At 67.4% G+C, this 55181-nt stretch carries 57 protein-coding genes and 1 tRNA gene (1 of these 58 running past the window's edge); 24 read left to right on the top strand and 34 right to left on the bottom strand.

Features of this window, described 5'->3' with window-relative positions; genetic code table 11:
- From AX730_RS12725 to AX730_RS12705, 5 genes are all read left to right on the top strand, one after another.
- Window positions 1-1078, top strand: partial view of an ABC transporter permease gene (locus tag AX730_RS12725; protein WP_062357083.1) — the 3' portion only. The gene continues 233 nt to the left of window position 1, outside the view; only the last 1078 of its 1311 coding nucleotides appear in the window; the start codon falls outside the window, past its left edge; its stop codon occupies window positions 1076-1078.
- Between the two features lie 23 nt (window positions 1079-1101).
- On the top strand, window positions 1102-2325 hold the full coding sequence (locus AX730_RS12720) for an ABC transporter permease (protein ID WP_062357080.1): 1224 nt from the start codon (window positions 1102-1104) through the stop codon (window positions 2323-2325).
- A gap of 63 nt (window positions 2326-2388) precedes the next feature.
- Window positions 2389-3600, top strand: a complete 1212-nt coding sequence (locus AX730_RS12715) for an ABC transporter permease (RefSeq protein WP_062357077.1) — start codon at window positions 2389-2391, stop codon at window positions 3598-3600.
- A gap of 3 nt (window positions 3601-3603) precedes the next feature.
- Window positions 3604-4941 (top strand): sigma-54-dependent transcriptional regulator, encoded by a 1338-nt coding sequence (locus tag AX730_RS12710; protein WP_062357074.1) that lies wholly within the window; start codon window positions 3604-3606, stop codon window positions 4939-4941.
- Window positions 4938-6269 (top strand): sensor histidine kinase, encoded by a 1332-nt coding sequence (locus AX730_RS12705; protein WP_062357072.1) that lies wholly within the window; start codon window positions 4938-4940, stop codon window positions 6267-6269. Before AX730_RS12710 ends, AX730_RS12705 begins: the two co-directional genes overlap by 4 nt.
- Window positions 6270-6335: 66 nt before the next feature.
- Here the strand turns inward: AX730_RS12705 and glmU are convergent, their stop codons facing one another.
- Window positions 6336-7703: a bifunctional UDP-N-acetylglucosamine diphosphorylase/glucosamine-1-phosphate N-acetyltransferase GlmU gene (gene glmU / locus AX730_RS12700; RefSeq protein WP_062357069.1), complete on the bottom strand. Its 1368-nt coding sequence runs from the start codon at window positions 7701-7703 to the stop codon at window positions 6336-6338.
- A gap of 119 nt (window positions 7704-7822) precedes the next feature.
- On the opposite strand from glmU, the gene AX730_RS12695 reads away from it, so the two are divergent.
- Window positions 7823-8227, top strand: coding sequence for a GtrA family protein (locus AX730_RS12695; protein ID WP_062357068.1), 405 nt, complete (start codon window positions 7823-7825; stop codon window positions 8225-8227).
- A gap of 60 nt (window positions 8228-8287) precedes the next feature.
- On the opposite strand, the gene AX730_RS12690 is transcribed toward AX730_RS12695, so the two are convergent.
- From AX730_RS12690 to AX730_RS12650, 9 genes are all read right to left on the bottom strand, one after another.
- Window positions 8288-8710, bottom strand: coding sequence for a F0F1 ATP synthase subunit epsilon (locus AX730_RS12690; RefSeq protein ID WP_062357065.1), 423 nt, complete (start codon window positions 8708-8710; stop codon window positions 8288-8290).
- 80 nt (window positions 8711-8790) lie between these two features.
- On the bottom strand, window positions 8791-10197 hold the full coding sequence (gene atpD, locus AX730_RS12685) for a F0F1 ATP synthase subunit beta (RefSeq protein ID WP_062357062.1): 1407 nt from the start codon (window positions 10195-10197) through the stop codon (window positions 8791-8793).
- Between the two features lie 39 nt (window positions 10198-10236).
- Complete coding sequence (gene atpG, locus AX730_RS12680) at window positions 10237-11100, bottom strand: F0F1 ATP synthase subunit gamma (protein WP_062357058.1); 864 nt, start codon at window positions 11098-11100, stop codon at window positions 10237-10239.
- An 83-nt stretch (window positions 11101-11183) separates the two neighbouring features.
- Window positions 11184-12731 carry a F0F1 ATP synthase subunit alpha gene (gene atpA / locus AX730_RS12675; RefSeq protein ID WP_062357055.1) on the bottom strand — a complete coding sequence of 516 codons (1548 nt, stop codon included), beginning with the start codon at window positions 12729-12731 and terminating at the stop codon, window positions 11184-11186.
- A gap of 46 nt (window positions 12732-12777) precedes the next feature.
- Window positions 12778-13305 (bottom strand): F0F1 ATP synthase subunit delta, encoded by a 528-nt coding sequence (locus tag AX730_RS12670; protein ID WP_062357053.1) that lies wholly within the window; start codon window positions 13303-13305, stop codon window positions 12778-12780.
- Between the two features lie 17 nt (window positions 13306-13322).
- Entirely contained in the window at window positions 13323-13793 is a 471-nt protein-coding gene (locus AX730_RS12665; protein ID WP_062357049.1) for a F0F1 ATP synthase subunit B, read from the bottom strand.
- 105 nt (window positions 13794-13898) lie between these two features.
- Window positions 13899-14198 (bottom strand): F0F1 ATP synthase subunit C, encoded by a 300-nt coding sequence (atpE, locus tag AX730_RS12660; protein ID WP_055939490.1) that lies wholly within the window; start codon window positions 14196-14198, stop codon window positions 13899-13901.
- A 65-nt stretch (window positions 14199-14263) separates the two neighbouring features.
- Window positions 14264-15061 carry a F0F1 ATP synthase subunit A gene (gene atpB / locus AX730_RS12655; protein WP_062357046.1) on the bottom strand — a complete coding sequence of 266 codons (798 nt, stop codon included), beginning with the start codon at window positions 15059-15061 and terminating at the stop codon, window positions 14264-14266.
- A gap of 28 nt (window positions 15062-15089) precedes the next feature.
- A complete protein-coding gene (locus AX730_RS12650; RefSeq protein WP_407071492.1) occupies window positions 15090-15428 on the bottom strand; it encodes a hypothetical protein in 339 nt (112 codons plus the stop codon).
- 502 nt (window positions 15429-15930) lie between these two features.
- On the opposite strand from AX730_RS12650, the gene AX730_RS12645 reads away from it, so the two are divergent.
- The gene (locus AX730_RS12645) at window positions 15931-16134 is read left to right on the top strand and encodes a DUF2061 domain-containing protein (protein ID WP_062357119.1); all 204 of its coding nucleotides are present in this window, start codon (window positions 15931-15933) and stop codon (window positions 16132-16134) included.
- 69 nt (window positions 16135-16203) lie between these two features.
- Here AX730_RS12645 and lpdA read toward each other — a convergent pair whose 3' ends face one another.
- The 10 genes from lpdA to AX730_RS12600 form a co-directional block, all read right to left on the bottom strand.
- Window positions 16204-18345: a dihydrolipoyl dehydrogenase gene (lpdA, locus tag AX730_RS12640; RefSeq protein ID WP_083537887.1), complete on the bottom strand. Its 2142-nt coding sequence runs from the start codon at window positions 18343-18345 to the stop codon at window positions 16204-16206.
- Between the two features lie 13 nt (window positions 18346-18358).
- Window positions 18359-19786 (bottom strand): dihydrolipoyllysine-residue acetyltransferase, encoded by a 1428-nt coding sequence (locus tag AX730_RS12635; RefSeq protein ID WP_083537886.1) that lies wholly within the window; start codon window positions 19784-19786, stop codon window positions 18359-18361.
- Window positions 19787-20007: 221 nt separating this feature from the next.
- Complete coding sequence (locus AX730_RS12630) at window positions 20008-20520, bottom strand: DNA-deoxyinosine glycosylase (protein ID WP_062357039.1); 513 nt, start codon at window positions 20518-20520, stop codon at window positions 20008-20010.
- Between the two features lie 12 nt (window positions 20521-20532).
- The gene (locus AX730_RS12625; protein WP_062357037.1) at window positions 20533-20988 is read right to left on the bottom strand and encodes a DMT family transporter; all 456 of its coding nucleotides are present in this window, start codon (window positions 20986-20988) and stop codon (window positions 20533-20535) included.
- 70 nt (window positions 20989-21058) lie between these two features.
- Entirely contained in the window at window positions 21059-22300 is a 1242-nt protein-coding gene (locus AX730_RS12620) for an MFS transporter (RefSeq protein ID WP_062357034.1), read from the bottom strand.
- Between the two features lie 141 nt (window positions 22301-22441).
- The gene (locus AX730_RS12615) at window positions 22442-24844 is read right to left on the bottom strand and encodes a TonB-dependent receptor (RefSeq protein ID WP_062357032.1); all 2403 of its coding nucleotides are present in this window, start codon (window positions 24842-24844) and stop codon (window positions 22442-22444) included.
- Window positions 24845-24918: 74 nt separating this feature from the next.
- Window positions 24919-27930 carry a beta-phosphoglucomutase gene (gene pgmB / locus AX730_RS12610; protein ID WP_232310251.1) on the bottom strand — a complete coding sequence of 1004 codons (3012 nt, stop codon included), beginning with the start codon at window positions 27928-27930 and terminating at the stop codon, window positions 24919-24921.
- Window positions 27931-28017: 87 nt separating this feature from the next.
- On the bottom strand, window positions 28018-28164 hold the full coding sequence (locus AX730_RS18905; protein ID WP_157074232.1) for a hypothetical protein: 147 nt from the start codon (window positions 28162-28164) through the stop codon (window positions 28018-28020).
- 7 nt (window positions 28165-28171) lie between these two features.
- A complete protein-coding gene (locus tag AX730_RS12605) occupies window positions 28172-29206 on the bottom strand; it encodes a LacI family DNA-binding transcriptional regulator (RefSeq protein ID WP_332307628.1) in 1035 nt (344 codons plus the stop codon).
- A gap of 5 nt (window positions 29207-29211) precedes the next feature.
- Entirely contained in the window at window positions 29212-29661 is a 450-nt protein-coding gene (locus tag AX730_RS12600; protein ID WP_062357029.1) for a DUF1801 domain-containing protein, read from the bottom strand.
- Between the two features lie 320 nt (window positions 29662-29981).
- On the opposite strand from AX730_RS12600, the gene AX730_RS12595 reads away from it, so the two are divergent.
- Window positions 29982-30617: an OmpW/AlkL family protein gene (locus tag AX730_RS12595; RefSeq protein WP_062357026.1), complete on the top strand. Its 636-nt coding sequence runs from the start codon at window positions 29982-29984 to the stop codon at window positions 30615-30617.
- A gap of 69 nt (window positions 30618-30686) precedes the next feature.
- Here AX730_RS12595 and AX730_RS12590 read toward each other — a convergent pair whose 3' ends face one another.
- Window positions 30687-31244, bottom strand: a complete 558-nt coding sequence (locus tag AX730_RS12590; RefSeq protein ID WP_062357023.1) for a hypothetical protein — start codon at window positions 31242-31244, stop codon at window positions 30687-30689.
- Between the two features lie 30 nt (window positions 31245-31274).
- Window positions 31275-32159 carry a DMT family transporter gene (locus AX730_RS12585; RefSeq protein WP_062357020.1) on the bottom strand — a complete coding sequence of 295 codons (885 nt, stop codon included), beginning with the start codon at window positions 32157-32159 and terminating at the stop codon, window positions 31275-31277.
- 76 nt (window positions 32160-32235) lie between these two features.
- On the opposite strand from AX730_RS12585, the gene AX730_RS12580 reads away from it, so the two are divergent.
- Together AX730_RS12580 and AX730_RS12575 are read left to right on the top strand one after the other, a co-directional pair.
- Window positions 32236-32718 carry a YajQ family cyclic di-GMP-binding protein gene (locus AX730_RS12580; protein WP_062357108.1) on the top strand — a complete coding sequence of 161 codons (483 nt, stop codon included), beginning with the start codon at window positions 32236-32238 and terminating at the stop codon, window positions 32716-32718.
- 10 nt (window positions 32719-32728) lie between these two features.
- Entirely contained in the window at window positions 32729-33274 is a 546-nt protein-coding gene (locus AX730_RS12575) for a DUF1415 domain-containing protein (RefSeq protein WP_062357110.1), read from the top strand.
- 67 nt (window positions 33275-33341) lie between these two features.
- Here AX730_RS12575 and AX730_RS12570 read toward each other — a convergent pair whose 3' ends face one another.
- The 4 genes from AX730_RS12570 to AX730_RS12555 all read right to left on the bottom strand — a co-directional run bounded on the left by AX730_RS12570 (window position 33342) and on the right by AX730_RS12555 (window position 36341).
- Window positions 33342-33833 carry an REP-associated tyrosine transposase gene (locus AX730_RS12570; RefSeq protein WP_407071491.1) on the bottom strand — a complete coding sequence of 164 codons (492 nt, stop codon included), beginning with the start codon at window positions 33831-33833 and terminating at the stop codon, window positions 33342-33344.
- A gap of 84 nt (window positions 33834-33917) precedes the next feature.
- Entirely contained in the window at window positions 33918-34619 is a 702-nt protein-coding gene (locus tag AX730_RS12565) for an HAD family hydrolase (RefSeq protein ID WP_407071490.1), read from the bottom strand.
- Window positions 34616-35323: a pseudouridine synthase gene (locus tag AX730_RS12560; RefSeq protein WP_062357014.1), complete on the bottom strand. Its 708-nt coding sequence runs from the start codon at window positions 35321-35323 to the stop codon at window positions 34616-34618. The genes AX730_RS12565 and AX730_RS12560 overlap by 4 nt, the downstream gene beginning before the upstream one ends.
- A gap of 4 nt (window positions 35324-35327) precedes the next feature.
- The gene (locus AX730_RS12555) at window positions 35328-36341 is read right to left on the bottom strand and encodes a class I SAM-dependent methyltransferase (RefSeq protein WP_062357103.1); all 1014 of its coding nucleotides are present in this window, start codon (window positions 36339-36341) and stop codon (window positions 35328-35330) included.
- Window positions 36342-36559: 218 nt separating this feature from the next.
- Between AX730_RS12555 and AX730_RS19485 the strand changes: the two genes are divergently transcribed.
- The 5 genes from AX730_RS19485 (at window position 36560) to AX730_RS12535 (ending at window position 40443) form a co-directional block, all read left to right on the top strand.
- Window positions 36560-36682: a hypothetical protein gene (locus AX730_RS19485; RefSeq protein ID WP_269746998.1), complete on the top strand. Its 123-nt coding sequence runs from the start codon at window positions 36560-36562 to the stop codon at window positions 36680-36682.
- A gap of 497 nt (window positions 36683-37179) precedes the next feature.
- Window positions 37180-37245: transfer RNA gene (locus AX730_RS12550), tRNA-Asn, on the top strand.
- A gap of 372 nt (window positions 37246-37617) precedes the next feature.
- Window positions 37618-38736, top strand: coding sequence for a slipin family protein (locus tag AX730_RS12545; RefSeq protein WP_062357011.1), 1119 nt, complete (start codon window positions 37618-37620; stop codon window positions 38734-38736).
- Between the two features lie 55 nt (window positions 38737-38791).
- Window positions 38792-40015 (top strand): RtcB family protein, encoded by a 1224-nt coding sequence (locus tag AX730_RS12540; protein ID WP_062357008.1) that lies wholly within the window; start codon window positions 38792-38794, stop codon window positions 40013-40015.
- A gap of 128 nt (window positions 40016-40143) precedes the next feature.
- Window positions 40144-40443, top strand: a complete 300-nt coding sequence (locus AX730_RS12535) for a hypothetical protein (RefSeq protein WP_062357006.1) — start codon at window positions 40144-40146, stop codon at window positions 40441-40443.
- 10 nt (window positions 40444-40453) lie between these two features.
- Here the strand turns inward: AX730_RS12535 and AX730_RS12530 are convergent, their stop codons facing one another.
- Entirely contained in the window at window positions 40454-42955 is a 2502-nt protein-coding gene (locus AX730_RS12530) for an ABC transporter permease (protein ID WP_062357003.1), read from the bottom strand.
- On the bottom strand, window positions 42952-43668 hold the full coding sequence (locus tag AX730_RS12525) for an ABC transporter ATP-binding protein (RefSeq protein WP_062357100.1): 717 nt from the start codon (window positions 43666-43668) through the stop codon (window positions 42952-42954). Before AX730_RS12525 ends, AX730_RS12530 begins: the two co-directional genes overlap by 4 nt.
- Before the next feature lie 88 nt (window positions 43669-43756).
- On the opposite strand from AX730_RS12525, the gene AX730_RS12520 reads away from it, so the two are divergent.
- Window positions 43757-44401 carry an arylesterase gene (locus AX730_RS12520; RefSeq protein WP_062357001.1) on the top strand — a complete coding sequence of 215 codons (645 nt, stop codon included), beginning with the start codon at window positions 43757-43759 and terminating at the stop codon, window positions 44399-44401.
- Window positions 44402-44536: 135 nt separating this feature from the next.
- Complete coding sequence (locus AX730_RS12515) at window positions 44537-44749, top strand: hypothetical protein (protein WP_062356998.1); 213 nt, start codon at window positions 44537-44539, stop codon at window positions 44747-44749.
- A gap of 20 nt (window positions 44750-44769) precedes the next feature.
- On the opposite strand, the gene AX730_RS12510 is transcribed toward AX730_RS12515, so the two are convergent.
- The 4 genes from AX730_RS12510 to AX730_RS12495 all read right to left on the bottom strand — a co-directional run bounded on the left by AX730_RS12510 (window position 44770) and on the right by AX730_RS12495 (window position 48685).
- Window positions 44770-45426, bottom strand: coding sequence for a DsbA family oxidoreductase (locus AX730_RS12510; protein ID WP_062356996.1), 657 nt, complete (start codon window positions 45424-45426; stop codon window positions 44770-44772).
- Window positions 45427-45436: 10 nt separating this feature from the next.
- A complete protein-coding gene (locus AX730_RS12505; protein WP_062356993.1) occupies window positions 45437-46717 on the bottom strand; it encodes a Xaa-Pro dipeptidase in 1281 nt (426 codons plus the stop codon).
- A 99-nt stretch (window positions 46718-46816) separates the two neighbouring features.
- Complete coding sequence (locus AX730_RS12500; RefSeq protein WP_062356990.1) at window positions 46817-47851, bottom strand: aldo/keto reductase; 1035 nt, start codon at window positions 47849-47851, stop codon at window positions 46817-46819.
- A 99-nt stretch (window positions 47852-47950) separates the two neighbouring features.
- Window positions 47951-48685 carry an SDR family oxidoreductase gene (locus AX730_RS12495; protein WP_062356986.1) on the bottom strand — a complete coding sequence of 245 codons (735 nt, stop codon included), beginning with the start codon at window positions 48683-48685 and terminating at the stop codon, window positions 47951-47953.
- Window positions 48686-48882: 197 nt separating this feature from the next.
- Here AX730_RS12495 and AX730_RS12490 point away from each other — a divergent pair, with 197 nt between their 5' ends.
- Window positions 48883-49791 (top strand): AraC family transcriptional regulator, encoded by a 909-nt coding sequence (locus AX730_RS12490; RefSeq protein ID WP_198147182.1) that lies wholly within the window; start codon window positions 48883-48885, stop codon window positions 49789-49791.
- Window positions 49792-49898: 107 nt separating this feature from the next.
- Window positions 49899-50471: a DUF3016 domain-containing protein gene (locus tag AX730_RS12485; RefSeq protein ID WP_062356984.1), complete on the top strand. Its 573-nt coding sequence runs from the start codon at window positions 49899-49901 to the stop codon at window positions 50469-50471.
- 33 nt (window positions 50472-50504) lie between these two features.
- Here AX730_RS12485 and AX730_RS12480 read toward each other — a convergent pair whose 3' ends face one another.
- On the bottom strand, window positions 50505-51320 hold the full coding sequence (locus tag AX730_RS12480) for a hypothetical protein (protein WP_062356981.1): 816 nt from the start codon (window positions 51318-51320) through the stop codon (window positions 50505-50507).
- Between the two features lie 98 nt (window positions 51321-51418).
- Here AX730_RS12480 and msrB point away from each other — a divergent pair, with 98 nt between their 5' ends.
- The 5 genes from msrB (at window position 51419) to AX730_RS12455 (ending at window position 54522) form a co-directional block, all read left to right on the top strand.
- Window positions 51419-51886 (top strand): peptide-methionine (R)-S-oxide reductase MsrB, encoded by a 468-nt coding sequence (gene msrB, locus AX730_RS12475; RefSeq protein ID WP_062356978.1) that lies wholly within the window; start codon window positions 51419-51421, stop codon window positions 51884-51886.
- A gap of 91 nt (window positions 51887-51977) precedes the next feature.
- Window positions 51978-53030, top strand: coding sequence for a CorA family divalent cation transporter (locus AX730_RS12470; protein ID WP_062356975.1), 1053 nt, complete (start codon window positions 51978-51980; stop codon window positions 53028-53030).
- Between the two features lie 34 nt (window positions 53031-53064).
- Window positions 53065-53838, top strand: a complete 774-nt coding sequence (locus tag AX730_RS12465) for a HipA family kinase (protein WP_062356972.1) — start codon at window positions 53065-53067, stop codon at window positions 53836-53838.
- Window positions 53825-54232 carry a DUF3037 domain-containing protein gene (locus AX730_RS12460; protein WP_062356970.1) on the top strand — a complete coding sequence of 136 codons (408 nt, stop codon included), beginning with the start codon at window positions 53825-53827 and terminating at the stop codon, window positions 54230-54232. The genes AX730_RS12465 and AX730_RS12460 overlap by 14 nt, the downstream gene beginning before the upstream one ends.
- A complete protein-coding gene (locus tag AX730_RS12455; protein WP_062356968.1) occupies window positions 54229-54522 on the top strand; it encodes a DUF4031 domain-containing protein in 294 nt (97 codons plus the stop codon). Before AX730_RS12460 ends, AX730_RS12455 begins: the two co-directional genes overlap by 4 nt.
- A 42-nt stretch (window positions 54523-54564) precedes the next feature.
- Here the strand turns inward: AX730_RS12455 and AX730_RS12450 are convergent.
- On the bottom strand, window positions 54565-55181 hold a 617-nt coding region (locus AX730_RS12450), incomplete at its 5' end, for a hypothetical protein (RefSeq protein WP_062356965.1).

The following is a 55181-nucleotide window of genomic DNA, read 5'->3' as shown; positions in this document are numbered from 1 at the left end:
GTTCACCCGCTACGACGCCGAGCGGTTGCTGCGCGACAAGAAGGGCGACCGCCAGGCGCTGATGAGCGGCGGCGCGTCGTCGGTCGAATCCGAGGACGGCAAGATCGAGCCGTTCCGTGTCGATGCGCGCTACACCACCGCGGACTTCTTCCCGATGTTCGACGTGCCGTTCCGCTACGGCAACGGCTGGTCGGCGGCGGATGACGAATCGCGTGCGCGTGTCGCCGTCATTTCGAAGGCACTCAACGACAAGCTGTTCGGCGGCGCCAACAGCGTGGGTCGCGACCTCAAGGCCTCCGGCGCCACGTTCCGCATCATCGGCGTACTGGAGGAGTGGCGCCCCGCGCCGAAGTTCTACGACATGACGCAGGACCGTTTCACCGAAGTGGAGCAACTGTTCGTGCCGTTCTGGACCGCCCTCAACGTGAAGATGGGTACCCAGGGCAACATGAACTGCTGGGGCGACTCCAGTGGTGAAGAAGAAGGGTCGCGCGGACCGAATGCGCCGTGCTCCTGGCTGCAGTACTGGGTCGAGCTGGGCACGCCGGCGAAAGTCGAGGCGTACAAGCAGTACCTTGCGAACTATTCCGATCAGCAGCGCGCGGCGGGCCGCTTCGAGCGACCCAACAACGTCGACCTGCACAACGTGATGCAGTGGCTCGACAAGCAGGGCGCGGTGCCCGGCGACGTGCGCCTGCAGGTGTGGCTGGCGTTCGGCTTCCTCGCCGTCTGCCTGCTCAACACGGTGGGCCTGCTGCTGGCGAAGTTCCTCGGACGCTCCTCGCAGATCGGCGTGCGGCGCGCACTGGGCGCCACGCGAAAGGCGATCTTCGCGCAGTGCCTGGTCGAAGCCGGCACGGTCGGCCTGGTCGGCGGCGTGCTGGGCCTGCTGTTGGCCTGGCTGGGCCTGCTGGCGGTGCGCCAGCAACCGGCGGGATACGCCGACCTGGCCCACATGGACCTGAAGATGCTGCTGGCCACCTTCGCGCTGGCGATCGTCGCCAGCCTGCTCGCCGGGATGCTGCCCGCCTGGCGTGCGATGCAGGTGACGCCCGCCATCCAGCTCAAGAGCCAGTGACCCATCCATCCAAGAGGCACGTCATGGACATCCGCCCCATTCTTTCCACCCTGGCCCGCCACAAGACGGCCGCCGCACTGATCGTGCTGGAAGTGGCGCTGTCGTGCGCCATCATCTGCAACGCGGTCTTCCTGATCACGCAGCGGCTCGAGCGCATCGACCGCCCGACCGGCATGGCCAACGAGGAGATCGTGCGCATCAGCATGGGCAACCTCGGCGAGAACCCCGATGCCGACGCGTTGGTGAAGCAAGACGTCGCCAGCCTGCGCGCGCTGCCGGGCGTCCAGGCCGCCGGCAGCATCAACCACGTGCCGTTCGACAACTCGTCGTGGAATACCTCGATCCAGCTGGTGCCGGACCAGGAGCGCCCCACCGCGCAGGCGAACGTCTACCTGGGCGATGCGGTGATCGACACGCTGGGCCTGCGGTTGGCCGAAGGTCGCGACTTCACGCCGGACGAGTACTCCAACTGGACGGAGATGAACAAGCAGAACGCGAAGGTCATGATGCCGTCCGTGATCATCAGCCGGGAACTGGCAAACAAGCTGTTCCCGGGTGAGAGCGCGATCGGCAAGAACATCATCTCCTGGAACGCCGACAACGTGCCGCACCGCGTGGTCGGCGTGGTCGAGCGCCTGATCCGCACCAACGACAACGGCGGCCCCGCGGAAGCCGGCTACACGATGATCCTGCCGGCGAAGGACATCACCATGGGTACGTTCGTGCTGCGCACCTCACCGGACCGTCGTGATGAAGTGCAGAAGGCGGCGATCGCCACGCTGGAGAAGAACAGCGCGCGCCGGCTGATCCTGCGCGAAGGCACGTTCTCCCAGATCATGAGCGACTACTACCGCGGCGACCGTGCGATGGCCTGGCTGCTGCTGACCGTCATCGTCTCGCTGCTGGTCGTCACCGCGTTGGGCATCGTCGGCCTGGCCAGCTTCTGGGTGCAGCAGCGCACCAAGCAGATCGGCATCCGCCGGGCGTTGGGTGCGACGAAGGGTCAGATCCTGCGCTACTTCCAGACCGAGAACTTCCTGCTGGCGACCATCGGCATCGTCATCGGCATGATCCTGGCGTACGGCATCAACCAGTTGCTGATGGGCAAGTACGAACTGCCGCGCCTGCCGCTGCTGTACCTGCCGGTCGGCGCCGTGCTGCTGTGGCTGCTCGGCCAGGTCGCCGTATACGGACCGGCGCGCAAGGCCGCGTCGGTGCCGCCGGCCGTGGCGACGCGCACCGCCTGACCGTTCTCCGCCCGTCCGCCACCGTGCACGCCCTCTGGCGTGCGCGGTCCATCGGAGAGGCCGATGCCGTCTTCCCCGTTCCTGCTGCTGGGCCGGCCGCGCGCGGGCACCTGGCTGCTCGCGCTGCAACTGGCGATCGGCGTGGTGCTGTGCCTGCACGCGTGGCAGGCCATGGAGGCATCGCAGGCGAGGCGCAGCAGCCCCAGCGGCATCAACGAGAAGAACCTGCTACTCGTGCCGTGGCTGCAGACGAAGCCCGGCACCCACGTCGATACCGCCGACGTCCTGCGGGTGCTGCGCGCCGTCCCCGGCGTGCAGGCGGCGACCACAACCAACCAGGCGCCCTACGGCAACAGCGCGTGGAGCGTCCACGTGTGGGCGGACGAGGCTCCCGCATCGCGCCCTCTGGTCTCGACGTATCTGGCCGACGAGAGTTTTCTCGCCACGTTCGGCATCACGCTCTCACGCGGTCGTGCATTCGCGACAACGGACTACCAGGACTACACGGGTGACCAGCAGCGCCTGCATGCGGACCCGGCGCCCGTCATCCTCTCGGCCGCGCTTGCCGGGCGCCTGTACGGTGCCACCGATCCGCTGGGTAGGACCTTGCAGATGTTGCCGGGCAAACGGCTGCACGTCATCGGCGTGATCGACCGGATGCCCCTGCCCGCCAGCGCGCACCGCCGCGACGGCACCGTCCTCGTGCTGCCGGTCCGCATGACGCGCGCCGATGAGGCCCACTTCCTCGTCCGCTACACGGGCAACGCCGACATCGTATCGGCACGCATGCACGCCGCCCTGAAAGGCGCGTATGCCGACGCCGTCGTCCCGGCACCGCAGGCCATTTCCAGCTTGCGCGAGCGCGCCTCAAAGGATGTCCAGCAGCGCGCCCGCGCATCGCTGGCGGTATCCGTCGCATGGTGGCTGCTGACCCTGGGCATGCTGATGCTGGGCGGCCACCGCTGGATCCAGGAACACACCCAGGAGTTCAGCCTGCGTCGTGCCTTCGGCGCGACCACCCTGCAGCTGGCCCGCCGGCTGCGCTGCGAATACCTGCTCCTCGCCGCCATCGCGTCGGCCCTCGGCGCAGGTGCAGCCTGGCCGCTGCCACGGCTGCTGCCAACGTGGAGTCCGTCCGCACCGTCGGCGGCATCGCTCGCGGCCATCGCCTTGTGGACCATCGTGGCCGTGCAGTCCGCCGCCGCGTGGCCTGTCCGACTGACGCGACGCATCCCTCCGCATCTCGTCAGCCGCAGCCCTTCGGTTAGGCTATAGCGCATGTCCACCATCCTCGTCATCGACGACAACCTGGCCGTCAGCACGGCCCTGAACGTGCTGTTCTCGCTGCACGACATCGACACGCTGCATGCCGAGTCGCCCGACGCCGGCCTCGCGCTGCTGCGCGAGCAGCACGTCGACCTGGTCATCCAGGACATGAACTTCACCCAGGACACCACGTCGGGTGCGGAGGGCGAGCAGCTCTTCGCCGACATCCGCGCGCAGTGGCCGGACATGCCGGTGATCCTGCTGACCGCGTGGACGCATCTCGAGGTCGCGGTGAACCTGGTGAAGGCGGGTGCCGCCGACTACGTCGCAAAACCGTGGGACGACCGCAAGCTGCTCGCCACGGTCAACACATTGCTCGAACTCGCCGAGGCGCGCAGCGAACTGGAACGTCGCCGCAGCCGCGAGCGTCGTGGCCGCGACCAGCTCTCCAGCAAGTACGACCTGCGCAACCTGGTGTTCGAGGATCCCGCGAGCGAACGCGTGGTCGCGCTCGCCTGCCAGGTCGCGCGTTCGGACCTGCCGGTGCTGATCACCGGCCCGAATGGCGCGGGCAAGGAAAAGATCGCCGAGATCATCCAGGCCAACTCCAGCGTCCGATCCGGCGCGTTCGTCACGCTCAACTGCGGCGCGCTGCCGTCGGAGCTGATCGAAGCGGAACTGTTCGGTGCCGACGCCGGCGCGTACACCGGCGCCAACAAGGCACGCGAAGGCAAGTTCGAGGCCGCCGATGGCGGCACGCTGTTCCTGGACGAGATCGGCAACCTGCCGCTGACCGGACAGATGAAGCTGCTGCGCGTGCTGGAGACGGGACGCTTCGAGCGCCTCGGCTCCAACCGCGAGCGGCACGTGACGGTGCGCGTGATCAGCGCGACCAACGCCGACCTGCCCGCGATGATCCGCGATGGCAGCTTCCGCGAAGACCTCTACTACCGCCTCAACGCGATCGAACTCGCGCTGCCGCCGCTGGCCGAGCGTCCCGGCGACATCCTGCCGCTGGCCGAGCGTTTCCGCCCGGCCGACAAGCCGCTGGCCGAAAGCGCGCGCGCCGCGCTGCTGCGCCACGCCTGGCCAGGCAACGTGCGCGAACTGCGCAACGTCATCCAGCGGGCCGGCCTGCTGGCGATGGGCGAACGCATCGAAGCCGCCGACCTCAACCTGCCGCGTCCCGCACCGGTGCGCAGCGCGGTCATCGCGGAGCCGGAACGTGCCGACATCGAAACCGCCATCGCGCGCGCCGGTGGCGTCATCGCGCAGGCTGCCGCCGACCTCGGCATGAGCCGTCAGGCGCTGTACCGGCGCATGGAACGGTTCGGCATCAAGGCACCATGATCCGTCGTTCGCTTGCCGGCCGCGTGCTGTCCTGGCTGCTGCCGCTGCTGGCGCTGGCCGTGGTGCTGCCAGTGCTGCTGTCGCACTGGATCGGCAGCGATGTCGTCGCCGTGCTGGTTTCCGCCATCGTGGTCCTGCCGCTGGCGATGTGGGCGATCCGCCGCGGTCTGCGCAGCACGTACTCGCTGTTCCGCGCGTTGGCCGGCAGCGTCAACAGCTATCGCGACGGCGAATACAACTTCGGCATCCATTGGCGCGGCAACGACGAACTCGCGGAACTGGTGCAGGCTCATGCCTCATTGGGCGACGTGCTGCGGGAACAGCGCCTGAGCCTGGTCGAACGCGAGTTGCTGCTCGACACCATGGTGCAGAACACCCCCGTCGCCATGCTGCTGGTCGCGCCCGGCGGCGATGGCGTCCGCCGGGTGATCTTCGCCAACGTGGCCGCGCGCAAGCTGCTGCACAGCGGCTGGAAACTGGAAGGCCAGGACTACGAGGCGCTGATCGAATCCGCCCCGGTCGAGATGCGCGAAGCGCTCGCACGCGGTGGCGACAGCCTGTTCGCCATCGGCAGCGAAGAGGAAGATGGCGAAGAGCAGGTGTACCACCTTGCGCGTCGCAGCTTCCGCCTCAACGGGCGTCCGCATGAGTTGCTGCTGCTGCGACTGCTGACCAGCGAACTCCGCCGGCAGGAAGTGATGACGTGGAAGAAGGTCATCCGCGTCATCAGCCACGAACTCAACAACTCGCTGGCACCGGTGGCCTCGCTCGCGCATTCGGGCGCGGAGCTGGTGCGTCGTGGACGCCATGAGCGACTGGAAGAGGTCTTCGGCACCATCGAGGACCGCGCGCGCCACCTGGAAGGTTTCATCCGCGGTTACGCCCGCTTCGCCAAGCTGCCGTCGCCGCAACTGCAGACGGTGCACTGGCGCGCCTTCTTCGAAGGCCTGCAACGGCAGATCGGCTTCGAGCTGGTGATGGCGGAAACCGAGATCGATGGCCGCATCGACATCCCGCAGCTGGAGCAGGCGCTGCTCAATCTGTTGAAGAACGCACACGAGTCCGGCACAACGCCCGATGGCGTGTCGGTGCGACTGAACCGCCTGCCCGGCTGGCTGCGCATCGAGGTGATGGACCGTGGCACCGGCATGAACGATGCGGTGTTGCAGAACGCGCTGGTGCCGTTCTATTCCACCAAGCGCAACGGCACCGGCCTGGGCCTGGCGCTGACCCGCGAAATCATCGAGGCCCACGGCGGCCGGCTGTCGTTGCACAACCGCGAGGGCGGCGGGCTGTGCGTGTCGATCCAGCTGCCCGAGACCACGTAGGGCGGGCCTTGGCCCGCCGCCGTCGATCTGATCCGGCAAGCGTGGCGGGCCAAGGCCCGCCCTACCTCACTTCGGCTGCTTCACCGGCCGCTGCCAGCCTTCGATGCTGACCTGACGCGCGCGCGCGACGGTGAGCGTATCGGCCGGCGCATGCTTCGAGATCACCGAGCCTGCGCCGATCGTCGCGCCATCGGCCAGCGTCACCGGCGCGACCAGCGACGAGTTGGAGCCGACGAACACGCGGTCGCCGATCGTCGTCACGAACTTGTTCACACCGTCATAGTTGCAGGTGATGGTGCCGGCGCCGATGTTGGTGCCGCTACCGATCACGGTGTCGCCGAGGTAGGTCAGGTGATTGGCCTTGCTGCCGACGCCGATGCGCGCGTTCTTGGTCTCGACGAAGTTGCCGACGTGCACGCCGTCGGCCAGCTGCGTGCCGGGGCGCAGGCGCGCATAAGGACCGATCAGAGCGGCACCATCGCTGACGACGCCTTCGAGATCGCAATGCGCACGCACCTGCGTACCGGCACCCAGTTTCACGTCCTTGAGGCGGCAGAACGGGCCGATGACCACGCCGTCGCCCAGCTCGACCTTGCCTTCCAGCACCACGTCGACATCGATCTGCACATCGCGACCGACGGTCACCGTGCCACGCTGGTCGAAACGCGCGGGATCGATCAGGCGCGCGCCCTGTGTACACAGCGCGCGCGCGGCACGCAGCTGGTAGGCACGCTCAAGCTGCGACAGCTGCCAGGGGTCGTTGGCGCCTTCCGCTTCGATCGGCTCGCCGACCAGCACCATTTCCGCCGGGGTGAATTCTTCCGCCGCCATCGCGAACACGTCGGTGAGGTAGTACTCGCCCTGTGCGTTCACGTTGGACAGGCGCGCCAGCCAGCCCTTCAGCGCGCTGCCGTCGGCGGCGATGATCCCGGTGTTGATGGTGCGGATGCGGCGCTGTTCCTCGTCCGCGTCCTTGTGTTCGACGATCGCCGCCACGCGACCCGCTTCGTCGCGCACGATGCGTCCGTAACCTGAGGGATCGACCGGCTCGGCGACCAGGACGGCCAGACGACCCGGCGCGTCCAGCAGCCGCTGCAGCGTTTCGCTGCGGGTCAGCGGCACGTCGCCGTACAGCACCAGCACGCGCGCACCGTCGGGAATCTCCGGCGTCGCCTGAGCCACCGCATGGCCGGTGCCCAGTTGCTGCGCCTGGTGCGCCCAGTGCAGGTCGCCCTGGTCGGCGAACGCCGCCTGCACCTGGTCGCCACCGTGCCCGTAGACGACGTGCACGCCGGCCGGCGACAGCGCACGCGCCGCATCGATCACGTGCCCCAGCATCGGCCTTCCGGCGATGGGCTGCAGCACCTTGGGCAGCGCGGACTTCATGCGCTTGCCTTCGCCGGCGGCGAGGATGACGACGTGGAGTGGCTTCATGCGGATTCCCTGATGAATTCGATGGCGCGAGGACGTTGCATGGTAGCAACTCCCCTCTGGAACGCAGATCGCGGCGGGAGCGTGCCACGCGGCGCAGTGGCCACGAGTAACATGCACGCATGACGCACCCCGCCCCTCGCCACACGCTGTTCCGCCAGGGCGGCCACTATGTCGTGGTCGGCCTGCTGCAACTGCTGCTGGACTGGCTGCTGTTCGTGGCGCTGACTGCGCTTGGAGTGGCCGTGGCACCCGCCAACCTCGCCGGCCGCATCGGTGGGGCGCTGCTCGGCTTCTGGTTGAACGGGCGGGTGACGTTTGCGCAGGCGGGCAACGCGCGACTGGGCTGGTGGCGGTTCGCCAAGTTCCTGCTGGTCTGGATCCCCTTGACCGTCGTCAGCACGCTGGCCGTGACTTGGGTCGCCGGGACGCTGGGGCTTGCGCATGCCTGGCTGGCCAAGCCGCTGGTGGAAGGTGCGCTCGCGGTGGTCGCGTTCTTCCTGTGGCGGCACGTGGTCTATCGCTGACCCCGGAAACGAAAACGCCGGCACGAGGCCGGCGTTCCGATGAAGCGAAGGCGATGGACCTCAGTGCTTGAGGTTCTTGCGCAGGCGCTCCAGCGCGCTGAGCTGGGCGATGCTCATGGCCAGTTGGGCCTGGGCTTCTTCCACGCTCATCTTCGGGTCCTGCTTGGACAGGATGCGCTCGGCTTCTTCCTTGGCCTTGCGGACCGAGGCTTCGTCGATGTCCTGCGCGCGGATCGCGGTGTCGGCCAGCACGGTGACGACCTGCGGCTGCACTTCCAGGATGCCGCCGGAAATGGCGAAGTCCAGCTGCTCGCCACTGGCGAGCGTCACCACCACCTTGCCCGGCTTGAGGCGGGTGATCAGCGGCGCGTGCTTCGGCGCGATGCCGAGTTCGCCCAGTTCGCCGGTGGCGACGACCAGGGTGGCTTCACCGTGGAAGATCTCCTGCTCGGCACTGACGATGTCGCAACGGATGGTGCTCATGGAACTCTCTTTGCCGTGTAGGGCGGGCCTGGGCCCGCCACGGATTGCCGCGAAGGCAGGCCGAAGCCCGCCTCACGCGCTTACGCCTTCTCGGCGAGCTTCTTGGCCTTCTCGACCGCTTCTTCGATGCCGCCGACCATGTAGAACGCCTGCTCCGGCAGGTGGTCGTATTCGCCGTCGACGATCGCCTTGAAGCCGCGGATCGTGTCCTTCAGCGAGACGTACTTGCCCGGCGAGCCGGTGAACACTTCCGCCACGTGGAACGGCTGGCTGAAGAAGCGCTCGATCTTGCGGGCGCGCGACACGGCCTGCTTGTCTTCTTCGGACAGCTCGTCCATGCCGAGGATGGCGATGATGTCCTTCAGTTCCTTGTACTTCTGCAGCGTCGACTGCACGCGGCGCGCGGTGTCGTAGTGCTCGTGGCCGATGACGTTCGGGTCCAGCTGGCGGCTGGTCGAGTCGAGCGGGTCCACGGCCGGGTAGATACCCAGCGAGGCGATGTTACGGGACAGCACGACGGTCGCGTCCAGGTGGGCGAACGTGGTGGCCGGCGACGGGTCGGTCAGGTCGTCCGCGGGCACGTACACGGCCTGGATCGAGGTGATCGAACCGGTCTTGGTGGAGGTGATGCGCTCCTGCAGCACGCCCATTTCCTCGGCCAGCGTCGGCTGGTAACCCACGGCCGACGGCATGCGGCCGAGCAGCGCCGACACTTCGGTACCGGCCAGCGTGTAGCGGTAGATGTTGTCGACGAACAGCAGCACGTCCTTGCCCTTGCCGGACGCGTCCTTCTCGTCGCGGAAGTATTCGGCCATGGTCAGGCCGGTCAGCGCGACGCGCAGGCGGTTGCCCGGCGGCTCGTTCATCTGGCCGTACACCATCGCGACCTTGTCGAGGACATTGGAGTCCTTCATCTCGTGGTAGAAGTCGTTGCCCTCGCGGGTACGCTCGCCCACGCCGGCGAACACGGACAGACCCGAGTGCGCCTTGGCGATGTTGTTGATCAGTTCCATCATGTTGACGGTCTTGCCGACGCCGGCGCCGCCGAACAGGCCGACCTTGCCGCCCTTGGCGAACGGGCACATCAGGTCGATGACCTTGATGCCGGTTTCCAGCAGGTCGTTGGCCGAGGACTGGTCCTCGTACGACGGGGCCGCGCGGTGGATTTCCCAATGATCGGAGGCCTGCACCGGGCCGGCTTCGTCGATCGGGTTGCCCAGCACGTCCATGATGCGGCCCAGCGTGCCCGCGCCGACCGGCACCGAGATGGCCTTGTCGGTGTTCACGGCGACCAGGTTGCGCTTCAGGCCGTCGGTGGAACCGAGGGCGATGGTGCGCACGACGCCGTCGCCGAGCTGCTGCTGCACTTCGAGCGTGATGGCGGTGTTCTCCACCTTCAGCGCGTCGTACACCTTCGGCACTTCGTTGCGCGCGAATTCGACGTCAACCACCGCGCCGATGATCTGAACGATCTTGCCCTGACTCATTGCTGCATTCCTCTAGATGAATTCTTGTGACGAAGCGCGTCAGACTGCCGCCGCGCCGCCGACGATTTCGGAGATTTCCTGGGTGATCGCCGCCTGGCGGGCCTTGTTGTAGACCAGCTGCAGGGTACCGATGAGCTTGTTGGCGTTGTCGCTGGCGGCCTTCATGGCCACCATGCGCGCCGCGTGTTCGGACGCGATGTTCTCCAGCACGGCCTGGTACACCAGCGACTCGATGTAGCGCGTGATCACGTGGTCGAGCACGGTCTCGGCATCGGGTTCGTAGATGTAGTCCCAGTCGTGGTGCGCGACCTGCGTCTCCGCCGCCGGCAGCGGCAGCAGCTGGTCGAACGCGGCGCGCTGGGTCATCGTGTTGACGAAGTCGTTGTAGACGACGAACACGCGGTCCAGCTTGCCTTCGGTGTAGGCGTCCAGCATCACCTTGATCACGCCGATCAGCTGGTCGAGCTTGGGCGCATCGCCCAGGTGCGACACGCTGGCCAGCATGTTGACCTTGACCCGGCGGAAGTACACCGAGGCCTTCTGGCCGATGGTGACCACGTCGACCTCGACGCCCTTCTCGTTCCACTGGCGGATCTCGCCCAGCATCTTGCGGAACAGGTTGTTGTTCAGGCCGCCGGCCAAGCCGCGGTCGGACGACACGATGATGAAGCCGACGCGCTTGACGTCCTTGCGCTCCACCATGAAGGGGTGCTGGTAGTCGGTGTTGGCCTGGGCCAGGTGGCCGATCACCTGCTTCATCGCGCGCGCGTACGGGCGCGAGGTCTTCATGCGCTCCTGCGCCTTGCGGATCTTGGAGGCAGAGACCATCTCGAGCGCGCGCGTCACCTTGCGGGTGTTCTGCACGCTCTTGATCTTGGTTTTGATTTCGCGTCCGCCTGCCATCTTTCGCTCGCTTGTTTCGTCTTCGTCGGGCGAGCCGGGGCTCGCCTGCCTACGAACGGTGGGCCGGGGCCCACCCTACGGGTTTACCAGGTACCGGTCTGCTTGAACTCGGCGATGCCCTTCTTGAAGGTGCCTTCGATCTCGTCGTTCCAGTTGCCGGTGGTGTTGATCGTGTCGACCAGCGCACCCTGGGTGTTGGTGAAGTGCGCGTGCAGCGCCTCTTCGAACGCCAGCACCTTGTTGACCGGCACATCGTCCAGGTAGCCCTCGTTGACGGCGTAGATGGACAGCGCCTGCAGCGCGATCGACATCGGCGCGTACTGCTTCTGCTTCATCAGCTCGGTGACGCGCTGGCCGCGCTCGAGCTGCTTGCGGGTGGCTTCGTCCAGGTCCGAGGCGAACTGCGCGAACGCCGCCAGCTCACGGTACTGGGCGAGCGAGATACGGATGCCGCCCGACAGCTTCTTGATGATCTTGGTCTGGGCGGCGCCACCGACGCGCGACACCGAGATACCGGCGTTCACGGCCGGGCGGATGCCGGCGTTGAACAGGTCGGTCTCCAGGAAGATCTGGCCGTCGGTGATCGAGATCACGTTGGTCGGCACGAACGCGGACACGTCGCCGGCCTGCGTTTCGATGATCGGCAGCGCCGTCAGCGAACCGGTCTTGCCGGTGACCTTGCCTTCGGTGAACTTCTCCACGTACTCCTCGGACACGCGCGCGGCGCGCTCGAGCAGGCGGGAGTGCAGGTAGAACACGTCGCCCGGGTAGGCTTCGCGGCCCGGCGGACGCTTCAGCAGCAGCGAGATCTGGCGGTAGGCCACGGCCTGCTTGGACAGGTCGTCGTACACGATCAGGGCGTCCTGGCCGCGGTCCATGAAGTACTCGCCCATGGTGCAGCCGGAGTAGGCGCTGATGTACTGCATCGCGGCCGACTCGGAGGCAGTGGCGGCGACGACCACGGTGTGGGCCAGCGCGCCGTTCTCTTCCAGCTTGCGCACGATGTTGGCGACGGTCGAGGCCTTCTGGCCGATCGCCACGTACACGCACTTGATGCCCGTGCCCTTCTGGTTGATCACGGCGTCGATGGCCAGCGCGGTCTTGCCGGTCTGGCGGTCGCCGATGATCAGCTCGCGCTGGCCGCGGCCGATCGGGATCATGGCGTCGACGGTCTTGTAACCGGTCTGCACCGGCTGGTCGACCGACTTGCGCCAGATCACGCCCGGGGCCACGCGCTCCACCGGCGCGGTCAGCGAGGTGCCCAGCGGGCCCTTGCCGTCGATCGGCTCACCCAGCGCGTTGACCACGCGGCCGAGCATTTCCGGACCGACCGGCACTTCCAGGATGCGGCCGGTGGTCTTGGCCACGTCGCCTTCGCGCAGATGCTCGTAGTCGCCCAGGACCACGGCGCCCACCGAATCGCGCTCCAGGTTCAGCGCCAGCGCGTAGGTGCTGTTGGGCAGCTCGATCATTTCGCCCTGCATGACGTCGGCCAGGCCGAAGATGCGCACGATGCCGTCGGACACCGAGGTGACCGTGCCTTCGTTGCGCGACTCCGCGGCCAGCTTGACCTTCTCGATGCGGGTCTTGATCAGGTCGCTGATTTCAGAGGGGTTGAGCGTGGTAGCCATGGGTAAGTCCTGTGTGCCGGCTTGCGCGCGGCGGTTCAATGGGAATTCAGTGCGTCAACGCGGACTGCAGGCGCGCCAGCTTGCCTTTCAGCGAGCCGTCGATCACCACGCTGCCGGCATCGATCACGGCGCCGCCGATCAGCGATGCGTCGACCGCCGTCTCGACCTCGACCTCGCGGCCGAAGCGCTTCTTCAGCGCAACCTTGATCTGGTCGAGCTCGGCAGCCGGCAACGCCGTCGCCGAGGTGACCTTGGCCTTGACGATGCGCTCGGCCTCGGCCCGCAGCTCCTCGAACAGGCCGGCGATCTCCGGCAGCTGCGCCAGGCGGCGCGCGTCGGCGAGCACGGCGAGGAAGCGCGAGAACGACTCGCCCGCACCTTCCGGTGCCAGCAGCGCGGCGGCTTCGGCAGGCGACAGGCGCGGGTTGGGCAGCAGCGCGGCCACGCGCGGATCCGCCGCGGCGTGCGCGGCGAAACCCAGCGCCTGCGACCAGGCAGCGAGGGTGCCTTCGCCCTGCGCGGTCGCGAAAGCGGCGCGGGCGTAGGGACGGGCGACGGTAAGGGCCTGGCTCATCGATCAGATCGTCCGGATCAGATTTCGGCGGCGAGTTCGTCGAGCAGCGCCTTGTGGGCGTTGGCGTCGATCTCGCGCTTCAACAGCTTCTCGGCACCACTGACGGCCAGCGCGGACACCTGCTTGCGCAGGTCTTCGCGGGCACGCGTGGCGGCGGCGTCGATCTCGGCTTCGGCCAGCGCCTTCTGGCGGTTGGCTTCGGCGATCGCTTCGTTCTTGGCCGCATCGACGATCTGGTTGGCGCGCGCGTGGGCCTGGTCGATGATCTCGTTGGCCTTGACGCGGGCTTCTTTCAACGCCTCGTTGACCTTTTCCTGGGCCTGCGCCAGATCCTTCTGGCTGCGGTCGGCCGCGGCGAGACCTTCAGCGATCTTCTGCTGGCGTTCTTCGATGGCAGCCAGCAGCGGCGGCCAGATTTTGGTCGCAATGATCCAGATCAGGCCAGCGAAGGCCAGCGCCTGGGCGAATAGAGTGAGATTGATATTCATCGTAAACCTGCCGGTGATGAAGGGCCCGCGCACATCGCGCCGGCCCAGCTACGCCTGGTGACTGACCGCGGGCCGAGGCCCGTGGTCAGGCGTGCACGCGACGGATCAGCCCGCCAGCTTGGCCAGCTGTTCGGTGAAGATCGTGATGAACGGGCTGGCGAAGGCGAACAGCAGGCCGACGGCGACCGAGATGATGAACGCGGCGTCGATCAGGCCGGCGGTGATGAACATGCGCACCTGCAGGACCGGGATCAGTTCCGGCTGGCGGGCAGCCGATTCCAGGAACTTGCCGGCCATGATGGCCAGACCCAGACCCGCGCCCAGCGCGGCCAGGCCGATCATGATGCCGATGGCGAGGGCGGTCGAAGCCTGGACCTGGGCGAGGTTGGTGAGGATGCTTTCCATGGTGATCTCCGGAACTTAAGTGCTTGAAAGGTGGATGGTAAAAAGCGAAACGGTGAAGCGGAAACTCAGTGACTGTCTTCCGACAGGCTCAGGTAAACGATCGACAGCATCATGAAGATGAAGGCCTGCAGCGGGATGACGAGCAGGTGGAACAACATCCAGCCGAGGCCGAACGCCGCGCCGCCGAGCATGCCGACGATGCCCGCGCCGCCCAGCACCCAGATCAGCAGGAAGACGATCTCGCCGCCGAACATGTTGCCGAACAGTCGCATCGCCAACGAAATGGGCTTGCTGACCCATTCGACGATGTTGAGGATCAGGTTGAACGGCATCATCCACTTGCCGAACGGCGCCGTCAGGAATTCGTGCGCGAAACCGCCCAGGCCCTTCGACCGGAAGGCGAAGACCAGCATCAGGAAGAACACACTGATCGACATGCCAAGGGTGGCGTTGACGTCGGCGGTCGGAACCGGCTTCCAGTAGTGCACGCCCATCAGTTCGAGCGGCTTGGCGATGAAGTCTGCCGGGATCATCTTCAGCAGGTTCATCATCAGGATCCAGAAGAAGATGGTGATCGCGATGGGCGTCACCAGCTTGCTGGTCCCGTGGTAGGTGTCGCGGGCCTGCTTGTCGACGAACTCGAGCATGATCTCGACGAAGGCCTGCCACTTGCCCGGCACGCCGGCGGTCGCCTTGCGCGTGGCCAGCCAGAACGCGAACACGATGACCAGGCCCATCAACACGGCGGTCACGAAGGTGTCGACGTTGATCGTCCAGAACGGACCGTCACCGCCCACCTGGGCCGTGAGGTTCTTCAGGTGGTGCTGGATGTAGCTGGTGGGAGTGAGAGCTTCGCCCGCCATGAGTCGGAAACCTTTCGTCTAGATTGGGTTATCGCTGCTTGCCGGTCGCGACCAGCACCTGTGCCACCAGTCCGGTGATCACGCCTGCCAGCAACGGCAGCGGGGGCAGCTTGTATAGCCCCGCGCCCATTACCAGGACGCCGATCACCACGACCCACTTCACCACCATCCCCGCGACCAGCCTCAGCACCGCCGAGACGGCCCCGAGTACGCCGCCGCCGAAGGCCATCCAGGCCGCCAGCAGCGCGCCGGTCACGATCGCCAACCCGCCGACCGCCGCCGCGACCGCCTGGGGCACACCCCGGAGCAGGAACAGCAGCGCGACCAGCAGTACCGCCCCCGTCTGCCAGACAGCGGCGCGCAACACTAGACGCCGGCCCGTAGCGACGGAGTTCAGCACACGAAAGCCCTACGGAATTGGCGGGTAAGAGGCAGTAATGCGCCTCGCCGAGCCGCAAAAGTATAGCAGCGGGACAATTTCCGGGACAACCGCCAAAGGTCGAAAGCCGGTTCCGGAGCACGTGGCAGGCGACAGGCCTTGTGGCTGCTGGATGTAACCGTTTCCCCTATTCAGAATTTTCCCCGGAATTCTCCGGAACTTTGATGGACACTGCCTGTCAGTCGTTGCAAGGCCTGCTGCTCAACTTCCTCGTCCGATGCTCCGCCACAGGCCTCCCAGAAGCCCCGGCTGCCCCCGGGGCTTCTTCTTTTCTGCAGCCTCGACCTATCGGCGTGACCACGAAAACAGCAGGAAAGGGAGCCACGGCCTGTTCTCCATAGTCTTTGGCTATTAAAAGACATCGAAGGATGGATTGGACGCCGTCGGCCTGACTGCCCACGATGAAACCCTTTCCCATCCGGAGTCGGTCATGAACAAGACCTTGAGCTTCGCCATCCTGCATTTTGCGGTGGCCTTCACCCTGGGCTACCTGTTCACCGGCAGCCTGCTGGTCGGCGGCATGCTCGCGCTGATCGAGCCGGCGACCAATACGGTGGTATTCCACTTCCACGAGAAGGTGTGGAAGCGGATCGAGGCGCGGCGGGCCGCGAGGGCGATGCCCCTGTCCGCCTGACCCGGATCGCGCTCACGAAAAAGGCCACGCGGATGCGTGGCCTTTCCGTTTCCACCGTCCCGCCGACGCTTACTTCTTCTTCGGGATGTACAGGTCGGTGATGGTGCCTTCGTAGACTTCCGCCGCCATCGCCACCGATTCGCTCAGCGTCGGATGCGGATGGATGGTCGCGCCGATATCGCCGGCTTCCGCGCCCATCTCGATCGCCAGCGCGAGTTCGCTGATCAGGTCGCCGGCGTGCACGCCGACGATGCCGGCACCAATGATGCGGTGGGTGTGCTCGTCGAAGATCAGCTTGGTCGAGCCTTCGCCGCGGCCGATGCCGACCGCGCGCGCGGACGCGACCCACGGGAACTTGCCCACGCCGACCTTCAGGCCCTTGGCCTTGGCTTCGGTCTCGGTCACGCCGACCCAGGCGATCTCCGGATCGGTGTAGGCCACCGACGGAATCACCCGCGCCACCCACTCCTTCTTCTCGCCGGCGGCCACTTCCGCGGCCAGCTTGCCTTCGTGCGTGGCCTTGTGCGCCAGCATCGGCTGGCCGACCAGGTCGCCGATGGCGAAGATGTGCGGCACGTTGGTGCGCATCTGCGCATCGACCGGGATGAAGCCGCGGTCGGTGACCGTGACACCGGCCTTGTCGGCATCGAGCTTGCCGCCGTTCGGCGATCGGCCCACGGCGACCAGCACGCGGTCGAACGTGCCCGATTCCAGCTCCGGCGTCTGGCCTTCGGTCGCGCTCTCGAAACCGACGGTGATGCCCTTTTTCGACGCCTCGACCTTGGCGGCCTTGGTCTTCAGGTGCACGGCCACGCCCTGCTTCTTCAGACGATCGGCCAGCGGCTTCACCAGGTCCTTGTCGGCGCCCGGCATCAGCTGGTCCATGAACTCGACCACGGTGACCTCCGCGCCCAGCGCGCGGTACACGGTCGCCATTTCCAGGCCGATGATGCCGCCGCCGACGACGAGCAACTTCTTCGGCACTTCGGCCAACTGCAGTGCGTCGGTGGAATCCATCACGCGCGGGTCGTCCCACGGGAAGTTCGGCAGCTTCACCGCCTGCGAACCGGCGGCGATGATGCACTGCTCGAAGCGCAGCAGCTGCGTCTTGCCGTCGCTGCCGGCGCCCGCTTCTGTTGAGATCAGCAGCTCATTCGGCGAAACGAACTTCGCCACGCCGGTCACCGTGCGCACCTTGCGCTGCTTGGCCATGCCGGCCAGGCCCTTGGTGAACTGGCCGACCACCTTGTCCTGCTTGAAGCCGCGCAGCTTGTCGAGGTCGATCTTCGGCTTGCCGAAGCTGATGCCGATGTCGTCGGAGTGCGAGGCTTCCTCGATCAGCGCCGCCGCATGCAGCAGCGCCTTCGACGGAATGCAGCCGACGTTGAGGCAGACGCCGCCGAGGGTTTCGTAGCGCTCGATCAGCACGGTGTCGAGGCCGAGATCGGCGGCGCGGAACGCGGCCGTGTAACCGCCCGGACCCGAACCGATCACGACGATGCGGCATTCGATGTCGGCCGTCTTGCCGGTGCCCAGTGCCGGCTTCGGCGCGGAGGTGGCGGGCGCCGCAGGCGCGGCTGGCGATGCTGCGACCGGTGCAGGCTTCGCGGCGGGTGCGGCCGCAGCGCCCTCGCCTTCCAGGATCGCGACCAGGCTGCCTTCGGCGAGCGAGTCGCCCAGCTTGACCTTGATCTCCTTCACCACGCCGGCGGCGGGCGACGGCACTTCCATCGTCGCCTTGTCCGATTCCAGCGTGACCAGGCCCTGGTCCTTCTTCACCGTGTCGCCGACCGCGACCAGGATCTCGATGACCGGCACGCCATCGTAGTCGCCGATGTCGGGGACTTTGGCCTCGATCAGGCCACCGCCACCGGAGGCAGCGGGTGCCGCGGCCGGCGCGGCGGCGACGGGTGCAGGCGCAGTGGCCGGTGCCGCAGGCGCAGCCGGTGCGGGGGCTGACGCGGCAGCGCCTTCGGCTTCCAGCACCGCGACCACGCTGCCTTCGGACAGCGCATCGCCCAGCTTGACCTTGAGTTCCTTCACCACGCCGGCGGCCGACGAGGGCACTTCCAGCGTGGCCTTGTCCGATTCCAGCGTCACCAGGCCCTGGTCCTTCTTCACCGTGTCGCCGACGGCGACGAGGATCTCGATGACCGGCACATCGCTGTAATCGCCGATGTCGGGGACTTTGACTTCAATCGTGTTCGCCATGGTCTCGGTCTCCTTACAGCAGCACGCGGCGCATGTCGCCGAGCAACTGGGCGAGATAGGCGGTGAAGCGCGCGGCGGCGGCGCCGTCGATCACGCGGTGGTCGTAGCTCAGCGACAGCGGCAGCATCAGGCGCGGCTGGAACTGCTTGCCGTCCCACACCGGCTGGATCGACGACTTCGACACGCCGAGGATCGCCACTTCCGGTGCGTTGACGATGGGCGTGAACGCCACGCCGCCGATACCGCCCAGCGAGGAGATCGAGAAGCAGCCGCCCGACATCTCGGCCGGGCCGAGCTTGCCGTCGCGCGCCTTCTTGGCCAGTTCGCCGCTTTCCTGCGCGATCTCGTTGACGCCCTTCTTGTCGACGTCGCGGATCACCGGCACGACCAGGCCGTTCGGCGTGTCCGCGGCGAAGCCGACGTGGAAATACTTCTTCAGCGTGAGGTTCTCGCCGCTCGCGTCGAGCGAGGCGTTGAAGTCGGGGAACTTCTTCAGCGCCGAGACGCTGGCCTTCATCAGGAAGGCGAGCATGGTCAGCTTGATGCCGGCCTTCTCGTTCTCCTTGTTCAGCGCCACGCGCAGCGCTTCCAGGTCGGTGATGTCGGCGTGGTCGTGCTGGGTGACGTGCGGGATCATCGCCCAGTTGCGCGCCAGGTTGGCGCCGGAAATCTTCTTGATCCGCGACAGCGTGACGACTTCGGTTTCGCCGAACTTGCTGAAGTCGACCTTCGGCCACGGCAGCAGGTTGAGGCCACCACCGGCCGGGGCCGGTGCGCCCGCGGCAGCAGGCGCCGATACGCCACCCGCCAGCGCGCCCTTGACGTACTTCTGCACGTCTTCCTTGCTGATGCGGCCACCGCGCTCGCTGCCGCTGACCTGGTTGAGGTCGACGCCGAGCTCGCGGGCGAACAGGCGCACCGCGGGGCTGGCGTAGGCGACCTTCTCGGGCAGCACGCGATCAGCGTTGAATTCCACCGGCGGCGTGCGCGGCGGCGAGGCTTCCGGGTCGATGCCCGGCTTGTCGTCCAGCACGCGCGACGCAGGAGGTGCCACGGCCGGTGCGGCACGCTCCTGCGCGATCTCGCGCTGGGCGATCTTGTCCGGCGTCGGCGCCACGGCGACCGGCTCGACCTTGGCGCCGGTCTCGGCGGCCGGCGTCGGGGCCGGCGCAGCGGCGGGCTTGGCCTCGGCGGCGCCTTCGCTGCTCTCGATCAGCGCCACGACGGCGCCTTCGGCGATCTCGTCGCCCAGCTTGACCTTGATCTCCTTCACCACGCCGGCAAACGGCGACGGCACCTCCATCGTCGCCTTGTCCGATTCCAGCGTGACGAGGCCCTGGTCCTTCTTCACCGTATCGCCGACCGCGACGAGGATCTCGATCACCGGTACGCCGTCGTAGTCACCGATATCGGGGACTTTGGCTTCCTTGATGTCGGACATGGCGTTACTCCGGTGCGGGCGTGAAGAGGGGAACCCCTATTGTGTCCGCAGCGGCGCGATGCGCCAACCATTCCTTCGGGTTAATTGATGTCCCCGGCGGGACAATGCATGCCGGCGCGACCGGAACCCGCGCGATTCGGCCGCACAACACTGCGCAGTGGTATCCCTTTGGTCGGCGGCAATGCGCCATGCGACGCGCCCGACGATACGGCGCCGCATTGTCAGCGTGGCCGCGACAGGAACGGCGCGATCACCGACCATGCGTCCCGCAATGCGGATGCATTCATCGCCGCATGCGCCGGGCTGGTGGACGGCAGCGCGAACACCTCCAGTGCGCGCGCCGGCGGCAAGCTCGGCTGCAGATGGCGGCGGAACGCATCCGCCGCTTTTCCGCCATTGAGGGCGATCGCCACGATGCCAGGCTGTGCCAGCAGTAGAGCGCCGACGGGATTGGCGACTTCGCTGCTTCGCACGATGGCGGTATCGAGACTGCCGCGACGCTCGCACTGGCCGATCACGTCCCACAGCCCCACGCCGGCAGCATGCAGGCCGCGTAGCCGGTCCTCATAGGCGAGGCCGGCCGCGAAGCCGCACAGCGACGCCATCACCGGCCAGAAGCGATTGCGCGGGTGCGCGTAGTAACGCGCCGCCTGCAGCGAGGCGCCGCCGGGCATCGAACCGAGCACCAGCACGCGACACCCCGCATCCACGCTGGGCGGCAGTCCGGTCAGCATCGTGCCCAAGGATCAGCCGCCTACGGGCTGCCAGGGCTTCACCACCAGCAGCGCGCCCGCCACCACCATCAGCAGGCCGACCACACGCAGCGCATCCACTGGCTGCCTCGCATGCAGCACGCCGAAATGGTCCAGCACCACCGAGCCGACCAGCTGCCCCGCCACCACCAGGCAGATCAGCGAGGCGGCGCCCAGCCGCGGCACCAGCACGGTGGCGGAAGCGACGAACACCGCGCCGACCACGCCACCGGTCCATGCCCACCACGGCACTTTCGCCAGCGCAGCCGGGACGAACACCGGTCGCGTCAACACCCACCAGGCCAGCAGCACCAGCGTGCCGACGGTGAACGAAGCGAGCGAAGCAAACACCGGGCCGAAGGTCTGCTTGCCGAGTGAAGCATTGATCAATGCCTGCAACGGCAACAGCATGCCGATGAAGAGGGCCAGGGCGACGCCAGTCGCGTTCATGCGTTTTCTCGTCAAGATCGGGAGGTGCACGATACGCCAGCCCCCTCACCGACACGTCAACGCAGAGGCTTCACGCAGGCCGGGGCTCGTGTTGCCGTTTCGACACCGCGCGGCGCAGCAGCGCCATCGACACCAGCAGCATCGCCATCGGCGCCAGCAGCAGGTAGAACGCGCGCGCGCCGTCGAAGTGCGCGAACAGCTGCCCGGTCACGTACGAACCCGTCGTGCCGCCCAGGGCGGAGAACACCACGATCAGCCCGGTCATCGCCGCATGTCGTGCCTTCGGCAGCGCGCTGAGCACCACCGAGTTGATCGCCGGGTAGATCGGCGCCATCAGCAGCCCGATCATCGGAAACACATACGCCGCCGCCGGCGCGTTCCACCAGGTCATGCCATCGCGCGCCTGCACGTTCGCCGCCAACGGCAGCGCCAGCAACACCAGCACCGCCATCGCCACCACGCAGGCGGACAGCAGCCAAAACCAGGGAATCCGTCGCAGCAGCACGCCCCCGCCCAGCCGCCCCAGCGCCAGCGAACCGGCGAAGATACTGGCTGCCTGCACGCTGAGCGTGGTGGGCAGGTGCAGGATTTCGCGATTGAACGTCGGCAGCCAGGTATTGATGGCCTGCTCCATCAGCACGTACAGGAACGCCGACACCAGGAACACCGCCACCAGCGGCAATGCCAGCAGGCGGAACATGTCGATGAAGGATTCGCCCGCCGCATGGCCATCCTGCGCCGCGCGCTCGTCCAGCGTGCAGGTCGCCAGCAGCACGAGCACGGCGATGCACATCGCCGCCAGCACCCAATAGACGTCCAGCCACACGGGATCGCCTGGCGCATCGGCATTGATGAAGGCCGCGAACAGCCACGCGCTGCCGAGGATGCCGACCATGAACCAGCCTTCCACTGTGCTGGTCAGCGCGGCATGCGCCTTCGCGTCCTCGGTCAGCAGGCCGATGCTGGAGTAGACCGACACCTTCACCAGCGCGAACGCCACGCCCACCGTGGCGAACAGCAGCTTGGTCGCCCAGAACGCCTGCAGCAGCGGCATCGCCGCGCAGGCGGCGGCGACCAGCAGCAGGCCGAGCATCATCGCGCGGCGATAGCCAAGCCGCGGCAGGAACGAGGCGACCAGGAACGAGGTGATCGCGATCGGCAGGTCCTTGAAGGCTTCCAGCAGGCTGGCGTCGGCCTTGCTGATGCCGAAGCCCTGGATGGACTGCAGGATCACCGTACCCACGGAGTTCAGCAGCATGGCGAAGATCATGTACGTCAGGATCATCGCCAGGATCATGCGGGTGCGCGTCATGAGCGGTTCCGGTCGGCTCGCGGGAGATGGCGGCACCGTCGTGCGACGCCTCCATCCATTTCGGAAAGAGTATCCGCCACCGCACCGGGAGAGACGGCACGACGGCGGACGACGGCCCACGCAAGCGTGGGCCGCGGTGCATCACCAGCGGTAGGCGACGGATGCCTGGTAGGACGTGCCTTGCAGCGGCCGCCCCATGAACGCGCCGCCGCTGGTCGCGTTGCCCAGCACGCGCGCGTTGCCTTCGGTCAGTGCGATTTCATCGGTGACGTTGCGGCCGGAGAAGGTGAACTCCCAGTGGTCGCCCACGTGCGCGCTGGCGCCGATGTCCCAGGTGTCGTAGGACGGCAGCACCTGCCCGTTGGCGGGATCGGAGTAGCGGTCGCCCACGTAGGTATAGGTGGCGAACGCCTTCAGGTCGCCCCACGGCAACGACCAGTAGTAGCCGGGCGTCAACCGTGTGCGGAACTTCGGCTGCCGCACCACCTGGTTGCCGTCGTAGGTGGCGAAGTCGCCGTACCTGGCGCGCAACCAGGTCGCGTTCCACGCCAGCTCGAAGCCGCCCGCAGGTCGCCACGCGCCCTCGAACTCCAGGCCGCGCGCCTTCGAGTCGCCGATGATGACGACGTTGTTGCCGTTGTTGTCGAAGGCCTGGTAACGCAGGCCGGTGAAATCGTTGAAGAACGCGGTCAGGTACATCTCGTACGTCGCGCCACCGGCCTTCATGCCCAGCTCGTACTGGTCGATCTCGGTCTTGTTGTTGGCGCCGTCGCGCAGGTTGTCGAACTGCGGGAAGGTGAAGCCCGAGTTGACCCGGCCGAACAGGCTGACATTGCCGTTGAGCGTGTAGTTCAGGCCCGCGGTCCACGACACGTCGCTGTCGTTCTGGTCGATGCTGCGCGGGGTGGTGGAGACCGAGGTGCTGTTGTCGTACAGCGTGTTCGGATTGCCATCCAGATCCCGCGTCACCGGATCCCACACGGTGCCGTTCACGTCCTGCCGTTCGTAACGCACGCCCGCATCCAGGCGGATGCGCTCGTTGACCGTCCATTCGTCGGCGATGAAGAAGGCGGTGTTCTGGCCGTCGTAGTCGCCGCGGATGTTGTAGAACGCGGTGCCGACGAACCCGTCGCGCGTGGCGACCTGGCCATTGGACAGCGCCAGGTTTACCCGGCGCGCGTTGTCCTGCGCCGTCAGCAGCATGTTGTTGCCCAGCCACCAGCGGTCCTTGGACGAGTAGTCCGCGTAGTACACGCCGAAGGTCAGGGCGTTGCTGTCGGTCAGGTCTACGCTGAAGCGCAGGTCGTTGGTGAACGAGCTGATCTCCTTCTCCACTACCCAGAAGCCCGCGGTCAGCACCTGCTGGCTGGGGTCCACCGCGCCGCCGCCATTGACGAAGGTGCCCGTGCCGGTCACGCCCGCGCCGTAGGTATCGGTGATGTACGACGACAGCGTCTGCGGGTTGGCGCCGGTGAACAGCGCCGTGGTCGGCGCATCGCCCTTGATGTAGTTGAACTTGTCGCTGATCGTCCAGTTGCCGACGGACCAGTCCAGCGACCCGCCGAACACGTTGATATCCACGCCGCGACCATCGGCCAGGTCGCGCGTCATCGTCTGGTTGCCCACGCCGGTCGGCAGCGTCACCCGGCGGAAGTCGTCGCCGACCAGCGTGCCGGTGGTGGCGTCCAGGCCCGGGAAGCTGGAAATGTCCTTGCCGTTGTTGCGCGACACCAGCGGCACGGCGGTGTAGAACGTGTTCTTGTCGTTGGTGCGGCGGGCATAGAGGTTGAACTCGCCTTCCGCCCAGCGCTTGGTCAGCGTGGCGCTCAGCTGGCCGCCCTTCTCCACCGGGAAGCCGGTCTGGCGTACGCCATCGGTCTCGCGGTAGAAGCCGCCCACGCTGTAGTACCAGCCGCTGTCGGCGCTGAGCGGGCCACCGCTGTAGAAATCGACGCGGCGCAGGCTGTCGGTGCCCAGCGTCATGCGCACCAGGCCTTCCGGCGTGTCTTCGCCCTTCTTCTGGATGAAGTTGACGGTGACGCCTGGCTGGCCGTTGGAGTAGATGGGGCTGGGGCCGCCGCGCAAGCCTTCGACGCGCGCGATGGTGTCGTCGATGCGGAACAGCGTGGTGTTCTCGAGGAACGACAGCGTCGGCGGCGGGAAGATCGGCGAGCCGTCGAGCTGCAGGGTGAAGAACGGCGCATCGCCTTCGGAGGGCATGCCGCGCACGAAGACGTTGGCGCCGGTACCGCCGCCGCTGGCCTCGGCCCACACGCCCGGGACGATCTTCAGCAGGTCGGCGGTGCTGGTGGGCGCGGTTTCCTGGATCTGCTCCGGCGTGGCCGTGCTGATCGAGAAGCTGGCGTCGCGCTTGCGCAGGCCCTTGAACTTGGCGGTACCGCTGACGACGACGGCGTCCAGCGTGGTCGCGTCGTCCTTCGCCGCCGCGGGAGCGGCGTCCTGGGCAGCGGCCAGCGTCGGCGCGAGCGCCAGCGCGATGGCGGCCGACAGGGCGTAGCGCATCGGGTGCTTGCTGTGTTTCATGGTCTCTCCCTCCACGTAATGCGATTGTTGTTGTAGTGACAGGCTGCCGCCGCGGCTTCTGTGGCCACGTGCGGTCAAGGCGAAACGAACGTCCTCAGGTCGAACTCGGCGATGCGGGGAATCACGGCGTCCGCGTGGCGCAGCGCGCGTGCGTCGCCGATGCCCACGGCCGCCATGCCGGCGGCATGGATGGCTTCGATGCCGGCGGCGGCGTCTTCCACGCCGATGCAGCGGTGCGCAGGCACACCGAGCGCGGCCGCGACATCCAGGAAGATGGCCGGGTCGGGCTTGGCACGCACGATGCGGCCGGCATCGGCGATGTAGTCGAAGCACTCGGCGATACCCAGCTTGTCGAGCAGCGCCGGCGCGTTGCGGCTGGCCGACGCCAGCCCCAGCTTCAGTCCGGCAGCGCGCGCGGCGTCCAGCACCTCGCGCACGCCGTCGAACAGGTCCTGCGGCCCGACGCTGGCGATCTCCTGCACGTAGTAGCCGTTCTTGGTGTCGGCCAGCGCACGCTTCTCTTCCAGCGAATAAACGCGCGAGGCGCGCTCGAGGATGATGTCCAGCGAGGCCATCCGGTCGACGCCCTTCAGTCGCTCGTTGACCTGCAGGTCGAACGGCACGCCGATCCCGTCGGCCAGGCGCTTCCACGCGCGGTAGTGCGTGTGCGCGGTGTCGGTCAGCACGCCGTCCAGGTCGAACACCAGCGCATCGCACGCACGCGGGAACGTCGCCTTCGGCGGCGCCGGTACGGCCAGCGGCAGCACGGCTTCGCGCTCCCGCGTCAGCATCACGTCGCTGCCGGCATGACGGAAGGTGAGCACGTCGCCCCCATCCAGCCGGTAGCGCACACCTCGCGCATCGACGTCCACCCGCAGCGCGCAGCCGCGCCAGCGCAGGTTGAAGCCATAGCCGTTCCACGCCGCCGGCAGCGTGGGCGCGAACTGCAGCCGACCCGCCGTCACGCGCAGCCCACCGAAGCCCTGCACCAGGCCCAGCCAGCTGCCCGCCATCGCGGCCATGTGCACGCCGTGGTCGGTGTTGCCATGCAGGTCGTCCATGTCCACGCGCAGGCTGGCGTCGAAATAGCGCCATGCCTTCTCTTCCTGGCCCACTTCGCTGGCGAGAATCCCGAACACCGGCGCCGACAGCGTCGAATCGTGGGTGGTGACCGCGTCGTAATAGTCGAAGTCGCGGCGCTTGCTGCCGGCGTCGATGCCGTCGCCCGCCAGCACCAGCGCCATCACCACGTCGGCCTGCTTGCAGACCTGGTGGCGGTATAGCGTGAGCGGGTGGTAGTCGAGCAGCAGCGGGCGGTGCGGGCCCTCGCGCTTCGGGAACGGCCAGCGCGGCTTGCCGAGGAAGTCGTCGTCCTGCGGATGGATGCCCAGCGCCTCGTCGACGGGCAGGTACATCGCATCGGCGGCGCGCTGCCACAGGGCGACCTCGGCGACATCCAGCCCGATGCGCGACGCGAGCGCCTGCAGTGCCCTCGGGCGCTCGCTCTGCAGGCGCGACCAGGCACCTGCGGCGCGGCGCAGGTGCTGCTGGGCCATGCGGTTGGTGTACCAGTTGTTGTTGACCAGCGTGGTGTATTCGTCGGGACCGGTCACTTCATGGATGCAGAACGCACCGCCGAGCCGCGGATTGAAATGCCCGGCCTGCGGCCAGATGCGCGCGGTCTCGAAAAGAATCTCGGCGCCAGCCTCGCTGAGGAAGTCGAGGTCATCGCTGGCGTCGAGATAAAGTCCGATCCCGTAGGCGATGGCGGCGTTGATGTGGTACGCCGCCGAGCCGCTGGGGTAGTGCGCGGAACACTCGCGGCCGGCGATGGTGCGCCACGGATACAGCGCGCCGCGGGGATGGTTCATCGCACGCGCGGTGTCGCGCGCGCCGTCCAGCGTGCGGTAGCGGTACATCAGCATCGCGCGGGCCACGTCCGGCGCAGTGAACGCCATCACCGGCAGCACGAACGCCTCGGTGTCCCAGAAGCAGTGGCCCTCGTAGCCCTCACCGGTGATGCCCTTGGCGGCGGTGCCGGTGATGCCGTCGCGACCGGCCGACTGCAGCAGGTGGAACAGGTTGAAGCGCAGCGCCAGCTCGGCCGCGGGATCGCCGTCCACCGACAGGCCCGCGCGTTGCCAGAAGGCCTGCATCGCATCGGCCTGTGCCGCGGCGATCGTGTCGAAGCCCGCCGACCGCGCGCGCGCGAGCACGGCATCCACGCCATCGGCGGCGTTGCCGTTGCCATCGTCATAGGCGACGAATTTCTCGATCGCCACCGATGCGCCGGGTGTCAGCGTGGCGACGAAACGCTGCTCGACGCGGCCTGCGCCGGCCGCCGCGCCTTCGAGGATGAGGCCCGGCGACAGCCGGTGCTGCTGGGCGCAGACCAGCGCCACGCCGCTGTGGTGGGTGCGCTGGGTCAGCCGCGCGCCGTCGGCATCGGCGTGTTCATCCGAGACCTGCAGGTCCTTGCCTCCGTGCACGCCGATGCGGGGATCGTCGCCCTGCTCGACCGCCTGGCGTCCCGTCTCGATCGACGAGACCAGCGTCAGCGGTCCCGCGTAGTCGACGGACGCCACCTCGAAGCGGATCGCCAACAGCGCGCGCTCGGCCAGCGGCACCACGCGGCGCGCGGTGATCTCGAGCGTATGTCCCTCCGGTGTCTTCAGGCGCAGGCGGCGGTCCAGCGCGCCGCCCGCGAGGTCCAGCGTGCGTTCGAAGTCGAGCCACTCGGCATCCGCCACCTGCAGCGGCTGCTCGCCCAGGCGCAGGCGGATGTGCTTGCCCTCCGCGACCGGCAGGCGCGTATCGGTGCTGCGGGTGAAGCCGGGGAAACGCTCGTGGTAGTGGATCGGGTTCTGCTCGAACACGCTGGACAGGAACGTGCCGTCGCTGGCGCTGTCGCCTTCCTCCAGCGCGCCGCGCACGCCGAGCGTGCCGTTGGCCAGCGCGAACAGGGTTTCGTTGCGCGCGGCCCGCGCGGCATCGACACCCCGCTGCGTGAGTCGCCACGGATCGGTCCGGCCTTCGCTGGCCTGGCCTTCCGTCATCGCCACCGCCTGTTGTTGGTCCACCGACATCCCGACTCCCGTTGCGCTGACCGCCACGGCAGGTGCCATGGCGGGGCGACGCTAGGAGTCATTGTTATCGATGTCAAGTTATCGATATCAAATCATCATGGCAGTGAACGGCGTGGCGCCCGCATCCTGTCCGCTCTGGCAATTTATGCTCTTACAATCAATCAGTTGCGAGATTTTCTGGCCGACGGTGCCGGCACGGATGTCCACCGGATGGACGCTGCAATGCAGCAGCATCTCGCGCTCAGGTGGCGCGGACCACCAGATGGGTCGGCAGGGTCTCGGACGCGGCCGTCTCGCCCTCGATCAGGGCGCGGACCTTGCGCGCCAGCAGCACGCCGGCGTCGATGAAATTCTGGTGCACCGAGGTCAGCGGCGGCACGTAGGTGGCCCCCAGCGGGGTGTCGTCGTAGCCGATCACGGATACATCCTCGGGCACACGGCGACCGCGCTCGATCAGCGCGCGGATGGCGCCGATGGCCAGCAGATCGCTGGCGGCGAACAGGGCATCGACCTGCGGATTCGCTTCCAGCAGCGCGTGCACGGCTTCCGCGCCGGCGCCCACGGTGAAGCTGGCCACGGTGGGCGTCAGCGGCGCAATGCCGTGGCGAGTCAATGCGGCAGCAAAGCCCTCCAGCCGCTCGGCGAATTCGCCGTGCGCAGGATCGCCGAGAAACGCGGGGCGCCGCCGGCCGAGCGCGATGAAGCGCTCCGCCGCCAGCGCGCCGCCACGCCGGTTGTCGCTGCCGACGACGACCTGCGACTCATGCCGGCTGACCGCGCCCCAGACGACCATCGGCCGACCCCAGCGCTGCACTTCGTGCATGGCATCCTCGTGTGCGCCCTGGCCGAGGAGGATGACGCCATCGGCGGCCTGCACATTCGGCAGCGATCCGCCCTGCAGCGAGGTCAGCAGCACGCTATAGCCGGTGGAGGTGAGTTCCTGGGTGATGCCGCCCAGCAGGTCGAGGGGATACGGCCCCGACATCTGCCGCTCCACGGTGGGCTTCATCTCGACCACCACGGCCACCGTCATGCTGCGACGGAGCTTGAGGTTGCGGGCACTGACGTTGAATGCATAGCCGTACTGCTGCGCCACCTGCCGCACGCGCTCGCGCGTTTCGGCATTGACCAGCGGACTGTCGCGCAGCGCGCGAGACACGGTGATCGCCGAGACGCCCACCACTTTCGCCAGGTCCGCCATCGTCAGGTGGCCACCTGGCGCGGGCAGGTCCTTCACGGCGCGCTTGGAACGCGGCTTGCGTTTGGCGGGAGGCATGCGTGTCAGGTCCGTGCGCGGCTGGCTTCGTAGTGTGCGATATGCGCGTCCACCGGCGTCGACGCGATCACGCCACCGATCACCTCCGGCAACAGGTCGTCCAGCGCCTTGAAGCGCAGGCAGCTCTTGCCCATGTCCAGCTTCTTTCCCGCATCTGCGTAGGCGTTGCGCAGCACCACGTCCTGGGCCGAATGCTCATGGCACGTCGTCAGGTAAAGGGCGTAGTACTGCTTCTGTGCCGCCAGCGCGACATAAGCCAGCGGCTGCTTGTTGTAGGTGGTCGGATAGCGCGACAGCGGGATCTCCCAGCTGACCATGCCCCAGCTCATCGCCTCGACGTAGCCCTCCGGCATGTGCCGATTGACCAGATCGCGCACCACCGACACCACGGCACGGCGCTCCTCCGGCAGTTCCGCCAGATACTCGTCGACCGTCTTCGCGTTGCTGCTGGCCATCGCGTGCCCCTCGTGTGGCGGAACAGTAGCGCAAACGGATAAGGCGCGTCAGCAGACGCTGTTTCCAGCGCAGGCCATTGCCGGACGGAACATGGGCGAGGCGACTCCGGTCTTCATGCGTCCATTCCAGTCAGCGACATGCACGCACGGTGAAATGCGGACGAATCCGCCGCGTCGAATCCGCGGATTCGTGATTCGTTCACGTCGCGACGTGGGAGACGTTCATGCGTCGCTGGTTACGGTGCGCTCGCCCTCGATGATGGCGCGGCATATGCGGCATCTCATCGAAGGGCCATAAGAAAACAACAGGAGACTCCTGCATGACTTCGCTTCGTACCCTCACTATTGCCCTTGCTTCGCTGATCGCTGTTCCTGCCGCCTTTGCGCAGGATGCAACCGATACAGCGTCTTCCTCCACCGCCGGCAAGCGCTTTGCCGTCGTCGGTGGCGCCGCCATCCTCAAGCCCGACAGCGAGCCCGCAGCCGGCCTGAAGATCGACGGCGACGTTGCGCCCGTCATCAGCGCCAGCTGGTATGCCACCGACAACATCGCCATCGAACTGTGGGGCGCCGCCGACAAGTTCAACCATCGCGTGAAGGCGGATGGCCCCGGCAAGATTGGCACCGTCGATCAGCAGCCGATCGCGTTGAGCGGCCAGTACCACTTCGGTGCGCCCGACAGGGTGATGCGCCCGTTCGTGGGCCTGGGCTACTACGAGTCCAACTTCAGCAACGAAACCATCGGCGTCGACGGCGCGCACGTGGGCCTGGAAACCGCCAAGGGCGCCATGGCCACGGCGGGCATGGACTTCAACATCAACCAGACCTGGTTTGCCCGTGCCGATGCGCGCTACATGAAGGGCGACGCCAACGTGCGCGTGGCCGGCCAGGGCACGGGTGAAGAACTGACGATCGACCCGTGGGTCGTGGGTGTGGGTATCGGCGCGCGCTTCTGATCCAGTGCTCCAACGCGTCGATACGGCGGCGGGCCTTCGGGTCCGCCGCCTTTTGCCGGAATCGTGGCGCTACCGTGCGCCGTAGCCGCGCAACCGCTGCAGGCGCGTCACGCGCCACTTCACGCCCCAGGCATAGACCAGGTAATAACCGAGCAGCAAGCCGGCGACCGCCAGCAGGCTGCCATGGCCACTGAGCAACGCATGTGTCGGCATCGCATGGCCGGCCTGCCAGTAATGCGCCAACTGCACGAAACCCAGCACGATGCGCGCGGCGACAATGGCGACCATCAACAACGCGAGCCATGCATTCGGTTGGTAGAACACGCCTTGCGGCGCCACCTCCCAGCGCGTCAGCCACAGGCCCAGTAGTCCGAGCAGGGCGCCGGCAGCCAGTCCCGCACCCGCGCCCAGCAGGCTGTCCGGCCACCAGAACAATCCGATTGCGCTCATCGCGAGGAAGATCGCGACCGACGCCATCAGGCTCCATGCGTTGAACGCGAGCAGCCAGCCGCGAGCCATGCGTCGTGAACGACCGTAGCGATAGCGTTGCCACAGCGAGATCGGCAGCAGCACCACCCACAAGGCGAGCAACAGGAAGACGAACAGCAGGACGAGGACGATGGGCATGCCTGCATCATGCCGCAAAACAGCACGGCGTCAGGGGTGTTCCGCTTCCACATGCACCGGCTCTCGGCGCAGCAGGTACACGCCACTGGCGACGATGATGCCGGCGCCGATCCAGGTGACGCCATCGGGCAGTACCGACCACAACGCCACGTCGAGCAGCACGCCCCACAGCAGCGCGGTGTACTCCAGTGGCGCGATCAGCGACGCCTCGCCTCGGCGGAAGGCTGCGGTCAACGCCACCTGCGCCAGCGAACCCGATACGCCGATGCCGGCGATGATCCAGCCATGCGCGGGTAGCAGCGGCTTCCACGCCGGCAGGGCCAGCAGCCAGGCACCCAGCGAGAGCAGCACCACGAACCAGAACACCATCGCCTGCGTGCTGTCGCGCTGCGCCAGCATGCGCACGGTGACCGCACCCAGCGCGTAACAGACCGCTGCCATCAGGATCGCCAGACCGCCGCCGGTCAACACGCCGTCGCCGGTCGGCCGCAGGATCACCAGCACGCCGACCAGGCCGATGCCGATGGCGGCCCACCGTCCGGCGCCCACCTTTTCCTTCAGCAAGGGTCCGGCCATCGCGGTCACCAGCAAGGGCGCCACGAAGGTGATGGCGTAGGCGGTGGACAGCGGCATCGTGCGCAGGCCGTAGACGAAGCCCACCATCATCACCACGCCCAGCGCGCCGCGCAGCAGATGCAGCGGCCAGTGCACGCGCAGCAGCGAACGGACCGGCACGGTCGCCAGCACCCAGACCGTGACCAGCGGCAGCGACGACAGGCCGCGTAGCGCCGCCACCTGCAGCGGCGGATAGTGCGGCGCCAGCAGTTTCAGGCCCGCATCCATCACGGCGAACAGCAGCACGGCGGCCAGCATCAGCAGGACGGCGGAGGGGAGCGAGGGGCGTGGCGTGGCCATGGCCCATTATCACCAGCCGGGGTTCGGCAGCGAAGACGGCACGGTAGAATGGTGGCGTATCAACCGGATGAATCCCATGCCCTCCTTCGACGTCGTTTCCGAAGTCAACGCCCACGAACTCACCAATGCCGTGGACCAGGCCAACCGCGAGCTGTCCACCCGCTTCGACTTCAAGGGCGTGGAGGCGAAGTTCGAGCTGGAGGACAAGCTGATCACCCAGTCCGCACCGAGCGATTTCCAGCTCAAGCAGATGACCGACATCCTGCGCGCGCGCCTGATCGCCCGCCAGATCGATGCCCGCTGCCTGGAGTTCGGCGACGTGGACACCAACCTCGCCGGTGCGCGCCAGAAGATCACCGTCAAGCAGGGGATCGAACAGAAGCTGGCGAAGAAGATCGTCGCCACCATCAAGGACGCCAAACTGAAGGTGGAAGCGCAGATCAACGGCGAGAAGCTGCGCGTGACCGGCAAGAAGCGCGACGACCTGCAGGACGCCATCGCCCTGCTGAAGAAGACCGAGTTCGAGCTGCCGCTGCAGTTCGACAACTTCCGTGACTGACGCATCCACCATTTCTGGCCACGCGCCCGATCCGCTCGACGCCACCCGCCGCTGGGTGGAACGCGCGGTGATAGGCCTGAACCTATGCCCGTTCGCCAAGGCGGTGTACGTGAAGCAGCAGGTACGCCTGGTGCTGAGCGATGCCAGCACGCCGGAGGCGTTGCTCGAGGAACTGGCAGAGGAACTGGTGCTGCTGCGCGACACCGATTCCGAGCAGGTCGACACCACGCTGATCGTGCACCCGCACGTACTGACGGATTTCCTGGACTACAACGACTTCCTCGACAACGCCGACGCGGCGGTCGAGGCGCTGGACCTGCAGGGCGAGATCCAGGTCGCCAGCTTCCATCCGGACTACCAGTTCGCCGGCACCGCGCCCGACGACATCAGCAACTACACCAACCGCTCGCCCTACCCCACCCTGCACCTGCTGCGCGAAGCCAGCATCGACCGCGCGGTGGACGCCTTCCCGGATCCCGAGGTGATCGTCGAGCGCAACGTGAAGACGCTGGACGCGTTGGGACATGCGGGCTGGGCGAAGCTGTTCGCGGAGTAGCAGCGCCACGCGCTTTTCTGTAGGAGCGACGTAAGTCGCGACCGCACGCCTTCCACTCCCGGGGGCCCTACCCAAGGTCCGCATTCCCAAGCCACACCGCGTCCCAGTACGGATACTTTCCGACCGCATCGACCAATCCTGCACGTAGCGGATTGGCGACCACGTAGCGCGCCGCGACCTTGAGATCGTCGCAAGACCGCATCGCGCGGTCGTGGAAGCCGGGTGCCCATACGCTGCCATGCCGCCGCTCTGCTCGGAAAGCGCGGGATGTGTTGGCTTTCAACCGTTGCACGCAGACGGAAAGGGTTTCCAGAGCGCCCAGTTCAATCAAGCCGTGCCAATGGTCCGGCATCAATACCCAGGCCAGCAGCCGTGACCGATACCAGAGGCGCCTGTCCGTGATCGCTCTCGCAGTCTCGTGAGCCATGGCCGGATCGCGAAACAGCGGCCTGCGATTGCGCGTGACGAAAGTAACCAGGTACACCTGCCCCATGGTCGAGACGCGTCCACGCCGGAGTGCTTCATGCCCTGAGATCCGTTGGCATGGTGAATCTTTCATGCCCTGAAGCTTGCGGAGGCGATGGGCATCGAGACATCAGGAGAGGACTGACGTCCGTGTGGGTGTTTGCCGTGCGGTCGCGACTTACGTCGCTCCTACAGGAGAGGTGTTGGCCGCCAGCCGCTGCTCCAGCAGCCGCCGCGCATCGTCCAGCGACGGCAGGATGGTATGGCCGAGCGCACGCACGGCGTCATCCGGCTCCAGCAGGTCGGGAATCTGGACCGGGTACATGCCGGCCGCCAGCGCAGCGCGCACGCCCGTGGGTGAATCCTCCAGCACCAGGCACTGCGCAGGGTCGACGCCCAGCGAGCGTGCCGCCAGCAGGTAGATGTCAGGTGCCGGCTTGGGATGTTCGACGTCGCTGCTGGTGCAGATGGCGTCGAACCTCGGCAGCAGGCCTGACGCCTCCAGCTTGCGCAGCGCCAGCGGACGCCGGGTGGAGGTGGCAACCGCACGCGGAATGCCGCGGTCGTCGAGGAAATCGAGCATCGCGATGATGCCGGGACGGTGCGGTACGCCTGCTGCGACGACGGCGTCGTACAGCACATGCGAGCGCTGCAGGACGCGGTCGCGCTCGACCTCGCCGATCGCTTCGTCCAACAGGTGGCGGCATACCGCTTCGCTGTGGCCGACCATCGACAGCCACAGCACCTCGGGCAGGTCGTGGCCGGACTCGCGTGCCGCCTCGGCCAGGCAGGCGATGATGGCGCGCTCGCTGTCCAGCATCAGGCCATCCATGTCGAAGATCACCGCCGCAGGTGTGAACGGCAGCGGCGGCGTCATCATTCGCCGGCTCCGAACAACCGGCGCAGGTCGTCTTCATCGAGGATCCGCCACCGCCCTTCCGGCAATCCGTCCAGCGTGAGGCCGCCGACGCGGCTGCGATGCAACGCCTCCACATGATTGCCGACGGCGGCGAACATGCGGCGCACCTGATGGTAACGGCCTTCGGTGAGCGTGACCTGTGCATGGCGCGGATCGGTCACGTGCAGGCCCGCTGGCGCCAACGGTGTCTGCTCCGATTCCAGCATCAGGGTGCCGCTGGCGAACAGTGCTCCTTCGTCGCCGCGCAGGTCCTGCGCCAGCGTCACGTCGTAGACCTTGGGCAGGTTCGCCTTGGGCGAAATGATCCGGTGCAGCAGTCCGCCGTCGTCGGTGAGCAGCAGCAGGCCGCTCGTCTCGCGATCCAGTCGACCCACGGTGGACAGCACCGGCGAGCGATCACGGAAACGCGAGGGAAACAGGTCGTAGACGATGCGGCCCGTGTCCTTGGTCGAACACGTGTAGCCGACCGGCTTGTGCAGCATGATCGCCAGCCCGGGCGCCGGATCCAGCGGCTCCCCATCCACGCGGATGTTGTCGTGGTCGACCGGATCATCGGCATACAGCACCTCGCCGTCGGCATCGGTGATGCGCCCCTCGCGGAACATCCACTGCACCTGCTTGCGGCTGCCGTAGCCCAGGTTGGCGATGTGCTTGACGATCTTCATGCGCTTATCGCCTCGCCTTCGTTGCAGCGATCACCTTGAAACCGTCGCGCTCGCCTGCGACGCACACGTCGCCGAACCGCTCGTTCAAGGTCTGCTCGTACGGCAGGTGGCGGTTGGCCACCAGCCACAGCCGGCCACCCGGCTTCAGCGCCGCAGCGGCCGCGGTGATGAAGCGCTGGCCGATGTCGGGACGATCCGCGCGACTCTGCGTGTGGAACGGCGGATTACTGACGATGAAGTCGTAGCGTTCCGGCAGGCCAGCCGTGACGTCGTGCCAGCGGAAATCGAGGCGCGCAGACGATGCGGCGCCGCCCAGATTCTCCTTCGCCAACGCAAGCGCGCGTGCTTCGGCCTCGTAGAGATCCAGCGCTGTGATGCCGGGGCATCGCTCGAGCAGCGACAGCGACAGGAAGCCCCACCCTGCACCCAAGTCCGCGCCGTGACCGGCGATATCGGTCGGCAGGCATTCGACCAGCAGCGCGGACGCCGGGTCGATACGGTTCCAGGCGAACACGCCGGGGCGGCTGAGATAGCGTCCGCCTTCGATCCGGCGCGGCGCGTCCAGCGACGACCACTGCGCCAGCAAGGCGCTGTCGACGGTCTCGCCGAGCGGCCGCGTCCAGAACGTGCGGCAATGGAACTTGGTCAAGCTGCCCGCGATACCCGTGAGCTGCTTCAGATCCGCCTCGCCCGACTTCGCCCCTTCATTGTTGGTCATCGCCGCGACGACGATCCCACCCGGCGCGACAAGCTGCACCGCACGTGCGAGCAGCGCGCGCGCTTCCTCGCGCTGGCGCGGCGGCAGGACGAGAACGAGCGGATAGCGTGCATCGTCGGCGGCCGCATCGGCCACCACGCGCAACCCCGCACGCTCCAGCAGTTCGGCATCGGGACGGAAACTCTGTTCGCACACCAGCTGCGCCAGCGGGAACTGTCGCAACGCGGCGCCGTCGCGCGCGCGCAGGAACAGCACCGGTCCGTCAGGCCAGGCGAGTTGGCCCTGCGCGAAGGGCAGCATCAGCGCATCGAGCGCGGGATCGGAAAATTTGGAGGCCACGGTGCGAGGCGCAAGGGAGGAGGTGCGTCATTCTAGCGGCAGCCACTGGTGCTTCCTTCGGGTGCCGCCGGTCGGCCATCGAAAATAAAACTAAAAAAGTGTTGCGCTTCGCAAACAAGCGGCGTATTGTCCGCGCCCGTCGGCCTCGTGGCCGTTTTTTCACCAGACGAATTTTTCTCATGAAGCCCGCCTATTTCCTCGACAGCACGCTCGTCCTGCAGCCATCACGCTGCGGCATAGCGCTGAGCGCGAACGGCGGCGATCTGCGCGATAGCGAGAGCGCACGGCGCCTGGCCTTCTGACATCCGACTGACTCCCAGGGAGATCGGTCACCCCGATCTCCCGAGGAATGCGAACGCCCTCGGGTCGCAAGTCCCGGGGGCGTTTTGTTTCCAGCGTTCGCGGAGGATGCGCATGCATCGACCAGGTTCCCTCCATTCCACCACGGAAGTTTCTTTCCGCCCTGGAGCATCCGGGTAGCGCATGCGTGCGCCCCGAGGCAGGGGCGCGGCTGCGACCGGCGCATGTGCGCTGCGTTGTGATGCTTCGACGCGAGCGGCGCGGGGAATGGACACCACAGGGGCGTATTGCGCCCGAACGGATTGCCGGTTGGCGACAGCCGGCAATGCGGAGCATCGATCGAACACGCTACAGCGGTACGGGCTTGTGTCCCGTCCGGTGCGCGCGGCGCTGCCGTGGCGTATGCCGAAGCGTGGGAGAAGGTGTTCCTCAACGACGGCCTACTGGCATGGCACCCGCGAAAGCGGGTGGACCGGTTCGATTCCGGTACGTCACCTCTGGATAGCTCAGACGGTTAGAGCATCGGACTGTTAATCCGACTGTCGCGGGTTCGACTCCCGCTCCAACGCCCGTAAGGGCACATGACCTGTCACGTCATGACACCGGGACGAAAGTCCCACCAGGAAACGCCCCGTGCTGTGCGATGTCTTTCCGCGATGGAATGCAGGAAAGCAGCGCACCGCAGCGGGGACGGTGCCGGCACCGCGCCCTCGACGCGGAGGCACGCTGCGCTCGACGCGATCTTCGGATGGCGCCGTCGCAACGACACTTCCGCCGGTAGCGCCGGCTGTCCGCACCGCCTCCGTCCAAGGGCGTTTCCGCCTTCTTTCGTCGGCCGCATGTCGTGGCTGGCATCCGATCGTCGCGGGACTCGATCCACCGCGGCAATGTAGATAAACCGGATCTAACCACCAGAGCCAACAAGGAGAACAACGCCATGTTCTGGACCAAGAGGGTCGTGATCGGTGACGGCGAGCACGGCCTGGTGTATCGCAACCGTCGGTTCGAGCGCGTGCTCGCACCCGGCGTGTACCGCTGGTTCGACCCGATGGGTCGGATCGAGGTGCGCACCTTCAACATCGCCACGCCGGAATACGCCGGCCACGACGTCGACGCACTGATCGTCGGCCTGGGCAACCGCCTGGGCGAGACGTTCGTGCACGCCGATATGGGGGTGGACCAGGTCGGCCTGGTGCTGAAGAACAGCAAGCTGGAAGACGTGTTGCCGCCCGGCTCGCGGCGCCTGTACTGGATCGGCCTGGTGACGGTCGAGGTGCAGGCGGTGACGCTGGCGTCGCTGGAGGTGGACGCGGCCGTCGCGCGGCGCCTGCGTCAGCTGGGCACGCTGTCGAAGCTGGCGGTGGTAGCCGACGTCCCGGCGGAGTCCGCAGGACTGGTGTTCGTCGACGGCAAGCTCGAGCGCACGCTCGCACCCGGCGCCTACGCCTTCTGGAACTTCCAGAAGAACGTGGCGGTGGATGTGGTCGACCTGCGCGTGCAGACGATCGAAGTATCGGGTCAGGAGCTGTTGACCCGCGACAAGGTCAGCCTGCGCGTGAACCTGGCCGCGAGCACCCGCGTCACCGACGTGGTGGCGGCGCGCACCAAGGTCGCCAAGGTCGGCGACGTCGTCTACCGCGAACTGCAGTACGGCCTGCGCAAGGCGGTGTCCGCCAAGACGCTGGACGAACTGCTCGGCGACAAGGCCTCGCTGGACGCCGACATCTTCGCGCACGTGCGTGGCCAGTTGACCGGCCTGGGCGTGGAAGTGCTGGGCGTAGGCGTGAAGGACGTGATCCTGCCGGGCGAAATGAAGGAGATCCTCAATGCGGTGGTGCAGGCGGAGAAGCAGGCGCAAGCCCAGGTGATCCGCCGTCGCGAGGAGGCGAACGCCACGCGTTCCCTGCTCAACACCGCGAAGCTGATCGACGAATCCCCGGTGCTGATGCGCCTGAAGGAGCTCGAGGCGCTGGAGAAGGTCACCGAGAAGATCGACAAGCTCACCGTGTTCGGCGGCCTGGATGGCGTGCTGAAGCAACTGGTGACGTTGAAGTAGTACGGCCGGGCGCGGTGGACGGAACCGCAGCACCCGGCTTCAATGGAATGACGACATGAACATGCAAACACAATTCGAACTGCTGCACGCCGAAGGCAGCACCACGCCGATCAAGGGCTGGGTGCGCGGCGTGCCGCTGGAGTCACAGGCGCACGAACAGCTGCAGAACATCGCCTCCATCCCGTTCGTCGGGCCGTGGGTCGCGGTGATGCCCGACGTGCACCTGGGCAAGGGCGCGACGGTGGGCTCGATCATCCCGACCCGCGGCGCCATCATCCCGGCGGCGGTCGGCGTGGACATCGGCTGCGGCATGGCCGCGGTGCGCACCACGCTGCGCGCGAAGGACCTGCCCGACAGCCTGGCGCAACTGCGCTCGAGCATCGAGCGCAGCGTGCCGGTCGGCAACGGCCGTGGTGGCGAGCACTGGAAGCTGCCCGACAGCATCCGCACGCGCATCACGCAGTCCGGGCTGGTCGAGCGGTTGGACGCGATCAAGCAGAAGCATCGCAGGATCCGTACCGACAAGCTCGACTGCCAGATCGGCACGCTCGGCGGCGGCAACCACTTCATCGAGCTCTGTCTCGACGAAAGCGATGCCGTCTGGGTGATGCTGCACAGCGGCTCGCGCGGCACCGGCAACCTGATCGGCACCTACTTCATCGAGCGGGCGCGCGAGCAGCTGGCGCACCGCGTGCTGGGGTTCCACCTGCCGGACAAGGACCTGGCCTTCTTCATGCAGGGCGAGCCGTTGTTCGACGATTACGTGGAAGCCGTGTCGTGGGCACAGGACTACGCCCGCGAGAACCGCGAGGCGATGATGTCGCGCGTGCTGGCCGAGATGCGCCACCGTCTGCCGAAGTTCCAGTTGGAGAAGATGGCGGTCAACTGCCATCACAACTACGTGCAGAAGGAGACGCACGGCGGCGAGGACCTGCTGGTCACCCGCAAGGGTGCGGTGAGCGCGCGTGCCGGCGAGCTGGGGATCATTCCCGGCAGCATGGGCGCGAAGAGCTTCATCGTGCGCGGCAAGGGCAACGCGGACAGCTTCCACAGCTGCAGCCACGGTGCGGGCCGCGTGATGAGCCGTACCGCGGCGCGCCAGCAGATCACGCTGTCGCAACACCGCGAGGCGACGGCGCACGTCGAATGCCGCAAGGACGCCGGCGTGATCGACGAATCGCCAGCGGCGTACAAGGACATCGACGCCGTGATGTCCGCGCAGAGCGACCTGGTGGAAGTGGTGCACACGTTGCGCCAGGTGGTCTGCATCAAGGGGTGAGCTTCGGCTCGCCCCTTTTTTATTCAGCTTTGCAAGGCCGCTTGTTCGCGCGAAGACAATGTTTGCTTGACCCGAGGCGAACATCCCGACTGCCACACTCGACCGCATCCTGGCGCAGGAGACTGCAGATGAGAGCGTTGTTCGTGGGCGGTGTCGTAGACAACAGCGAGATGGACCTGGAAGGCGGACGACCACCGGTCCACTATCCCGAAAACAGCGGCGGCGGCCATGCGCGCTACCGCCTGCACCATGTCGGCGAACGCACCGACGGCAGCATCGCGTATGCGGTGTATGGCGCACCCGGCCTGCCCGAGGACGAGATCGAGCGCGTGATCGAGGAACGTGCCTACGTCCGCCGCTTCGATGCGACCCCGGTGCGGGCGGACGACCTTGGCAGCGAGGGCAGCGGCGACGACCGTCGCCACTAGTCCTTCGTCATCATCCCTGCAGTTCGCGCAGCGTCACCGACGGTGGCGCGTCCAGCACCTTGCGCGTGGCGAACAGGCCCGCGCCCAGGGCAGCCAGCATGCCGAGGCCGCCGCCGATGGCGGCCAACGACCAGTTCGCCTTCCACGGCAGGTCGAACACCTGCGTGGCCACCACGCCGGACAGCACGGATGCGGCGATCGCCGCGACCAGCCCGGCCAGCAGGCCGATGGCGGCAAACTCCGATGCCTGCGCCAGCCGCAGCTGGCGACGGCTGCCGCCAAGGACGCGCATCACACCGCCTTCCAGCAGCCGCTCGTCCTGGCTCGCGCTCACCGCCGCCATCAGTACCAACAGGCCGGCCGCCAGCGAGAACCAGAACACCACCTGCACCACCTGCGAGACCTGCTCGGCCGTGCTGCGGACCTGGTTCAACACGGCTTCGACGTCGATCACCGAGAGGTTGGGGAACTGGTTGACCAGTTCGCGGGTGAAGGCCGTGTCGCCCGCCGGCACGCTGACAGCGGTGATATAGCTGGCGGAATAGCCGTCGAGCGCGCCCGGTGAGGCGACCACGAAGAAGTTCGGTCGGAAGCTCTCCCAATCGACGCTGCGCAGGCTGGTGACGCGGCCCTCGAAACGCTGGCCGGCGATGTCGAATGCGACCTGGTCGCCGAGCTTCCATCCCAACCCTTCGGCGAAATCCTCTTCCACCGACAGCTCCGGCGACGATGGCGTGCGTCCGGTCCAGAACGTGCCCGCGGTCACCTTGTTGTCGTCGCGCAGCGTGGCCGCCATCGACAGGTTGAACTCGCGGTCGGCACGGCGCTGCGAGCGCTCGTCGGCGTCCTCGTAGTCGGCGCCGCTGGTGGGCTTGCCATTGAGTTCAACCAGGCGGCCGCGGATCATCGGATAGAGATCGACCGCCGACAGGCCACGACCCTGCATGAAGGTCTTCACCGGATCCACCTGATCCGGCTGCACGTTGATGATGAAGCGATTTGGTGCATTGGCCGACAGCGCGAGCTGCCAGCGATCCAGCAGGTCGGTGCGCACGAACGTCAGCAGCAGCAGCGCCATCAGGCCCAGGCCCAGCGCCGATACCTGTGCGATCGACGTACCCGCTCGCCGGCTGACGTTGGCCAGCCCATAGCGCAGGCTGCCGCGCAGACGCGAACGCAACCGGCGGACCAGCACGATCAGCGCCCACGCCAGCAGAGCGAGCACGGCAAGCGTGCCGATGATGCCGACCAGCATCGCAGTACCGAGCGCCGGCGAGCCGGCCTTCCACCACAGCAGCGCGCCGAGGCCGACGAAGCCGGTCAGTGCGACCAGCCATGCACTCGGTTCGGTGCGGTCGAGGTCGCGGCGCAGCACGCGCAGCGCCGGCACGCGACGCAGTGCCAGTACCGGCGGCGCACCGAAGGCAAGCAGCACGATCATGCCCACGCCATACCCCTGCAGCGCCGGCATCAGGCCCGCAGGCGGAATGTCGATCTCCAGTGATTGCTGCAGCCAGCGGCCGATGCCCCATTGCAAGCCGAATGCGATCAGCACGCCGACCGTGCAGGCCGCCAGTCCCAGCAGCACCAGCTCGCCGACGTGGATGCCGACCAGCGTGCGCTGCTGCGCACCAAGGCAGCGCATCACCGCGGTGCCGGAAAGATGCCGTTCGCTGTGCCGACGGGCCGCCATCGCGACGGCGACCGCGGCCAACACGACGGACACCAGCGCAGCGAGGCCGAGGAAGCGGCTGGCTCGATCCAGTGCGGAGCGCACTTCCGGGCGCGCATCCTGGATCGTTTCCATGCGCTGGCCGCGCGCGAGTTGCGGCTTGACCGCGGCGGTGAATGTCTCGACCGCGGCAGCATCGCCGGCGACGACCAGGCGGTAACGCAGACGGCTGCCTTCCTGCACCAGGCCGGTGGATGGGAGGTCGGCGAGGTTGAGGAACACCTTCGGCGCGACGTTGAAGTAGTCGAGCGCCGCATCCGGCTCCTGCGTGACCAGCGCGGCCAGCTTCAGCTCGCGTGTGCCGATGCCGATCGTGTCGCCGGGCTTCGCGCCCAGTGTTTCCGCGCCCGCCTGGCTGATCCACAACGTGCCCGGCGCGGGAATGCCGCCGGCATCGCGTTCGGCACCACCGGTGCGATCGACTACGCGGAAGCTGCCGCGCAGCGGGAAGCCTGCGCCCAGTGCGCGCAGGTCGCCCAGCGACAGCGACTCGCCGGCGCGGATCATGCTCTGCAGTTCCTGCGTTTCAGTGGCGCGCAGGCCCGGCGCGGCCGCCAGCGCACGCAATGCGTCGGTCGGTGGCGCATCGCCGCGCACCACCACGTCGCCGCCGAGCAGGCGATTCGCTTCGATCGCCAGCGCGCGCTCGGCGCGATCGGTCACGAAGCCGACCGAGCTGACGGCGACGACCGCCAGCACCAGCGCCGCGAACAGGATGCGCACATCGCCCGCCGCGAGATCGCGTCGCAGCTGGCGCCACGCCAGTGCCAGCGTCCTCATGCGACAGCGTCCTGCAGGCGGCCCGCATCCAAGCGGATAACGCGCTGGCAACGCGCCGCCAGATGATCGTCGTGCGTGACCAGCACCAGCGTGGTGCCGGCATCGGCATTCAGCGCGAACAGCAGCTCGATGATCGCCTGTCCGGTATGCGTGTCGAGATTACCGGTGGGTTCGTCGGCGAACAGCAGCGACGGCCGCGTGACGAAAGCGCGCGCCAACGCGACGCGCTGCTGCTCACCGCCGGACAGCTGGCGGGGGTAGTGACCCAGGCGCTGGCCGAGGCCGACCTTCTCCAGGATCTGACGCGCCGGACCTTCGACGTCGCTGTCGCCGCGCAGTTCCAGCGGCAGCATGACGTTCTCCAGCGCCGTCAGCGAGGGCAACAGCTGGAAGCTCTGGAACACGAAGCCGACCTTGTCGCCACGTACGCGCGCGCGACCGTCTTCGTCCATGCCGGACAGGCGCTCGCCGTCCAGCGTCACCGCGCCCGTGCTGGGCACGTCGAGGCCTGCGAGCAACGACAGCAGCGTGCTCTTGCCCGAGCCCGACGCACCGACGATGGCGACCGTGTCGCCGTGTTCGATGCGGAAGCCGATGTCGTCGAGTATCGTCAGGTCGCCATCAGGCAGGGGAACATGCTTGCCGAGGCCCTGCACGTCCAGGACGGCGTGGCGGGTGGCGGCTTCAGTGTGGAGTCTGCTGGCGTCGGCCATGATCGTCTCGTCGGTCATTTCGTGAATCATCGGGAGCACGGATTAAATGTTTCTTAATTTGAACAGGTATGGGGCCCCTCGCGCACGCATGCAATGGGTGGCGAGCCTGTCGTTGCTGCTGCTCGTCGCGTTATTCGCACGTCCCGCCGCAGCGCAGAGCGCAACGGCTGCACCGGCGAAGGGCGCGCGCACCCTCCTGGTGATGGGTGATTCGCTGTCCGCCGCCTACGGTCTCGCACCGAACCAGGGCTGGGTCTCGCTCACCGCGGACCGCATCGGCAAGACCAAGCCCGGCTGGCGCGTCGTCAACGCCAGCATCAGCGGCGAGACCACCGCGGGGGGCGCGGCACGCATCGCGGCGGAACTGCAACGCCACACGCCCGCCGTCGTCGTCATCGCGCTCGGCGCCAACGATGGCCTGCGGGGATTGCCGCTCGCACAGAGTCGCGCCAACCTCGAGAAGATGATCAAGGCGGCGCAGGCGGGCAAGGCGAAGGTGCTGCTGGTCGGCATGCGCATGCCGCCGAACTACGGCCCCGACTACACGCGCGGTTTCGAACAGAACTTCAGCGCGCTGTCCACGCAATACAAGACGGCCCTGCTGCCGTTCCTGCTGGAACCCATCGCGCTCGACCGCAGTGCCTACCAGGCCGACAACCTGCATCCCGTCGCCAGTGCGCAGCCCAAGCTGCGCGATCACGTGTGGAAGGCACTGGAGCCGCTGCTGCGGTGAAGCCGGGCATCCCGCCTACAGCAGCGTAGGATTTTTCCTACGCGACGACGGGGCATCCGCCGAATGTGATAGCTGGCACATTCGAGCACAGTTCCCTCGCCGGTTCCCTGCCCGGCGTGTTGACTGGAGTCCGTCATGCCCCGCCTGCTGTTCACCATCGCCGCCAATGACAAAGGCTGGCAACTCTATGAAGGCCAGTACGGCCGCAACTGGTTCGACAACCTCGGCGATGCGCGCGAGAACGCGAAGCTGCTCGCTGCCACGCTGCACCAGCACCACGGCATCCCGACCGCCGTGGTCGTCGAAATGCCCAGCAACGAAGCGATCCTGCTCGCGCGCCACGGCTGAGCCGTCGGCGCGCGGGCGCTTCAGCCGGCGATGCCCGCCAGCTGGCGCAGCCCCTGCGCGAACACCTCGGGCGGCTGGCCGCCCTGCAGCAGATGGCGGTCATTGAGGATGACGGAAGGCACGGCGCGGATGCCGCGCTGCTGGTAGAAGTGCTCACGCTCGCGGACCTGCGCGGCAAACGCATCCGTATCGAGGATCCGGCGCGCTTCATCGACATCCAGCCCCGTGGCGCCGGCAATGTCCACCAGCACCTCACGATCTGACACGTTCCGCCCTTCTCCGTGATAGGCCTGCAGCAGCGCGCGCTTGAGTGCGTGCTGCTGTTCCGTGCCGAGTTCGCCCGCCCAATACAGCAGGCGGTGGGAATCGAACGTGTTGTAGATGTGGTCGCGCTTCTGCAGATCGATGCGCACACCGAGCGTCTCGCCACGCTGGCGCAAGGCTTCGCCGTTCTGCGCCAGCTGATCCGCACTCAAGCCGTACTTGTGCGCCAGGTGCTCGGCGATGGGCTCGCCCTCCGGCCCCATGTCGGGATTGAGTTCGAACGGCTGGAAATGCAGCTCGACCTGCAGGTCACCGCCGATGTCCGCCATCGCGCGCTCCAGCGCGGCGAGGCCGATCGCGCACCAGGGGCAGGCGACATCGGAGACGAAATCGATCTTCACGGGTTTTGACATGCGCTGCGCCTCATTCCTTCGCGGTGTTCTTGTAGACGCGGCCCTGCTTCATCACGAAGCCGACGTTCTCCAGCGTGGTCACGTCCTGCAGCGGATCGCCGTCGACGGCGATGAGGTCCGCGTAGTAGCCCGGCTTCAGCACGCCCGCGTCCTTGTCGACGCCGAACAGGCGCGCGTTGACCAGCGTGGCCGAGCGGATCGCCTGCAGCGGCGTCATGCCGAACTGCACCATGCGCGAGAACTGGCGTGCATTGAGGCCATGTGGGTAAACGCCGCCGTCGGTGCCGAAGCCCATGATGGCACCGGCCTGGTGCGCCTTGCGGAAATTCTCGCGCTGGGTGGCGCCGACGCGGCGCTCCTTCTCCAGCGATTCCGGCAGAAATCCGGCCTTCTCGCCTTCGCCGAGGATGTACTCGGTGTTGTAGATGTCCATCACCAGCACGGTGCCCTGCTTCTTCGCCAGCGCGATGCCGTCGTCGTCGATGAAGCTGGCATGCTCGATGGAATCCACCCCGGCCAGCAACGCATTGCGGATACCGGTGGCACCGTGCGCGTGCGAGGCGACCTTGCGCCCCAGCGCATGCGCCTCATCGACCAGGGCCTTCAGCTCTTCCAGCGAGTACTGCGGCGCGCCGACTTCGGTGCCCTTCGACAGCACGCCGCCGGTGGAACAGGTCTTGATGAAATCCGCACCGAACTTGACGTTCTGCCGCACCTTCTGCCGCGCGGCCCACGGACCGTCGGCGACGCCCTCGCCCACCGCCTTGTATTCGGCCGGCAGCAGGTTGTTGTCGCTGCAGTGACCACCGGTGATGCCGATCGACACGCCACCGGCGAGGATGCGCGGCCCCTCGACTTCGCCCGTTGCGATCGCATCGCGCAGCGCCACGTCGGCATAGCCCGGCGAACCCGGCACACGCACGGTGGTGAAGCCGGCGAGCAACGTGGTGCGCGCGTTCTTCGCGCCCTTGATGGCGGCGGCCGGCAGCGAGATCGCCAGGCGGCGATAGCCCTGCAGGTCGGCGTCGCCGTGCAGGTGCACGTGCGCGTCCATCAGGCCGGGCAGCACGGTCTTCGACGACAGGTCGTGCACCGTGGCGCCGGCCGGCACCGGCGTGCTTGCGGCAGGGCCGACGGCGGTGATGCGCGTGTCCTCGATGACGATGGCCTGGTCGGTCAGCACGCGGCCGGATTCGACATCCAGCAGGCGCCCCGCCTTGACGTAGGTGGTCGCCGCGAATGCAGGCGCGCAGGCGACGGACAGAACGGCGGCGAGGACGGACAGGCGCATCGGAACTCCGGGGACGGAAACGGGCCCGCGCGACTCTAGCAGGCCGCGCAAGGCTTCAAGACGAAACAGGACGGGTCTTCCCGCCCTGCCCCTGCGCCGTCAGACCGGCGTGGGATTGCGGTAGGCGAAGCCGGCCTGGTGCCAGTACGGGTACGGCTTGGGACGCTGGCTGGCGGCGTCGAGCTTCGCGACCTGTTCTGCCGTCAGGTTCCAGCCGACCGCGCCAAGGTTCTGCTTCAGCTGTTCCTCGTTGCGCGCACCGATCACCACGCTGCTGACCGTGGGCCGCTGCAACAGCCAGTTCAACGCGATCTGCGGAATCGACTTGCCGGTCTCCTGCGCGACTTCATCGAGCGCGTCGACCACGTCGTACAGATACTCGAGGTCGACCTGCGGGCCGGCGTCCTGCGCGGTCTGCGATTGCAGGCGGCTGGTTTCCGGCAGCGGCTGGCCACGACGGATCTTGCCGGTCAGGCGGCCCCAGCCCAGCGGACTCCACACCACCGCACCGACACCTTGGTCGGCCGCCAGCGGCATCAGTTCGTGTTCGTAGTCGCGGCCGACCAGCGAGTAGTACGCCTGGTGCGCCACGTAGCGCGTCCAGCCGTGGCGGTCGGCGGCGGCGAGCGACTTCATCAGGTGCCAACCGGAGAAATTGGAGACGCCCAGGTAACGGATCTTGCCGGCCTTCACCAGCGTATCGAGCGTGGACAGCACTTCCTCCACCGGCGGGCGTGCATCGAAACCGTGCAACTGGAACAGGTCGATGTAGTCGGTGCCCAGCCGCTTGAGCGCGGCATCGACGGCGTTTATCAGGTGATGGCGCGAGGAGCCGACCTGGTTCTCGCCGTCGCCGAAACGGAAGGTGGCCTTGGTGGAAATGATCAGCGCATCGCGCGGCTTGCCCTTGATGGCTTCGCCGAGGATTTCCTCGGCCGCACCCTTCGAGTAGACATCGGCGCTGTCGAACATGTTCAGGCCGGCATCGAGGCAGACGTCGACCAGCCGGCGCGCCTCCGCCACGTCGGTGCTGCCCCACGCGCTGAACAGCGCGCCCTGCCCGCCGAACGTGCCGGTGCCGAAGGAGAGGACGGGCACGCGGAAGCCGGAGGCGCCGAGGTAGCGGTATTCCATGGAGGGTGTTCCTGAAGCGGGGAGTGCGACATTGCACTCCCCCGCCGCCGCAACGGCAACCCCGGCGATGGAAAACTTCGTTGCCGGCCGATGGAACGATCAGTACGCGCTGGCGGCAGGACGCACGATGATCTCGCTGACGTCGACATCGCCGGGCTGCTCGATCGCGTAAGCCATCGCGCGCGCGATCGCCTCGGCCGGAATGGCCGTCTGGCGGAACTGCGCCATGCCGGCCTTCGCCTCGGGATCGGTGATGGTGCTGGCCAGCTCGCTGGTGGTCACGCCGGGCGAGATGACGGTGACGCGGATGTCCTGGTGCTCCTGGCGCAGCCCTTCGGAGATCGCGATCACCGCGTATTTGGTGGCGCAATAGACCGCCGCGGTGGGATAGACGGCATGGCCGCCGATGGAGGACACGTTGATGACCTGTCCGCCCCCCTGCGCCTGCATCACCGGCAATGCGGCCGCAATGCCGTGCAGCACGCCGCGGATGTTGACGTCGACCATCGCGTTCCATTCGTCGATCTTCAGCGCGGCCAGCGGCGACAGCGGCATCACGCCGGCGTTGTTGACGATGACGTCGAGCCGGCCGAATTCACTGCGTGCGAAGTCGACGAACGCCTGCACGTCGTCGAGGCGGGTGACGTCGAGGGCACGCTGTCGGGCGGTGCCGCCGCCGGCTTCGATCTCGGCGACCAGCTGTTCGAGCCGATCGGTGCGCCGCGCGCCCAGCACGACCTTCGCGCCGCGACGGGCGAGTTCGCGCGCGGCGGCCTCGCCGATGCCGCTGCTGGCGCCGGTGATGGCGATGACTTTTCCTTCGATTCCGGACATGGGGCACCTCGTTGGGGGAACTCGGCACGGGCTGTGCCGGGACGGGGCGCAGTCTGGGCGCCGCCGCCGTGGCGTCGATATCCGGTTCCTCCGCAATCCTTGCCTGATCCTGCGCAGCCCGGCCACAGACGGTTCCATCCACTCACCCGCTGCGTAGACTCGCTTCCAGTCCACACGCCGGCACCGCAGGCCCTTCCATGCCCGACTCCCATTCCCCTCTCGATGCCCGCGTCCGCGAACTGGCCGGACTGATTGAACGATCCACCGGCAAGGACGGTTTCCACACCACCGCGATCCCGGCCCTGAACTTCTCGCGGCTGAGTGCGCCGATGGAACTGCCCATGCGTGGCGTGCAGGAGGCGGCGCTGTGCCTGATCGTGCAAGGCGCCAAGCGCGCCATCCTCGCCGACGAGGTCTACGAGTACGACGCCAGCCGCTTCGTGGTGGCCTCGGTCGACCTGCCGGTGACCGGCCAGGTCACCGAGGCCTCCGTCGAGGCGCCCTACCTGTGCCTGATCCTGAAGCTGTCCGCCGCCACCATCGCCGAGATGGTCACCGAGGCCGAGTCGGCGAAGGCGCCGCTGCCGCCGCCGTCGCGCGGCCTGTTCCTGCAACCCAGCAGCGTGGAGATGCTGGATGCGGCGATCCGGCTGGTGAAACTGCTCGACACGCCGCGCGACATCCCGCTGCTGGCGCCGCTGGTCGAGCGCGAGATCCTCTACCGCGTGCTGTGCAGCCCGCAGGGCGCGATGCTGCGCCACATCGGCATCGCCGACAGCCAGGGCCAGCGCGTGGCGAAAGCGATCCACTGGCTCCGCGAGCACTACGCCAAGCCGCTGCGCATCGACCACATCGCCCGCGAGGTGCACATGAGCGCCTCGGCGCTGCACCACCACTTCAAGGCGGTCACCGCGATGAGCCCGCTGCAGTACCAGAAGCAGCTGCGCCTGCAGGAGGCCCGGCGGCTGATGCTCAGCGAAGTGCTGGATGCCGCCAGCGCCGGCCATCGGGTGGGCTACGAAAGTCCCTCGCAGTTCAGCCGCGAATACAGCCGCATGTTCGGCGCACCACCCGTTCGCGACGTGGAGCGCCTGCGCAACCTCTGAACGGTCTGGAAACAGGGACTGAACGCCTCACGACGGCACGTCGTCATCAGGTTGTCTGGTCCCGGTGGCGGGCGCACACTTCGTGTCACATCCTTGGAGGATCCGCCATGAAGGCGCCTGCCCTGTTGCTTACCGCCCTCGTCGCGCTGGCTGTCGCCGTGCCCGCCGGCGCCCGCCCGACGAACGTCACCGATCCCGACCTGCCGCGCAGCGTGCCCGCCGGTGGCGGTGCCGTCAGCGTCAGCTGGACCGACCCGGCGCAGTTCAGCGAGATCAGGTACAGCGGCAACCGCTGGGAATCCGCGCGCGGCACGTGGGTCACGCAGCTGGCCACTTATCTGCGCGATGAGGCGGGCCAGCATCTCGCCCGCGGCCAGACCCTGGCCATCACCATTTCCGACATCGACCGAGCGGGCCGTTACGAACCGACGGCGCGCATCGGCATGAACGACATCCGCGTGGTCAAGGATCTCTATCCGCCGCGCATGACGCTCACCTTCAGCCTGAAAGGCGCGGATGGCAGCGTGGTCGCCGAAGGCGAACGCAAGCTGGTCGACCACGGCTTCCTGATGGGCTCCAATCTCAGCAGCAACGACAGCCTGCGCTACGAGAAGCGCCTGGTGGATGACTGGCTGCGCAAGGAGTTCCGCGACAGCCAGGCGCTGACGTCGGCGCCCTGAGTACGCGAGATCGCTCCACTACGCAGGCCCCGCTCAACGCGGGGCCTGTCCGTTTCCGTCTTCCGATTCGTGCGGATACACCGCCGAGACCGTGCACTGGAAACGCATGCCGGCCCGGAAGCGCGACTGGCGCACGTCGTCGCTGATCGGGAACACCGGATTGACCACTCCGAACGCCACGCTTTCGCCCTGTCCCTCGGCCACGACGCGGTCGCCGGGATTGCCGCAGATCAGGCTGATGCCGACCCCCGAGCGGAAGCTGATCGCCGGCGCGGCGTTGAGGTCGGGGCAGCTCTGCGGCAGCTCGACGCGGTAGTAGCGATGGCCGCCGGACCGCTTCGGCGCCACTTCCACCAGCATGCCCTTGCCGTCTTCCGACCACGAGCGCAGGTAGCGCGTGTCGAAGCAGTAGCTGGACGACCCTCCGAACCCGCGACGCCGTTCGCCACGTACCTCGACGGCGTCCAGCGTCGTTGGGCCGGTTTCGTTGGCGAGGGAGGCAGCCGCACGCGCCAGCGTCGCGTAGTCGCGCGCGCCGACCGGCGCCACACCGATGATCGGACAGGTAGCCGCTCCGATGCGAACGGCTTCGTCCGCGTGGCCGCAGACACGCCCTCCGCGGGCAAGCAACTGCGCCTTTGCGCCCGCGCTGCCCGGGCAGTCCTCGCCCAGGTCGATGCGGAAGCGCTGGCCGCTGCGGTCCAGTGCCGCCAGTTGCCGTGGCGAGGCCTGCTGCAACTCCGCGACCTGGCGCGCGTCCAGGCACACCGGTGCCGGTACCGCGGGAGATTGTGCGGATGCCACCGGCGTGGCGATCATCATGAGGATGAACGTGGGAATCGGGCGCATCCGTGCCTCGGCGCGTGAATGAGCAGGGATCATAGTCCACGCTTGCGATCCGGTGCGCCCGGCACCATCTCTGTCCTGCATCCACCACGGAGTTCCCCATGACGGCCTTCGACCTGACCCCGCCCACCGACGCGCAGCGCGACACCCTGGTTGCGGGGCTGAGCGACGAGGAACGCCGCGTGCTGCTGCAGCATGGCACCGAGGCGCCCTTCTGCGGCGTGTTCCTCGACAACAAGACCGACGGTGTCTACACCTGCCGGCTGTGCGGGCTGCCGCTGTTCCGCTCCAGTGCGAAGTTCGATTCCGGTACCGGTTGGCCGAGTTTCTTCCAGCCGGTCGATGACACGCACGTCGGCCGCATCCGCGACGGCAGCTACGGCATGGTCCGTACCGAAATCGTCTGCGCGCGCTGCCACTCGCACCTGGGCCATGTCTTTCCCGACGGCCCGCCGCCCACCGGCGAACGCCACTGCCTGAATTCGGTGTCGCTGGCCTTCACGCCCAACGGCGAGTCATTGCCGGATCCGCTGCAGCGGGGCGGCGCGGAAGCGCAACCGGCTGGCTAACCGGCCGCTTCGCCTGTCACGAGACCGGCACATGACGGCGGTAGCCTGACCGTCACCCTACCGTCTTGCGGTTGCCGCACGGCTGCAACACATGGCTCTGCCTGTCGAACCCGAAGTGCCCACGTCGCCGTTCGCCGGCCTGCCCGGCGCACTGTGGCTGTACCGGTTCGACACGGCGGGCCGCGCGCAGGTCCTGGACGCCGCGCAGTGCGGCATCGACGCCGTGGACGTCGCCGGGCACTGGCACTGGCTGCACGTGGACCTCAGCGATGCCCGCAGCGCGCAGGTGATGGCGAAGCTGCCGATTCCCGACGACGCACGCGCCACGCTGCTGTCGCCGGATTCGCACGTCAACCTGCAACTGGAGGACGAGGCCGTGCATGGCGTGTTCGTCGACTGGGCGCACCAGCGCGGTGTCGACCTGGCGGCCGAAGGCCAGCTGCGCGGCGATGACGGCATCGGCTGGCTGCATTTCGCACTGACGCCCGACCTGCTGGTCACCGCACGCCGGCAGGCGCTGCGTTCGGTCGAAGCCGCGCGACGTGCCGTCGGCGCCGGCACGCTCGTGGATTCGCCGGTGCGCATGCTGGAAGTCATCGCCGGCCGGTTCGCCGATACCGTCGAACGCAGCAGCGACGGCCTGTCGGTGCGTCTGGACCGCATCGAGGACCGGGTACTGGCCGACAGCATCGGCGAGGAACGACGCGACCTGGCGCAGCTGCGCCACCAGACCGTGCGCCTGCATCGCCCGCTCACCGCGATGCGGCGCGTGCTCAAGCAGTTCGAGCAACGCCATCCGGCCGACACCGAGCACGAACTGCTCCCCGCGGTCGCGCGCCTCACCCAGCGCTTCGACGATCTCGACGGCGATGTCGGCACCCTGCAGGAGCGCGCACGCCTGCTGCAGGACGAAGTCGCGGCGAAGCTCGCCGAACGCACCAACCGGCATCTGTACGTGCTGTCGATGGTCACCGCCCTGCTGCTGCCACCCAGCCTGGTCGCCGGCCTGTTCGGCATGAACCTGCCCGGGCTGCCGTTCGCGAACAGCACGCACGGCCTGGCCTTCGCGCTGCTGCTGGGCGTGGCATCGAGCGTGGTGGTCTTCCTGGCGTTGCGGCGCATGGGTGTGTCCCGCTCCACCTGAGTGAGCAGCCCGGTCGCGGTATCCTGATGGCCTGATGACGCTTCCCCTCCGCATTGCCACCCGCTACGTCACTCCCCTGCGCGAAGGCGGTTCGATGCCGGCCGTGGTCGAGGCCGATGACGATGGCCTGTATGTCCTCAAGTTCCGCGGTGCTGGACAGGGCCCGAAGGCGCTGGTCGCCGAGCTGGTCTCCGGCGGACTTGCGAAGGCCTTGAACCTGCCGATGCCCGACCTGGCATTGATGGAACTGGATGCCGACCTCGCCCGCACCGAAGGCGATCCGGAGATCCAGGACCTGATCAAGGCCAGCGCCGGACTCAACCTGGCGATGGATTACCTGCCTGGTGCGGTGAACTTCGATCCCGTCGCCGAGCAGCCGGACGCCGACCTCGCCTCGCGCATCGTCTGGTTCGACGCCTTCGTCAGCAACGTCGACCGCACCGCACGCAACACCAACCTGCTGATGTGGCACCGCCGCCTGTACCTGATCGACCACGGCGCGTCGCTGTACTTCCACCATGGCTGGGAAGGCGATGTGTCCGGGGCGGGCAAGCCGTTCCCGCTGATCCGCGACCACGTGCTGCTGCGCTGGGCCTCTCGCGTGGCCGACGTCGATGCGGACCTCGCGGCGCGCCTGTCCGCCGACGTGATCGCCGCCATCGTCGCCGACGTGCCGGACGCCTGGCTGCAGGGTCCGGACGCGTTCGGCGATGCCGCCGCGCAGCGCGCGGCCTACGTGGCCTACCTCACGCAGCGCGTGGCGCAGCGCGAAGCCTTCGTGCAGGAGGCGATCCGTGCACACGGCTGACACCTACGACTACGCGGTGATCCGGGTGGTACCACGCGTGGAACGCGAGGAATTCGCCAACGTCGGCATCATCCTGTCGTGCGAGCGCGCGGGCTTCCTGGAAGCACGCATCGAACTGGACGAGGCACGCCTGCGTACGCTCGATCCCACGCTCGATGTCGAATCCCTGCGCCGCCACCTCGATACGATTCCGGCGATCTGCCGCGGCGGTGAAACGGCCGCGCCGATCGGGCTGCTGCCGGCACGCGCGCGTTTCCACTGGCTCACCGCCAAGCGCAGTTCCATCATCCAGACCTCGCCGGTGCACATGGGCCGCTGCGGCAACCTGCCGGCGACGCTGGAACACCTGATGGACCGCATGGTGCGGCCGCCGAAGGCCACCGTGCCGCGATGAGCGTCTACGTGGACGACGCGATCACCGTGTGGCGCGGCCGTCGCTGGGCGCACCTGATGGCCGATACGCTGGGCGAACTGCATGCGATGGCCGCACGACTCGGGATGCCGCGCCGCGCCTTCCAGGACAAACGCAGCGGGGCGCACTACGACGTGAGCGAAGACCTGCGCGCAGACGCGTTGCGGTTGGGCGCCATCGCCATCTCCCGCCATCGCGACCGGGAGCAGGTCCGCGCGATCATCCGCATCGCGCGGTCGCAGTGGAGCGGACTGGACGCGGGCGCGTCCTGACCCTCACGCCGCGGACGCGTACGTCCGCGACGACCCTACCCTTCAGAGTTGCTGTGCCTTGCCGGTGCGGATGGCGTCGCCCAGCAGGCGGTCTACGTCGCGCTGCAGCTTGTCGGTCGCCGCCATCTGCTTGCGGGCCAGCGCTTCCTGCTGGCGTGCGAGCGGTTCCTGCTGCCGGGCCAGGACGTCCTGCTGGCGGGCCAGCGTTTCCTGTTCATCCGCGAGCGCTTTCATGCGGCGATCGCTGGCCGCTTCATCGGTGTTGTTGCCCCGCATGGAGGCGGAGGCGCGTTCGACGCCGATGGCAGCCATCTTCATGCCCAGTTCGCCCTGCTTCATGCCCAGGTCGCCCTGACGTTCGCCGAGCGCACCCTGCTGCTCACCGAGCTTGCCCTGCTGTTCGCCGAGTGCCTGGACGGGCGCATGCGCGGCTTTCATCTGCTGCATCGTGGCGGCATCGCGCACCACGTATTGCTTGCCTTGCTGGCGCACCCACAGGACGGGCGCATTGCCCTGCTGCAGACGCTGCGCCGTGCGGATGTCGTCGCGGTGGCCCGCCATCGTGACGTCGGCACCGTCGATGAGTACATAGGCGTCGCCGCCACGCGAATCGCCGATGTTCCACGTGCCGGTCATGCGGAGCGCGGGCGGCGGCGGGG

The organism is Pseudoxanthomonas mexicana, from assembly GCF_001556105.1.
GTDB lineage: Bacteria > Pseudomonadota > Gammaproteobacteria > Xanthomonadales > Xanthomonadaceae > Pseudoxanthomonas_A > Pseudoxanthomonas_A mexicana_A.
The sequence above is the reverse complement of the archived record's forward strand: the minus strand, read 5'-3'. Positions and strand labels throughout refer to the sequence as shown.

Coding starts and splice junctions, on each gene's coding strand:
- AX730_RS12535 (WP_062357006.1), top strand. CDS start 40,144: ATGAGAGCGTTGTTCGTGGGCGGTGTCGTAGACAACAGCGAGATGGAC.
- AX730_RS12490 (WP_198147182.1), top strand. CDS start 48,883: ATGCCCGACTCCCATTCCCCTCTCGATGCCCGCGTCCGCGAACTGGCC.
- AX730_RS12525 (WP_062357100.1), bottom strand. CDS start 43,668: ATGGCCGACGCCAGCAGACTCCACACTGAAGCCGCCACCCGCCACGCC.
- AX730_RS12560 (WP_062357014.1), bottom strand. CDS start 35,323: ATGAAGATCGTCAAGCACATCGCCAACCTGGGCTACGGCAGCCGCAAG.
- atpB (WP_062357046.1), bottom strand. CDS start 15,061: ATGGCGGGCGAAGCTCTCACTCCCACCAGCTACATCCAGCACCACCTG.
- atpG (WP_062357058.1), bottom strand. CDS start 11,100: ATGGCAGGCGGACGCGAAATCAAAACCAAGATCAAGAGCGTGCAGAAC.
- AX730_RS12605 (WP_332307628.1), bottom strand. CDS start 29,206: ATGCCTCCCGCCAAACGCAAGCCGCGTTCCAAGCGCGCCGTGAAGGAC.
- AX730_RS12720 (WP_062357080.1), top strand. CDS start 1,102: ATGGACATCCGCCCCATTCTTTCCACCCTGGCCCGCCACAAGACGGCC.
- AX730_RS12540 (WP_062357008.1), top strand. CDS start 38,792: ATGAACATGCAAACACAATTCGAACTGCTGCACGCCGAAGGCAGCACC.
- AX730_RS12545 (WP_062357011.1), top strand. CDS start 37,618: ATGTTCTGGACCAAGAGGGTCGTGATCGGTGACGGCGAGCACGGCCTG.
- AX730_RS12565 (WP_407071490.1), bottom strand. CDS start 34,619: ATGATGACGCCGCCGCTGCCGTTCACACCTGCGGCGGTGATCTTCGAC.
- AX730_RS12465 (WP_062356972.1), top strand. CDS start 53,065: ATGACGCTTCCCCTCCGCATTGCCACCCGCTACGTCACTCCCCTGCGC.
- glmU (WP_062357069.1), bottom strand. CDS start 7,703: ATGAAGCCACTCCACGTCGTCATCCTCGCCGCCGGCGAAGGCAAGCGC.
- AX730_RS12520 (WP_062357001.1), top strand. CDS start 43,757: ATGCAATGGGTGGCGAGCCTGTCGTTGCTGCTGCTCGTCGCGTTATTC.
- AX730_RS12495 (WP_062356986.1), bottom strand. CDS start 48,685: ATGTCCGGAATCGAAGGAAAAGTCATCGCCATCACCGGCGCCAGCAGC.
- AX730_RS12455 (WP_062356968.1), top strand. CDS start 54,229: ATGAGCGTCTACGTGGACGACGCGATCACCGTGTGGCGCGGCCGTCGC.
- AX730_RS12595 (WP_062357026.1), top strand. CDS start 29,982: ATGACTTCGCTTCGTACCCTCACTATTGCCCTTGCTTCGCTGATCGCT.
- AX730_RS12505 (WP_062356993.1), bottom strand. CDS start 46,717: ATGCGCCTGTCCGTCCTCGCCGCCGTTCTGTCCGTCGCCTGCGCGCCT.
- AX730_RS12715 (WP_062357077.1), top strand. CDS start 2,389: ATGCCGTCTTCCCCGTTCCTGCTGCTGGGCCGGCCGCGCGCGGGCACC.
- AX730_RS12665 (WP_062357049.1), bottom strand. CDS start 13,793: ATGAATATCAATCTCACTCTATTCGCCCAGGCGCTGGCCTTCGCTGGC.
- AX730_RS12615 (WP_062357032.1), bottom strand. CDS start 24,844: ATGAAACACAGCAAGCACCCGATGCGCTACGCCCTGTCGGCCGCCATC.
- AX730_RS12480 (WP_062356981.1), bottom strand. CDS start 51,320: ATGCGCCCGATTCCCACGTTCATCCTCATGATGATCGCCACGCCGGTG.
- AX730_RS12635 (WP_083537886.1), bottom strand. CDS start 19,786: ATGTCCGACATCAAGGAAGCCAAAGTCCCCGATATCGGTGACTACGAC.
- atpA (WP_062357055.1), bottom strand. CDS start 12,731: ATGGCTACCACGCTCAACCCCTCTGAAATCAGCGACCTGATCAAGACC.
- AX730_RS12485 (WP_062356984.1), top strand. CDS start 49,899: ATGAAGGCGCCTGCCCTGTTGCTTACCGCCCTCGTCGCGCTGGCTGTC.
- AX730_RS12570 (WP_407071491.1), bottom strand. CDS start 33,833: ATGAAAGATTCACCATGCCAACGGATCTCAGGGCATGAAGCACTCCGG.
- atpE (WP_055939490.1), bottom strand. CDS start 14,198: ATGGAAAGCATCCTCACCAACCTCGCCCAGGTCCAGGCTTCGACCGCC.
- atpD (WP_062357062.1), bottom strand. CDS start 10,197: ATGAGTCAGGGCAAGATCGTTCAGATCATCGGCGCGGTGGTTGACGTC.
- AX730_RS12580 (WP_062357108.1), top strand. CDS start 32,236: ATGCCCTCCTTCGACGTCGTTTCCGAAGTCAACGCCCACGAACTCACC.
- AX730_RS12555 (WP_062357103.1), bottom strand. CDS start 36,341: ATGCTGCCCTTCGCGCAGGGCCAACTCGCCTGGCCTGACGGACCGGTG.
- AX730_RS12530 (WP_062357003.1), bottom strand. CDS start 42,955: ATGAGGACGCTGGCACTGGCGTGGCGCCAGCTGCGACGCGATCTCGCG.
- AX730_RS12500 (WP_062356990.1), bottom strand. CDS start 47,851: ATGGAATACCGCTACCTCGGCGCCTCCGGCTTCCGCGTGCCCGTCCTC.
- AX730_RS12515 (WP_062356998.1), top strand. CDS start 44,537: ATGCCCCGCCTGCTGTTCACCATCGCCGCCAATGACAAAGGCTGGCAA.
- AX730_RS12620 (WP_062357034.1), bottom strand. CDS start 22,300: ATGACGCGCACCCGCATGATCCTGGCGATGATCCTGACGTACATGATC.
- AX730_RS19485 (WP_269746998.1), top strand. CDS start 36,560: ATGAAGCCCGCCTATTTCCTCGACAGCACGCTCGTCCTGCAGCCATCA.
- AX730_RS12630 (WP_062357039.1), bottom strand. CDS start 20,520: ATGCTGACCGGACTGCCGCCCAGCGTGGATGCGGGGTGTCGCGTGCTG.
- AX730_RS12710 (WP_062357074.1), top strand. CDS start 3,604: ATGTCCACCATCCTCGTCATCGACGACAACCTGGCCGTCAGCACGGCC.
- AX730_RS12600 (WP_062357029.1), bottom strand. CDS start 29,661: ATGGCCAGCAGCAACGCGAAGACGGTCGACGAGTATCTGGCGGAACTG.
- AX730_RS18905 (WP_157074232.1), bottom strand. CDS start 28,164: ATGCTGCTGCATTGCAGCGTCCATCCGGTGGACATCCGTGCCGGCACC.
- AX730_RS12705 (WP_062357072.1), top strand. CDS start 4,938: ATGATCCGTCGTTCGCTTGCCGGCCGCGTGCTGTCCTGGCTGCTGCCG.
- AX730_RS12590 (WP_062357023.1), bottom strand. CDS start 31,244: ATGCCCATCGTCCTCGTCCTGCTGTTCGTCTTCCTGTTGCTCGCCTTG.
- pgmB (WP_232310251.1), bottom strand. CDS start 27,930: ATGTCGGTGGACCAACAACAGGCGGTGGCGATGACGGAAGGCCAGGCC.
- AX730_RS12670 (WP_062357053.1), bottom strand. CDS start 13,305: ATGAGCCAGGCCCTTACCGTCGCCCGTCCCTACGCCCGCGCCGCTTTC.
- AX730_RS12585 (WP_062357020.1), bottom strand. CDS start 32,159: ATGGCCACGCCACGCCCCTCGCTCCCCTCCGCCGTCCTGCTGATGCTG.
- AX730_RS12470 (WP_062356975.1), top strand. CDS start 51,978: ATGGCTCTGCCTGTCGAACCCGAAGTGCCCACGTCGCCGTTCGCCGGC.
- AX730_RS12690 (WP_062357065.1), bottom strand. CDS start 8,710: ATGAGCACCATCCGTTGCGACATCGTCAGTGCCGAGCAGGAGATCTTC.
- AX730_RS12510 (WP_062356996.1), bottom strand. CDS start 45,426: ATGTCAAAACCCGTGAAGATCGATTTCGTCTCCGATGTCGCCTGCCCC.
- AX730_RS12645 (WP_062357119.1), top strand. CDS start 15,931: ATGAACAAGACCTTGAGCTTCGCCATCCTGCATTTTGCGGTGGCCTTC.
- AX730_RS12695 (WP_062357068.1), top strand. CDS start 7,823: ATGACGCACCCCGCCCCTCGCCACACGCTGTTCCGCCAGGGCGGCCAC.
- msrB (WP_062356978.1), top strand. CDS start 51,419: ATGACGGCCTTCGACCTGACCCCGCCCACCGACGCGCAGCGCGACACC.
- lpdA (WP_083537887.1), bottom strand. CDS start 18,345: ATGGCGAACACGATTGAAGTCAAAGTCCCCGACATCGGCGATTACAGC.
- AX730_RS12625 (WP_062357037.1), bottom strand. CDS start 20,988: ATGAACGCGACTGGCGTCGCCCTGGCCCTCTTCATCGGCATGCTGTTG.